Here is a 57,671-nt window from a genome sequence, read left to right as displayed (position 1 = left end):
CGTATTGACGTGCGTGGCTTGCTCAAGGTGGGACGCGACGTGGAAATTGATGTGGGTTGCGTCTTCGAGGGCGAAGTGGTGATTGCAGACAATGTGCGCATCGGGCCTTATTGCGTGATCCGTGATGCCAGCATTGGTGCTGGTACTACCTTGGCTGCATATACGCACATCGACGCTGCCAGCGTGGCCGAAGACTGCCGCATCGGGCCTTATGCACGGTTGCGTCCTGGAACGGTGTTGGCTGGTCATGCGCATATCGGCAATTTCGTCGAGCTCAAGAACGCACAGGTGGATACCGGCAGCAAGATCAACCATCTCAGCTATGTCGGCGATGCCACGGTAGGCAAAGAAGTGAATATCGGTGCAGGCACCATTACCTGCAATTATGATGGTGTAAACAAATCACGCACGGTGATTGAGGACCGCGCCTTTATCGGCTCGGACACTCAGCTTGTCGCCCCTGTGACGGTCAAGGCAGGCGCAACAATCGCAGCGGGTTCGACCATTACCCAGGATGCGCCTGCCGATAGGCTGACCATGTCGAGAGTCAGGCAATTCACCATAGAAAACTGGAAGCGCCCCGAGAAAGTGAAGAAATAGCATGTGTGGCATCGTAGGCGCAGTAGGCGCACGTAATATCGTACCAATCCTGATTGAAGGCCTGAGCCGTCTTGAATACCGTGGCTACGATTCGGCCGGGGTTGCCGTGTTGAGCAAGGGTGGCATCCGCCGCGTGCGCGCCGTGGGGCGAGTGGCAGAGATGCAGGGCAAGGCGCAGTCCGAAGGGCTGACCGGCGTGGTCGGTATCGGGCATACGCGTTGGGCGACGCATGGAGGAGTGACCGAATCCAATGCGCACCCGCATATTTCCCGCGGCGAAATTGCCGTGGTGCATAACGGCATCATCGAGAACCATGACGAACAACGCCAGCGCCTGCAGGGGTTGGGCTATGAATTCGAGTCACAAACCGATACCGAAGTCATCGCGCACCTGATCCATCATTACCTTGCACAAGGTCATGAATTGCTGGCTGCAGTAACGCATGCCGTACGCGAGCTTACCGGCGCGTTTGCGATCAGCGTGGTTTCCATTCACTATCCAGACCAGATGATTTGCGCGCGTCAGGGATGCCCGCTGTTGATCGGCCTGGGCGAGCGCGAGAACTTCATTGCGTCGGATGTCTCTGCCGTGCTATCCGTGACTCGCAACGTGATCTATCTCGAGGACGGCGATGTGGCTGAGATTACCAAGGACGGCATACAGATATTCGATGCGGCAGACCAAAGCGTCGAGCGTGTCGTGCATCGCAGCGACCTCTCGCTTGCCTCTCTGGAATTGGGTCCTTATTCCCATTTCATGCAAAAGGAAATCTATGAGCAGCCACGTGCGTTGACCGACACGCTGGAAGCGATCATTGATGACAATGCATTCACCTCAGCCTTGTTTGGCGCAGATGCGGAAACGGTATTCAGCGAAGTGGATAGCGTCCTCATTCTTGCCGCTGGCACCAGTTATTACGCTGGTCTTACGGCCAAATACTGGCTGGAAAGCATTGCGCAGTTGCCGACCTCGGTGGAGATTGCCAGCGAATATCGCTACCGCAAATCCGTCCCCAATCCTAGGCAGTTGATCGTCACCATTTCGCAATCAGGCGAAACCCTGGATACCATGGAGGCACTCAAGCATGCCAAGTCCCTGGGACAGCATTTGACCCTGGCCATCTGCAACGTGCAGGAAAGTGCCATTCCGCGTGCATCACGCCTGGTGCTATACACTCGTGCCGGCGCCGAAATCGGCGTGGCCTCCACCAAGGCATTTACCACCCAGTTGGTTGCCCTGTTCACCCTGGCGGCGACATTTGCCAAGCAGCGTGGTCTATTGAGTCCGGAACAGGAGCAGGCCTATATCGATGAATTGCGCCGTTTGCCGGGCAGTGTGCAATATGCGCTCAACCTGGAGCCGCAAATCCGCGAATGGGCCAAGGCCTTCAGCAACAAGTTCCATGCTTTGTTTCTTGGGCGCGGCATGCACTACCCGATTGCCCTTGAAGGCGCGCTCAAGCTCAAGGAGATTTCCTACATCCACGCTGAGGCCTACCCTGCCGGTGAGCTCAAGCATGGCCCGCTCGCATTGGTGGATAAGAATATGCCTGTGGTGGTGATTGCGCCCAACGATGCTTTGCTGGAAAAAGTGAAATCCAACATGCAGGAGGTCAGTGCGCGTGGCGGCGAGCTATTTGTCTTTGCTGATGCTGACAGCAATTTCACTGCCAGTGAAGGTGTGCATGTGATCCGTACGCCGCGTCACGTAGGCGTACTCTCCCCAATTTTGCATACAATACCTGTACAGCTGCTGGCTTATCACGCAGCGCTGTTGAAAGGTACGGATGTGGATAAACCTCGTAACTTGGCGAAATCCGTGACGGTAGAGTAATGATCCAATCTTTGTTCAAGTGCAAATAGGAGAGTAATAAAGATTCATACTGAGTATTAAGGTACCATACTAAAATGGCAGCAATCACATCGGTACGCTGTCATTTCTAAATCAAAAATGCCCCAAACCAATTTAGAGCTTAAAAGTTGAGACAACATTTTGTGTCTTGATTGACCTGTTTTATCTAATGACTAACATTAACTTGGTCTAGAAAAAGTATGCTTGGGTAAAGCAGAAGCATTATCTATTTTATCGGACAAGCCTCTTAACAGTGTGAGTACACTATTTGAAATCGCTAAACATTGATCGTATCAATAAAGCCCGTCAGTCGAGAAACCAGTTAGTAGCATAAATCACTAGAAGCGCTAGAAGAACTAGAAGAACTGGGAGGGCTAGCATCATTGCCAACTTTTTCATGAAGCTTGGTTTATCAAATACCACGCCTTCTGCTTCCCTCACCCTCCTCTCTTCATCAAAATGCCATTTAATAGCAAAATAGGCTCCAATACCTAATACAATAAGCTTAAAAGCTCCAGCAAAGTATGGAAACAAGTTAGCCCAACTGCCGTTCATTATCTATCTCCATCAAATTCAATATCGATTTTGCGGCAGCATAATCAAAGGTTCATGTTTAGTGCGCACCCAAAGTCAGGCGTTCTAGCTAGCGCAATTCTACTGCTCGCGCTAGCTGTCCACAACTCTCTTTGCAATACCTGTAGTTATGGTGGTTTGCTAATAAATTAGCAAAAGCACTGGCACATTTATGTCCAAAACTGAGTTACAACCAGTATGCTACTTTAATACTCAGTTGTAGCTCGATTCAAACTTGGTAGTAGCAATTAGTATGAATCTTTATTTCTGATCGTGTTTAATTTAAAACGGTGCGAACGGGGTTACTTGCTTGTTTGGTATGAAACTTTATTCCTCTCCTACATGCAGAGACATAACATGAGTGATCAAAATCACATCCTGGTGGTGGATGACGACCACGAAATCCGTGAGCTTCTAACTGATTATCTGCGTGATGCAGGTTTTGAGTATTTGAGGCGAGTAATGGTCGCGAAATGTGGCGGGTGGTGAACAAAGAGCAGGTAGACCTCATCGTGCTGGTTTGATGTTGCCGGAAGAATTGTCTGCCGGGCTTTAGGCCCAGGCCTGAATGCCATGGGTGGTCAACAGACCGGCGCATTCGAAATCAATGAATCATGGGTGTCGGATGCAAGAAGGCTGGCAAATTGCTCCGCGCAGACTGGCCGGCTAAATATATACCCTTGCCCTTCTTCACAATTTTTATTCCGCAGGAAGGCCAGTTGCTCTTCTTCCTCGATCCCTTCAGCGATGACTTTCAATTTGAGGCTGTTACCCATTGCGATCACGGCACTGACAATAATTCCCTCATGTTCATGATCCTTGATCTCTTTTACGAAACTTTGATCAATTTTGAGGACATCAATCGGAAATTGGGTCAGGTAACTCAAGCTTGAATAGCCAGTACCAAAGTCATCCACTGCGAGCTGCACACCCATATCTTTTATTACCTTAAGAATATCGTTGCTTGCCGCTGCGTCGCGCATCAGCACGGTTTCAGTAATTTCAAGCTGCAAGCATTTAGGATCCAGGCCTGTTTCGGCAAGAATATTGCGTACGCTTTCAACAAAATCCCTATGCCGGAACTCTACCGCCGAGATATTCACTGCTACCGACCCTGGATGCAGATCTGCCGCTTGCCACTTTTTGAGTTGCCGGCAGGCTTCATGCAGAATCCAGCGTCCTATCGGCACAATCAAGCCGCTATCCTCAGCGATGTTGATAAACCGGTCCGGCATTAATAGGCCCCGCTCCGGATGCATCCAGCGAATCAAGGCCTCAGAACCGGTAATCTTGCCATTCTTGAGATTGACCTTGGGCTGGTAATGGACGAGGAACTCCTCAAGTTCCAGCGCTTGCCGTAGACTTGCATTGATCACCTGCCGCTCAACGGCACGCACGTTCATTTCATTTTTGAAAAATTGATAGTTGTTACGGCCTTTTTCCTTGGCGTGATACATGGCAGTATCGGCGTTTCTGATCAGGCTATCCGCATCTATCCCATCTTCTGGGTAAACACTGATCCCTATGCTGGTCGTCACATATAACTGCTGTTTCGCCACGATATGGGGTGCCGAGATGGCTTGCAGTATCTTGTCGGATGTCAATGCAAGATCGCTCGCATGGTTATCGTACATCACTAAAATGACGAATTCGTCACCTCCCTGTCTGCTTACCGTATCCGAATTCCGTACACAGCTGCAAAGGGAGTGAGCTATGGATTTAAGCAATTGATCACCTGCCTCGTGACCGAGAGAGTCATTGATATGCTTGAAATTGTCGAGATCCAGGAACAGCACGCCGAGATGCTTGCGATGGCGTTTTACATAGGCTATTGCCTGGCTGATCCGGTCATTCAGCAGCAATCTGTTGGGCAGGTTGGTCAGGAAATCGTGTTGGGCCAAATGCTCCATTTTCTTGGCAATCAGGTGTTCAGCCGTTGTATCGTGAAAAACGATCACAGCCCCTTTTATTTTTCCCTTTGAGTCATGGATGGGGGCGGCCGAGTCTTCAATCTCGACTTCTCCCCCATCACGCTGGATCAGAATGGTGCCTGGTGTGAGTATGGTAGGTGTGTCGAACTTGAGGACATGAATAACGGGGTTAGGTTTTTCATGGCGCGTGGCGCCATCCACAAGCTGCATGATTTCAGTAATGGCATGGCCCTGAGCATCTGTTCTTGGCCATCCCGTCAGCCGCTCTGCCGCTATATTCAGGTAGTCGACATTTCCTGCCATGTCCGTACCAATCACGGCGTCACTGATGGAATTAAGCGTGATTTCAGCGCGTGCCTTTTCAAAAAAGGCGGCTTCTTCTACGGCCTTGCGCTGGATGATATTGCGTAGCAATTGAGGGACAAAATAGTTGCCAAAAAAACCTTTGGCAAGATAACTTTGCGCGCCATGCTGCACGGCTTCAGCCGCTAGAGCTTCATCATCTGAAGCGCATAAAACAATGATCGGTGTTTGCGGCGCAAGCTCAAATAGCTTGTCAAAAGTCTCTATGCCATCGCTATCAGGCAAATGCATATCCACCAGGATCGCATCGACGCCATGGCTTTGGATATCACTGACAGCTTGCGAGAGGGAGCCCACACATTTAAAGATGAATGCATCATCTTCGGCCTTGCCGAGTGCATGCTTGAGTACGGTGACGTCTTCCTGGCAAGCAGAAATGATGAGAACACGATTATTCATGTAGATTATCGTGTTCTCAATTGATATTAATGCCTAATACGCCATTCAATCTTTACTTGAGGCGTATATCATTTTTGACGGATTTGACGCCGCCTATGGTTTTGACTACTTCCACTGCTTTATTCGCACTCTCTTTTGAACTTACAAAGCCGCTTAACTGCACTACGCCTTTGAAGGTTTCTACGTTGATTTCAGCAGACTTCAAAGTTGGCTCGTTAAAAATGGCCGCTTTCGCTTTTGTCGTGATGACAGAATCATCGATATAACCGCCAGTGCCTTCCTTTTTAGCGGTGGCAGCACAGCCTGCAAGAGTGAGTACTACCGCGGCGATCAAAACCAGATAAAGGCTATTAAGTTTTTTCATGTTGACATGCTCCAGTTAGGTTCAATATTGACTATAAAGGTTGCCAAACAAGGTTTAGCTTGATCCCACTAGCCATCAGTGCTGTCAGCCTACAGCTAGGCAAGATAAATCTCTGTTCGATAACACACTTAGGTGACTATTAATTGATCTGCTTTCTGGAGAAGAAAAAAAAGTGGCCTCAAGAGAGGAAGGAAAGGAAGACGTCAGGCATGTTGGGGGAAACCCCCTTAGTCAGTCTTTTTAAAAACGCTGCACACCAAAACCGACATGGGTGACTGCCGACACCAACTGCTCTGCTGAAGTCTGGTGTTCATCATACTGAACCGTGGCTTGGGCTTCCTCCAACAGTACTTCGACATCGTTGACGCCGCTAACTGCTTGCAAGGCCCCCTTTACGGTATTGGCACAGGCACCGCAAGTCATGCCGCTGATATGGAAATGCGTGGTTTGCATGATGGCTCCTTTGCTGAAATTGCAATCAAACAGCGACAGCTTGCAGGCAAGTGTCCAGGCACTGTTGGCAAGCCTGGGCAGACTGCTGACAGTGATTAGGCTGATGACCTGCGCATTCTTCACCGCAGGCACGGCAGATTTCCACACAGTCCTCTATCACCAAGTCGGAGAATTCGCTGCCCCGTTGTACAAAACCCACTGCCAGGCGGCAGAACTCTGCACAATCAATATTCAATTTGATACAGCGCTGCATGTGCAGAGGAGAGCCTTCGCTTCTGCAAGCAGCGGCACAGTGCTCACAGGCTGCAATACAGGCTTTCAATGCTTCTATGCAAGGCTGGTAGTCATTCTGCATCGGTTTGTCCTTTAGAAGACTGTGGCGAACGCATATTGTGGGTCCGGAACTGTCTTCGCCTTATACAAGGACGTCCTATGTGCTTGTCAGAATAGCTTAATGGCAAGTTCTTCATGGCAACGTGGATTTCAAGCTGAAGGCTATAGAATAGCGGCATATCGCCAAGTTCACTTAAGGGCAGGTTTGCTCGTTCATGAAATTGCAGCCGTACCGACTAAGCTAATATGATTAAGAGCCGATACTTGGAGTGCTTTATAATGCCTGTGCCTTCATTCATTTAATAACTATATGAATAATCAAGATCATATCCTCGTCGTTGATGATGATCACGAAATCCGCGAATTGCTGACGGATTATCTGCGCGATTCCGGTTTCACTGTTTCTGAAGCAGCCAATGGGCGCGAAATGTGGCGTCTGGTCAATAAAGAACAGATAAACCTCATCGTGCTGGATTTGATGCTGCCGGAAGAGGATGGCCTGAGCCTCTGTCGGGAGCTACGGGCACAACAGAACGATACGCCGGTGATCATGTTGACTGCCAAGGGTACCCTGATAGACCGTATTGTGGGCTTGGAAGTAGGAGCGGATGATTATCTGCCCAAGCCTTTTGATCCGCGTGAACTACTGGCCAGAATCAAGGTGATCCTGCGCCGCACGCGCTCCATTACCGAGAAAACTGCCGTTGATGAATATGCCTATATCAGCTTTGAAGGCTGGCGGTTGGATACGCATGCGCGGCAGATGTTTTCGCCTGATGGTGTGATTGTTTCACTCGGCAGTTCGGATTACATGGTGTTGCGGGTTTTGCTTGAACATCCAAACCGTCCCTTGAGCCGGGAGTTCTTGATTGAGCATGTCTATGGCAAGGACAGCCATGCCATTGATCGTTCGATTGATGTGTGTATTAGCCGCCTGCGACATCACCTGGAAGTGGATTCACGCAATCCTGCCATTATTCGCACCGTGCGCAATGCGGGTTATATGCTGGCCAGCCGGGTCACCCACGAAAAATGAAATGGAAGTGGCTATGGCCGGCTTCACTGTTTGGCCGCCTGGTGATTGTGTTGGTAGCAGGCACGATGACAGCGCAGGTGCTGACAGGCTTTGTCTGGTATGACATGAATTATGGCAAGGCCCTGGAGATTCCCACGCGGGTTTTGGCGGCCAAGCTTTCCGACAGCATCAGCCTGATAGAAATCAGCAAGGTCGATGATGAGCATTTGCTGATCAACAAGCTCAGCAACTCGATGTATCGCTTGTCCCCGGTGAATGCGCCGCCACGGTTAAAGACCCTCAACACCCGTGATCGCGCTGTGGAGCTTTTGTTCAAGCATGTGTTTGAGCAGGAGTTTGGCCGGCTGCTGCCGATACGCATGGCCGACATCGAGCTGCATGATGAGCATGGCCGGGAGGCTGGCTGGCTGGATCTGTTCGAATCGCATTATCCTTCTGCGCATTTCATCCTGTATGTGCAGCTTGACAGCGGGCAATGGCTCAAGCTGGATGCCCATGAAGGCCAGGCCGGGATGAGCATGGCGCCGATCATGGACCTGTTCGATTACCTGTTCCGCATCTACTTTATCCGTATCATTGTGATTATCGGCATTGCCCTGTTTGCCGTGCGGCAGATCATGCGGCCGCTCAACCAGCTGGCGATTGCCGCGGAGCGGCTGGGCCGCAATATTTACAGCCCTCCCGTGGATGTGGATGGCCCGACCGAAGTCCGGCGTTCTGCCAAAGCCTTCAATCTGATGCAGCAACGCCTGATTGATACGGTGACAGAAAAAACCCGTTTTCTTGCTGCGATTTCACATGACCTGCGCTCTCCCATCACGCGGCTGCGCTTGCGTACGGAGCAGATAGACAAACCCGCATTGCGCGACAAGTTCCGCCGTGACCTGGAGGATATGGAAACCCTGATTTCTTCCACAGTGGATTTCATGCGCGGTGTGGAAGTGCATGAGAACCGCCATCCGATCAACATCAATGCCATGCTGCAGAGTTTGCAGGTGGATGCGCAGGAAACCGGCGCAGAGGTTTCCCTCTATGGCACAGCAGCGCCGATTGATGGCTACGCCATCAGCTTGAAACGTTGCCTGCAGAACCTGTTGGAAAACGCGATCCGCTACGGAAAATCTGCGCACATCGAGGTGATGGATAGCCCAAGCCGGTTGCGTATTGCCATACGCGACCATGGCCCTGGAATTCCTGAAAATTTGCTCAAACAAGTGTTCGAGCCGTTTTATCGTGTGGAAAGTTCGCGCAATGCCGCTACAGGCGGCTCTGGCCTGGGGCTGAGCATTGCCAAAACTATTGTTGAAGCGCATGATGGACAAATTCATCTGCGCAATTTGGCTGCTGGCGGCCTTGAAGTGCTGATCGATTTGCCAAGGCGGCTGCCTGAACCCGCTGCCGAATAAAAAATATGCGGAGTTGGGTTCGTGATGATCCCTATCTCGTTTAACCCGTTGAGATTAATAGTACATAGTTTTCGGTGAAAAGAATGAGCAGTGCAAATATCTCTGGCCAGGGTTTGAACGATACCATGCAGCTCGATATATTGAGCTTTGCTATCAATCGGATCCAGGAGGCTATCTTCATCTGCGATGCCGAGGCCAGGATATGCCTGGTTAACCTGGCGGGCTGTGAGCAGCTGGGTTATAGCGAAGCCGAGTTGCTGCAAATGTCGGCTAATGAGATTCTATCCGGGCTGGATGTGGTCAATTGGCAGGCATATTGGCAAACGTTGCAACAACAGCAAGCCATTACCCGGGAAACCCAACTGCGTACCAAAGCGGGTGCCATCGTTCCGGTGGAAATCCGCGCCAATTATTTTCTGGAAGCAGGTAAGCAAGCCTATTGCGTACTGGTGGCGCGGAACATTACATCACGCCTGAACATGCTGGAGAAACTGCGGGAGCAGGAGTTGCAATATCGCCAGGTGGTGATGAATTCACCGGATATTTTCATTCGCTACGATCATGATTGCCGCCGCATTTTTCTCAGTGATGGCTATGAAAGTGTGTTTGGTATTCCTGTAGAGAAAGCCTTTGGCAGAAGGCCCACGGAAATCTGGGGCACACCTGCGATGCAACCGGAACAATATGAGGCACGGCTGCGTGAGGTGATGACTTCGGGCGTGGCCCAGGAAATTGAACTGGACTGGATGGACGGCAATCAATACGTCTGCCAATTCCTGCATGCGGTCCCGGAGCGTAATGTGAAGGGCAAGATTACCGGTGTTCTGATCATTGCACGTGATATTTCCCACATTCGCCGCGTCGAGCGCGAATTGAGGAAGCGGGAGCAATACCAAAGTGCGCTGATTGAGAATTTTCCTTTTGTTGTCTGGATCAAGGATCTCAACAGCAAGTTGCTAGCTGCCAATAGTGCCTATGCACGGTTTGCCAAAGTGGCATCGCAAGCAGAGCTTGAGGGAAAGACGGATTTTGACTTGTTTCCGTACGCACATGCAAAGGCCTATGTCGATGGCGACAAGCGCGTATTGGAAAGTGGCCTGCCTTTTTCCTCCATAGAACCTTTTGAAGCCTTGGATGGTGGGCGCGGCTGGATGGAAGCTTACAAATCCCCCATGGTGCTGGATGGAAAGCTGGTCGGCACGGTGGGATTTTTCCGCGATATTACTGCCATCAAGCAAAACGAGGAAAAGCTGATCCAGCGCGAGCGCGAGCTACAGTCCCTTATTGATAACACCCCGGATACCATCATCCGCTACGACCTCAATGCACGCAGGCTGTATATCAATACGCCCAGGCTGAAGCGTGTCGGGATTGCAGCGGATAAGCTCATTGGCAGTACACCCACCGAATATCCTGGTGGAGATGCCTATGTTAAGTACGAGGAAAAGATCAAGGGCGTCATCAAGAGTGCTACGCCGGATTTTCTCGAACTGCATGGCAAGGGCGAGGATGACAGTACCTGGTTTATCCATGTGCGGATCGTGCCGGAGTTTGGTGATAATGGTGCAGTCGTTGGCGTGCTTGCGGTTGAGCGTGATATCACAGAATTGATGGAGTATCGCGAGCGTATTCATTACCTTGCCTATTACGATGCGCTGACTGGCTTGCCCAACCGCACACTGTTTGCCGATCGTGTCAACCAGGTGTTGGCGGATGCAAGCTGGCATGAGCAGCGCTTTGGTCTCATGATGTTGGATCTTGACCGTTTCAAGGAGGTCAATGACAGTCTGGGACACCAGGCTGGCGATGACTTGCTGGTGGCAGTCGCTCAGCGGCTTAATGCCTCGGTACGCAGCTATGACACCATTGCCCGCCTGAGCGGGGATGAGTTCGCCATTCTATTGCCGGATCTGCGCAATCCGGATGACCTGGCGACCATCGCCAGAAAAATCAATGATGAAATTGCCAAGCCGTTCCAGATACAGAACAAGGAACTGTTCATCTCCACCAGTATCGGTATCGCGATTTATCCGAATGATGGCGACGACAGGGCCACGCTATTCAAGAGCGCTGATGTGGCGATGTACCATGCCAAGAGCTATGGCCGCAACAATTACCAGTTTTATTCCCAGGAGCTGGGCTCCAAGGCATCGGAATACATCATGCTGGGCGCTTCCATCCGGCAGGCGCTCAAGAATTCGGAATTCGAGTTGTGCTATCAACCCCAGATTGATCTCATGAGTGGCCGGATCGTAGGGGCTGAAGCCCTGTTGCGCTGGCGTAACCCGCAACTGGGAGTGGTGATGCCGGACCGCTTCATCAAGGTGGCGGAAGAAAGTGGCCTGATCGTCGAAATTGGCGAATGGGTATTGCGCGAGGCATGCAATGCCGTGGTTTGCCTGAATCATGACCGTTCACCTGAGCTCTCGCTCAGCATGGCGGTCAATCTTTCGTCCCGGCAGTTCCTCTATAACGACTTGCTGACTTCCGTGAAAGAAATCCTGGCCGAAACCGGTTGCAAGCCGGAATGGCTGAAGCTGGAAATCACGGAAAGCCTGTTGCTGGAAGATAGCCAGGAAATCATCACAACGCTGAGCATGTTCAAGGAAATGGGCATTACCATTTCCATTGATGATTTCTGTACCGGCTACTCTGCCATGAGCTATCTTGGCCAGTTCCCGATCAGCCAGGTCAAGATAGACCGTTCCTTTGTACGTGACATTGCAGCCAAGCAGGACAAGCTGGAGCTGATTACCGCCATTATCCGCATTGCACATGCCCTGCGCCTGGAACTCGTGGCCGAGGGCGTGGAAAGCAAGCAGCAGGCCAATCTGCTAAAGATACAAGGCTGTACGATTGCCCAAGGTTATTTTTTCGGCAAACCGATGCGCTTGCGGCATCTGAAGCTGATCATTGCTGACGGCGAAGACCTGATGCAATAAACGTTAGAGCCTGTTCCCGCTATAGATTTTGCAGTTATACAGCACTACCTATATAATGAGATTTATTCTCATTTATTGTGGATTCTGCGAAAGCATCCCCTCCTATCTTGAGTACCTTCAAGACCTTATATACCAATCACCATAGCTGGCTTAATAACTGGTTGCGCAAAAAAATGGGCAACCAGTTCGATGCAGCAGATCTGACGCAAGATACCTTCATGCGCGTTTTGCTGAGCGAGGGTGCCGGCAACCTTCACGAGCCCCGTGCCTTTCTCACTACGGTTGCGACCGGCCTGCTCTCCAATTTCTACCGCCGCAAGAGGCTTGAGCAAGCGTATCTTGAGGCCTTGCTTCATCTACCGGTGCACGAAGTGCCCTCACCGGAAACAAAAGCCATCATGTTGGAAACCTTGGTCGAAATTGACGGTCTTCTTGATGGCTTGCCGCACAAGGTGCGCAAGGCATTCCTGCTTTCCCAGTTGGATGGGATGAGCCAGGCCGAAATTGCCAGTGAGCTGGAGGTATCAGTATCGACGGTCAAGCGCTACATTGTGCGAGCAGTGCAGCAATGTTGTTTTGGAGGAGCGGAATAAATGGGGGCCAAGTCGGAGAAAGCCATTTCTCCTAAAGTTAGCCGTGCTGCGGCTGAATGGCTGGTGGAGTTGCAATCCGGCCAAGTTAACGCGGATGTGCATGAGCGGTGGCAAGCCTGGCGCGCCGCGCATCCTGATCATGAGCGGGCATGGCAGCATATCGAGATGCTGGGCGAAAAGCTCGGGGGCTTATCCTCTTCGCTCGCGCATGCAACGCTGGCGCCGCGAGGCTCGCTCAAGCGCCGGCGCGCTATCAAGACCCTGGCGATGCTGCTGTTTGCCGGAGGCAGCGCCTGGGCGGTGCAGGACAAGGCGCCTTGGTGGCAGCTCAGTGCCGATTACAGCACTGGCGTGGGTGAACAGCGCCGTGTTGTGCTTGAGGACGGGACCACGGTAGAGCTCAATTCCTCCAGTGCCATCAATGTGGCGTATACCTCACAGCAACGCATTGTCATGCTGCTGCGTGGCGAGATCCATGTCACGACAGCGCATGAGTCTTCACAATCTCGCCCATTCCTAGTGGCGAGCGACCAAGGTAGCATGCTGGCCTTGGGCACCGAATTTGCCGTGCGTCAACTGGCGAATGATAAAGATGGGCCGATCAAGATCGGCGTTTGGCAAGGCGCAGTAGAAGTCTCGCCTAGCGAAATGGCGGCACGTGTGCGCTTGCAGGCAGGAGAGCAGCTATCTTTTACCAAGCACATGATGACGCCGGTGGAGCCTGTCAGCCGGCATGACACCGCTTGGCTGCAACGCATGCTGGTGGCAGACGAAATGCCGCTGGGTGAGTTTCTGGCCGAACTTGCCCGTTATCGCAAAGGCAGCCTGGGATGTGATGACAGCATCAAGCACCTAAAGGTCAGCGGTACCTATCCCTTAGACGATACCGATAAAGTGATTGATATGCTGCAACAGGGCTTGCAGCTGGAAGTCCGCATGCTGACGCGCTATTGGGTGCGCCTGATGCCTGCATCCACATAATTGCCTGACCATACGCTGAGCTGTTTTTGATTTTGGCGTGGCATGGGAAATAGGGGGACCTATTTTCAACCGCTACACTAAGGGAAAAATCAATGCAGTATCAGCAGCCAATACAACAGCGACCGCACTTAAGATTGACGCGGCTTGCCGTTGCCCATGCCTTTTCTACACTTTTGATCATCAGTGCGCCAGTGCTGGCAACCAGCACAGCAATGGCAGAAGTGGTTACCAGGCAATACCAGATTCCTGCCGGCTCACTCAAAGATGCGCTTGCCCAGTTTGGGCGCGAGGCCCAGGTCATGTTGTCCTATAACAGCGAGCTTGTTAGCGGATTGCAGAGTCGCGGGCTTAATAGCAATGTTTCTGTTCATGATGGGTTGGAACTATTGCTACTTGGTACTGACCTCGAAGCTGTAAAACAGGAAAACGGCGGTTATCTGCTACGCAAGGCAACTAGACCCGCGGCAGGAAGCGCCGCGTCCACGCTGGAAGAAGTACGCGTGAGCGCAAGCAAAGACCCCACCACGGAAAACACAGGTTCTTATACCACTAGCTCTACAGGTGCTTCTGCTAAATTACCCATGTCCTTGCGTCACACGCCGCAATCCGTCAGTGTGATCACGCGCCAACGCATGGAAGACCAGAACCTGACCCAATTACAGGAAGTGCTGGAGCAGACGGTGGGGATCAGTGTCGTACAGAGCGGTTATGTCGGTGCGAACTGGAATACATTCCAATCGCGCGGGTTCAATATCAACAATTACCTGGTCGATGGTTTGCCGCTGGGTAGTGGTTTCCAGCAGATGACGAATGACATGGCCTTCTACGACAGGGTAGAGGTTTTGCGTGGTTCCTCGGGATTGATGGTCGGTATCGGGGCGCCGGGTGGCAGCATCAACTATATCCGCAAAAAACCGACCAGGGAATTCCAGGCGTCCGTTACCGGACAATTTGGCTCATGGGACAATTATCGAGGCATGGTCGATATCTCCACGCCGCTCAATGTGGATGGCAGCGTGCGTGGCCGCATTGTGGCAGTCAAGCAGGATAGCGGCTCGCATCTGGACCGCTACGGCCTTGAGCGTGACATGCTTTACGGTATTCTCGAAGCAGACGTGACGCCTTCGACCCTGTTTACTGCCGGTCTGGAATACCAGAATCACGAAACACATGATTCTCCCGAGGCTGGCTTGCCGTTGTTCTATAGTGACGGTAGCCATACCAACTGGAAGCGTTCCAAAAATCCGGGTGCACGCTGGGCTTCCAGCGAGAATGAAAAGCTTGCTTTCTTTACTTCGCTGGAACATTTCTTTGACAACGATTGGCGAGCCAAGGTGCAGTTCAACCATATTCGTCACAGTTATGACAGCGTGATTGGTTCTGGCGGTTCGGGCAGCCTGGACAAGGAGACCGGTAATGGCGTGACATTGTGGGGCGGTCGTTGGAAGGCTGATCCAATAAAGCAGAATGCCCTGGATGTTTATGCCACTGGGCCGTTTACCCTGGGCGGACGTCAGCACGAGCTGGTGTTTGGCCTGAACTATTCCCATACCGAGCAAGACAATGACCCGTCGTATTCGCTTTGGCATTATATTTCGGTGCCGAATTATGGCAATTGGGATGGTAATGTGACACAGCCCGACATGTCGCCAATCGGGCGGTATTCTGAACGTGCACGTCAGTTTGGTGGTTATCTGACAGCACGTTTCCGGCCGACAGATCAATTGTCGATCCTAGCTGGTGCCAGAGTCATCCATTGGCACCATGCGACTGAGAACCGATCTGAAACCGGGGTGCTCACACCTTATATTGCAACAACCTATGACCTGACCGATACGGCTTCACTGTATGCGAGCTATACCAAGATTTTCAATCCGCAAAGCCGATTGGATCGCAATGGCCGCTATCTCGACCCCGAAGAAGGCAACAGCTATGAGGCGGGGGTGAAGCATGCCTTTTATGGTGACCGCCTCAATACCAGCTTGGCTGTATTCCGGGTCGAGCAGGATAATCTCGCAGTGCAGGACGGCGGCTTCCTGGCCCCGAACGGAGGAGTGGCCTATCGTGCCGAGCAAGGCACAGTCAGCAAGGGCTTCGAAGCTGAGGCCAGCGGTGAGTTGGCTCCTGGCTGGCAAGTCAGCGGCGGCTATACCTTCCGTATTTCCCAGAATGCTGAAGACAACAAGGTGCAGACAGTCACGCCGCAAAACTTGTTCAAGCTGTTCACTACCTATACCTTGCCCGGCGCTTGGAACAAACTTACCGTCGGCGGAGGCGCAAACTGGCAGAGCCGCATCTATACCAATGATACCGGGCCAAATGATGAACGCTTCACTCAGGGCAGCTACGCCGTGGTTAACCTCATGGCGCGCTATCAGGTCGATGAGCGTTTCTCCGCAGCATTGAATGTGAATAACTTGTTCGACAAAGTGTATTACACCAATACAGCAGCAGGAATGGGCTTCTATGGCACGCCGCGTAATGCCATGTTGACGTTAAAGTATCAGTTCTAGTGACACAAAACAGGCGTAGCCTTATTTAAGCTGCTCCTGTTGTTCCATGCACATTATTGGTGCCGGGATTGATCATAGAGCAATCCCGGCACCCATCAGAAGAATCTCTCCAATATATTGTTTTGTCAGAAACTTCATATCCCATCTCGGGAATTTATCATTCAGTTTCATGTTCTATAGTCTTTACAGGAAAGTGATTGGGGCCAGGGCAAGGTAGTGCCTGTTTTCAATATTTTGTTCAGATATTGCCATAGCGCTCAGTCAAAAATGCACAAAAATTGTGCCTAAACAATGCGTACGCACATTATTGGTGCTTTGTATTGGTGCACATAAAGATTGAAGTGTGATCGAGGGTGGGGATTTTTGTTGGTAATCCCTTGTTTTTAAAATGGATAAGTCGAACAGAGTGTCCAAGGGAGCTAGCTGTTTGTGCTAGGTTATTTTGGCATAGTAATTGCTTATATTTAAGCCCGGCGAAAGTTGGGGTGCGTGCAGTGGCGATCAAGCACAACAATATACCATGCCCATATATTGGGTATAACCAAGGTCGCGTCAGATATCAATGAAATTGCTGGAGAAGTGATGAGCACAATCAACAGTCCGCAGAGCGAGAATACTTTTGGCTTGTATGACAGTTTCCTGGAAAAGGATAACTGTGGCGTCGGTTTTATTACCCGCAAGGATGGGGTGCAAACACACGATGTACTGGTCAAGGGGCATGAAGCTTTGTGTACGATTCCTCACCGTGGCGGCATGTCAGCCGAAGGTGTGGGTGACGGTGCCGGTGTTTCGATAGACCTTTCGCTGCCATTCTTCCGCAGGCTGACCGGCCAGGCGCTGGAGGCAGGCCGTTTTGGCGTTGGCAATTTCTTCCTGCCCAATGATGTTGCTGCTTATCCACGTGCAGAGGAGATAATTCGCACTGCCTTGACGGACAAGGGGTTTACCGTATTGCTGGTGCGTGATGTGCCGGTGGACAACAATGCCATCCGCCCTGCTGCCGTGCGTTACCAGTTGCCGATTCAGCAATGGGTATTTGCTGCGCCTGCCGAGATTGATGCCCAGGAGTTTGACCGCCGTATTTACCAGGCATTGCTTGTCATCGAAGAGCAGGCGTATACCAACGATGCCCTGAGCGGTCTTTATCCGTTGTCGATGTCGGCCCATACCCAGGTGCTCAAGGGCCGTCTCAATTCCAACGAGGTGATTCCATACTTCCATGACCTCATGGAAGAAGATCACGCCGTTCATACCATGTATTTCCATACGCGGTTCTCTACCAATACCGACCCGCATCCGAGCATGGCGCAGCCATTCCGCCTGATGGCGCACAATGGCGAACTGAACACAGACCGCAAGAACCGCATTGCAGAGGCCGCGTTGGCGCGCGCGCGCGATGGCAAGATTTTCCGCCCCAAGGGCCAGTCAGACAGTTCGCGCCTGGACCAGACTCTCAATAGCCGCCTGATGAATGACGGCCTGGACCTGGTGACTGCCGTAGTTTCCATGATGCCACCTGCCTGGGAGAACGACCCTACCCTGCCTGATAACGTCAAGGCAATGCTGGAGTATTTCTCTCTTTATGAAGAGAAGAACGATGGCCCGGCAGCCCTGATCTTCGGTAATGGCGCTGTTGTCGGCGCGCGCCTGGATCGTCTTGGCCTGCGTCCTTTGCGTAGCGTTGAAACTGAAGAATATCTCTGTGTCATGTCCGAAGCCGGACAGATCAATTTCCCGCCTGAGAGTGTATTGCGTCGCGGCCGTATCGAGGCAGGCGGCATGCTCTATTACGACCACGGTGAGCAGCGTTCCTACGGTACGCTGGAAACGCTGGAGCTGCTGGCTGCCAAGCGTGACTACCCTGCTTTGCTGACCGAGGCGCGCGCTACCCTTGCGCAACTTCCAGGCGTGCCAGCCGAGGCGAGCGGTTCACCACAGCGCTATCATGGCGACCTGGAACGCTATCAGCGCTTTGTGTCGTACTACTATAACCAGGAAAGCTTCAAGTTCATGATGGACCCAATGCTGGCAACCGGTGCGGAAAAGATTTCCGCCATGGGTTACGGCAATGCCATCAATGCGCTGACCGATCACGAGGGCGGCGTTGCGCACTACTTCTCGCAGCGTTTTGCCCAGGTGACCAACCCCCCGCTGGACTCCATCCGCGAAGCCGATGGCATGACCTTGCGCGTGGCGCTGGGCGCCAAGCCCAATATGAACAAGGGCAAAGGCAGGCAGATTGTCATTGACTCGCCTATCCTGACTCACCTTGATATGCTCAAGCTGCGTGAGCAGCAGGAAACGCCTTATCGCTGCTTCGAATCGCTGTATGCGCCTGTGATTGGCAATGCAGCAGCGAATGAGCAGGCACTGGAAAAGGCCATTGATACCCTGGCGAATGCCGTGGTGGATTATGCGCGTGAAGAAGGCGGGATTGCTGTAATTTCCGACCGTCATGTTTCCTCCAGCCTGGCTGCCATGCCGCTATTGCTGGTGGTATCTGCGATCAACCAGCGCCTGATTGATGAAGGCTTGCGTCTGGACATTTCCCTGATTGCCGAGAGCGGCCAGGTGGTTTCCTCCCATCATGTGGCGGCTGCCTTGGGCTTTGGCGCCTCCGCGGTTTACCCGCTGGGCGTGCAGCTGCGTGCGGAAGAGAAATACGGCGCGGATGCCGACAAGGCATTCAAGAAGTACGCCAAGGCAGCTGAAAAGTCGCTGATGAAGACTATGGGCAAGGTGGGTCTCTGTACCGTGGAAAGCTATATCGGCGGCGAATTCTTCGAGCCCAACTTCCTCAATACCAATGACCCGGTATTGCGCAAATACTTCCCCAACCTGAAAACGCCTGTTGGCGGCGCCGGTTTTGCGGCGATCGCAAAAATGGTGGTGGATTGGCACCAGGCCGCGCTCACCGTGACGGATGAAAACAGCGTGCCGCTGCTCGGCCTGTTCAAGGAGCGCTCCGATGGTGCGGGCCACTCCTATGGCACTATCGCCGTGCGTGGCTTCGTCGACATGACGGAAGAAAAGATACATTTCGACAAGCAGGGCAAACGTACAGAAGATGAGTTCCTGCGCCTGATGACCTTGTCACGCCTGGAAGACGCCTTCTCGCTCAAGAAGAACGAAGCATTCAGCAACGGCAGTTTCGACCGGCTGAGTGCGGAGGAAATTGACCAGTTTGGCGTGACTTCAAGCTATCGCAGCTTCTCGCACATGATGGCGGAAGAGCGTGCCAAGCGCCCTGCTGCGCTGCGTGACGTGCTCGAGTTCCCCGCGGATGTTACCGGCCTCAAGACCGCGGACGAGTTCCGTGCGGTGTTGGCCCGTTATGCGATTGTGGGTAACAACAGCATCGTTATCCGTGGCCTGGAAGCCGAGGAGCTGGGCAATGATCGTTTCCGCCTGCAACTGACAGGCACATTGGCCGGGGATATTACGCGCCTGTCTACCCTGGGTCAGGCTTTGGTTGCCCATTTTGGCAAGGCCATCAGCGGCCATTGGCTGGAAGGCAGCGCGCTGACGGTTGAAGCGACCGGCAGGGCGGCGGATTACTTCAGGTTGCTACGGGTGGCGCCAGCCAGCGTGCCTCTTGCAGAAGTGCAGGCTGCCAGCGAAATTACCCGCAGCTTCGCTTCCGGTGCGATGAGCCATGGCGCATTGGTGGCGCCTGCGCACGAAGCGGTAGCCCACGGCACCAACATGGTAGGTGGCATGTCGAATTCCGGCGAAGGCGGTGAGCACATCTCCCGCTATGGGACTATTCGTGCTTCGCGGATTAAACAGCTCGCATCAGGCCGTTTCGGCGTATGGGCAGCCTACCTTGCCGACCCCATGCTGGAAGAGCTGGAAATCAAGATTGGCCAGGGCGCCAAGCCGGGCGAAGGCGGACAGTTGCCTGCGCCCAAGGTAACAGTGGAAATCGCAGCAGCGCGTGGCGGCACGCCAGGCGTGGAACTGGTTTCCCCTCCTCCGCACCACGATACCTATTCGATTGAAGACCTGGCGCAGTTGATCCATGACTGCAAAGCCGCGCGCGTGCGTGTCATTGTCAAGCTGGTTTCTTCCGAAGGCATAGGCACGATTGCAGTTGGCGTTGCCAAGGCCGGGGCCGATGTCATCAACGTAGCCGGCAACACAGGTGGCACCGGTGCCGCCGCAGTGACCAGCTTGAAGTACACCGGACGTGCCGCGGAAATCGGCATTGCCGAGGTACACCAGGCGCTGAGCGCCAATGGCCTGCGCGACAAGGTGATCCTGCGTTGCTCCGGCGCGCACCAGACTGCTAGCGATGTCGTGAAGTCGGCCATGCTGGGTGGCGACAGTTTCGAGTTCGGTACCACCGCCCTTATGATGCTCAAGTGCGTGATGGCGAAGAACTGCAACGTTAAGTGTCCTGCCGGCCTGACCACAAATGCCGAAGTATTCGATGGCGATCCGCGCGCGTTGGCGCAATACCTGATCAATGTAGCGCATGAAACCCGCGAGATCCTCGCAGCGATTGGCTTGCGATCCCTGCGTGAGGCACGTGGCCGTTCCGATCTCCTGCAGTTGCTGGATCATCCAGCCAGCGTAGGCCAGCTTGACCTGCGTGCCATGTTGACCGTGGTGCCCGAAGTCAGGATAGAGAATCCGGTCTACATGGAAAAGGATTTTGAACTGGATGATGCGTTCATCGATGTGTTGCGCCAAGCGCTGGTCGAAGACAAGCAGCTTCAGGTCCAACTCGGCGAAGGCCGCATGCTGAACAACCGCAACAAGACTGTCGGCGGCCAGCTCGCGATTGATATCGAGCGCCTGCTCAACCATGAAATGACTGCTGCTGAGGCGTTGCGCCTGCCAGCCGCGGCGACGGACAAGCGTGGCCGCCGTTTCCTCAAACCTGAGAGCGTCAAAATCAGTACCAGCGGTTCTGCCGGCCAGTCCTATGGCGCCTTTTGCAACGATGGCATGATCATGTATCACAGCGGTACCTGCAACGATGGCGTGGGCAAGGGCCAGTGTGGCGGCACCATCATTGTGACTTCTCCAGGCGGCGGTTCCGGGCAGGCTGGCGGCAATGTGCTGGTGGGCAATTTTGCGCTCTTTGGCGCAACCGGTGGCCGCCTGTTTGTCGAAGGCCAGGCCGGTGATCGCTTTGCGGTGCGTAACTCCGGTACCACTGCCGTGGTGGAAGGTGTGGGCGATTTTGCCTGCGAATATATGACCAATGGCGCTGTGCTCAACCTGGGCGCATTCGGCAAGGGTTTCGGCAACGGCATGAGCGGTGGCTTTGCCTACCAGTATGACCCTTATGGCGAACTGGCAGGCAAGGTAGCCGCCGATTCGGTATTGCTCGGCAATATCACTGACAATAACGAGATGGCGCGGGTGCACAGCCAAGCCATCCAGCAACTGCTGCAATGGCATCTCGAGGCAACAGGTTCCAGCCGTGCTGCATGGCTGCTGGAAAACTGGGAAACCGAGCAACACAACTTTGTATTCGTGATGCCGCGCGCCCTGCTGCTCTACCAGGACAGCGAGGAAATCCTCAAGGCCAAGTCACGCAAGGATCTGCTGGAAGAGTTATCGACCGCGTTGGCGACCCACCAGGTGCGCAAGTTCAAGCTGGCTTACCGTGATGGCAAGCCGGTGTTGGGCGGCAGGGTTCCTGGCCAGGGCGAAGCAGACAGCGAGCAGATGTATGAATTGCTCAACAACTACACTGTGCTCAACATGGCGCAGCAAGTAGCGCTTGCCAAGGTGCCACTTGCCCAGGATGCAACAGACCCTGCCGTGCAAAAGGCCGTGCGTAACCTGCTGTTGACCGAGGACTTCCTGTTGATGCAGAAGTTGCAGCGCTATGCGCGTGAGGCGATAGAAGGTTACAGTGACCAGGAGCTTGCCGTGCTGATTGCGGACAAGCGCCTCAGGGATTACAAATCTGCATTGAGTCAGCGTAATATCCTCTCCATGGATAGTCCGGGCACTTATGGCTGGATTATTCACCAAAGCTTGAAGAACTACACCCAGCTTGGCGATTTGCCCAGCCTGGAGGCTTTGTTTGCCAAGGCTTCCATGCCGGAGCTTGTTGCTACGCTAAAATCCAATTAAGCCATATACTACAGCTTGACCCCATACCGTGCCTCCAGGCACGGTATGAATTGCTGACGACCAGATAATGAAGACTCCTTACATTCCCGACGACTCCCCATTCAATCAAGACCAGAAGGCCTGGCTTGCCGGTTTTATGGCAGGCCTGCAAACCCGTTTGCTCAATACTGCAGATGCCGGTAGCGGACGCGGTAAACCGCCGATTTATATTCTCTATGGTTCGCAGACCGGCAATGCCGAAGGTTTGGCCCACACTGCGGGCACCAGTGCCAAGCAGCATGGATTGGAACCGGTTGTAAAAGCGCTGGATGAAGTGGAGCTGGAAGAATTTAGCACCATGCGCCGCGTCATGATCATCACATCCACCTATGGTGAAGGCGAGATGCCTGACAATGCGCAATTGTTCTGGGAAGCGCTTGCCCCTGAAGGCATCGAACGCCTGGAAGAAATGAGCTTTGGCGTGCTGGCAATCGGCGATACCGGTTATGACGGTTTCTGTGAAGCAGGCAAGAACTTGGATACACGCCTTGAGCAACTGGGCGCCAAGCGCCTGCTTGCCCGGGTGGATTGCGATGTGGACTTTGAAGAACCGGCGAATACCTGGATAGAAGCGGCCCTGCCCTTGTTTGCAGAGGTTGAGGGCGGACCTGATGAGGTTGCGGCGGTACCTGTTGCAGAAACTGCGGCACCAGCGGCCTCCGCCTATAACCGCAAGAATCCTTACCCATCTGTGCTGGCGGTCAATCGTCGCCTTTCCGGCCCTGGTTCCGGCAAGGAAATCCGCCATTATGAATTCGACCTCGGTGACAGCGGCATCCATTACGAAGCCGGCGATGCGCTTAATGTGGTGCCGGAAAACAATCCCGAGCTGGTCGGCCTGATTATCGAGCGCCTGGGTGCCAAGGCAGACACAGCGGTTGCCAAGCATGACAAGCCACTGGTGGAGTTGCTGACCCGTGGCTTAGAGATTTCCATGCCGTCGCGTGAACTGATTGCCGCGGTTGAGCAGCGTGCCGGTAATGATGACCTGAGCCGCGTTGTGCAAAGCGGTGACAAGGCAGCCCTGGAAAACTGGCTGTGGGGCAAGGATACGCTGGACCTTCTGCAACTTAATCCTAATCTGAATCTCAGCGTGGACGAGTTTGTCGGCCTGCTGAAGCCATTGCAGCACCGTGCCTACTCGATTTCTTCCAGCTCGCTGGCAAACCCCAGTCGCATCCACCTGACCGTAGCCAGTGTGCGTTATACCTCAGGCGGCAGGCAGCGTGGCGGTGTCTGTTCCACTTACCTGGCTGATCACGTCAAGGAAGGCGAGCAGGCGGGTATTTTTGTTACCACCAATAAAGCTTTCCGTGTCCCGGCCGACAAGAATGCGCCGGTCATCATGGTCGGCCCAGGCACTGGCATCGCCCCGTTCCGCGCTTTCCTGCAAGAGCGTCGTGAATCGGGCGCAGGTGGCCGCAACTGGCTGTTCTTTGGCGACCAGAAGCGTGCCAGCGATTTCATCTACGAAGATGAGCTGACTGCCATGATGAAGGATGGTGTGCTGAACCGGCTCGACCTTGCCTTCTCGCGTGACCAGGCTGAGAAGATTTATGTGCAGACGCGCATGCAGGAGAACGGCAAGGAGCTATATGCCTGGTTGCAGGACGGTGGGTATTTCTACGTCTGTGGAGATGCCAGCCGCATGGCCAAGGATGTGGACCAGGCGCTGCATGATGTGGTGGCCGAACATGGCGGCCTGGATGCAGAAGCAGCTACAGCCTATGTCAACCAGCTCAAACGCGAAAAGCGTTACCTGCGCGACGTGTATTAAGCGATAGATATTCTGCATGCATGAAATGGGGCTTCAAGCCCCATTTTTTTATGGCTTTGCAATATGCAGCATCTGCTATTTTTGTGAAATTTTCTGTGCAGGGGTGTCCTTTTTTCATTCTCACGTGTCATTACTAGTAAGAACGTCAAATTCTCTTACAAAAAATAAGGAGTGACACAAATGAGAAGCAAGGGATTCAAGTTCTGTATCCACATCATGGTTGCAGCATTCATGCTGGGCAACATCATGGTCGCGCAGGCTGATTATCTGTGGTTGGAACCTGCACAGGATGGTGTACGTGCTTATCTTGGGCTGCATGAGTCCGGCGGAAAGTCTGATCCGGCTAGCCTCAGCGCAAAGCGCGCCTTCCTTGCCGATGGCAAGGACCTTGAACTCCAGGTTGCAAAAGACGCTCTCCAGGTGGCGACCGAGGCAGACGGTGATTTGAGGCTCACTGCCCAGGCGGTCGGTCAGGATTCTGTATTGCATTTCTACCAGGCAAAACTGGGGCGCAGCGAGGTCAAGGCAGTGAACGATCTGGAGCTGGTGCCAACCGAACCCAATGGCAATACCTTCAGACTGGTATGGAAAGGCAGTCCCGTTGCGGCTTCCCAGGTGAACGTCAGCACGGGAGAGGGCTGGATACGCACACTCAAACCTGCTGAGGATGGCAGCGTCAGCCTGAAAACACCGTTTCCTGGCTTGTATATCCTGGAAGTGACTGCACGCGTTAACGGCAGCATGACCTATCAGGGCAAGAAATATGAGGATGTGCGCCACACTGCCACCCTGAGCTTCGAGGTTCAGCCCTAGATGAAATTACGCAATATTGTGCTGTTAGTCATCGTGCTGGTCATCCTTGGTGTGGGTTGGCTGGCGCGCGACCGCGATCCTGCCGATGCTTTCGTGCTTGAACAGGCCAGGCGCGGAGATATTGAACACAATGTGACTGCCATTGGCACCTTGCAACCACGCAGCTATGTTGATGTGGGGGCGCAGGTTTCCGGCCAGATACTGAGCCTGCATGTAGAGCCCGGCGATACGGTACAGAAAGGCCAGCTGCTGGCCGAGATAGACCCGCGCGTGCCACAGGCGACAGTGGATGCGGGGCGTGCCGCGCTGGCGGGGTTGAGGGCGCAGCTTGAAGAGCAGGAAGCGCAGTATGAGTTTGCCAGCCAGCAGCATGAGCGGCAGCAACGCATGCAGCAGGAAGGTTCCACCCGTACCGAAGAGGTGCAGCAAGCGGCGGCGGCCCTGAAAACCGCGGAGGCACGCATCAAGAGCCTGAAGGCGCAAATCGATCAGACCCAGTCGACCCTGCAGGGGAATGAAACCCTGCTTGGCTTTACCAATATCTATGCGCCTATGTCTGGCACCGTGATCTCGATCGAGGCCAAAGTCGGCCAGACCCTTAACGCTACCTATCAGATCCCGACCCTGCTGCGGATTGCCGATCTTTCCACGATGACGGTGTGGACCGATGTATCAGAGGCCGATGTGCGCGATGTGAAGCCGGATATGGAGGTCTATTTCAAGACGTTGGGCGGTGATGCGCGGCGTTGGAATGGGACTGTGCGGCAGGTATTGCCTGCCCCGCGCCAAGCTGAAGGCACAAGCGCGGCGGCTACGCAAACGCCGAGCAGCAACAAGGTCGTGCTGTATACCGTGCTGTTCGATGTGGACAATGCCGACGGTGCATTGATGCCGCAAATGACCGCGCAGGTGTCTTTCGTGGTGGAGGCAGCAAGGCAAGTGGTCACTGTGCCGATCAGCGCGCTTTCTGAAATTGATGCCCCGGCAGGACGATACAAGGTGCGTGTATTGACCGGGGATGGCAAGGTGGCATGGCGCGAGGTCGCCACAGGCGTGCGTACGCGCTTGCGGGCTGAAGTTCTCTCCGGACTGGCGGAAGGCGAGCAATTGATCACGGCCGATAGAACACCCAAGCCCAGCCCCTGGAGATTCCAGTTTTGAGTGAATCCTGGCCATTGATCTCCCTGCGCGATATTCGCAAGCATTACGGCGGGGGCGATAAGCCGCGGGTGGAAATCCTGCATGGCATTTCACTGGATATCCATGCTGGGGAATTCGTGGCGATCATGGGTGCTTCCGGTTCCGGCAAATCTACGCTCATGAATATCCTGGGCTGCCTGGATAAGCCCAGCGCCGGCAGCTACCGTTTTGCCGGCCGGAACGTGGCGGACATGGATGCGGATGAACTGGCCTGGTTGCGCCGGGAGGCATTTGGTTTTGTTTTCCAGGGCTATCACCTGATTGCAACCGAGACTGCGCAGGAGAATGTGGAAATCCCGGCACTTTATGCCGGTATGTCAGAGCATGAGCGTGCTGAGCGCGCTAGTGCATTGCTTACCCGCCTGGGGTTGGGGGAGCGCCTGCATTATCGTCCCAAGCAATTGTCGGGCGGCCAGCAGCAGCGCGTGTCAATTGCACGTGCGCTCATGAATGGCGGGCGTATCATCCTTGCCGACGAACCGACCGGAGCGCTGGATTCTCGCAGTGGCGAGGAAGTCATGCGGTTGCTCAACGAACTGGCGGATGCAGGGCATACCATTATCCTGATTACCCATGACCGGGATGTGGCGGCAAATGCACGGCGCGTGATCGAAATCAGGGATGGCAATGTCATCAGCGATACCGGCCCCGTGCAGCGTGAGGCAGGCAGTGAGACAGCGGAACTCAGGCTTGATCATCAGCCCGGCCAATCCCAATGGCGCGGAGATGTGCTTGAAGCATGCCGTGCCGCCTGGCGCGTGATGTGGGTCAACCGCTTCCGTACTGTGCTGACCCTGCTGGGCATCATTATCGGTGTGGCCTCGGTGATCGTAATGCTGGCGGTGGGCATGGGAACCAAGGAGCGTGTGGTGGCAGAGCTGGGAGCTTTCGGCACCAATCACATTTATGTGAGCCCCAAGCGTGAAAGTTCGCGTGTGCCGGGGCGTGGTATCAGCATGTCGGATCTGGAGGCATTGGAAGATTTGCCGCAGATCACTTATGTGCTGCCCAATTTCTCTGGTAGCAAGGTCGTGCGTTACGGCAACGAAGATGTGCAGACCCGTATCAAGGGTTCCCGCGCAGCGATGTCACGCATGCTCTCATGGCCAGTGGTCACCGGCTCTTTCTTCACCGAAGAAGATGACCGGAACATGGCGACAGTAGCCGTGCTGGGATCAAGGCTGGCGAGCAACCTGATGCCGGACGTGGAGAACCCCGTGGGTGAAACTATCCTGGTCGGCAATGTGCCGTTCCAGGTAATTGGGGTACTGGGGTCCAAGGGAACCGTCACCGGCGATGAAGGGGTGGATGACCTGGTTGTGATTCCCTATTCCACCGCAAGCCTGCGGGTGTTTGGCGAGCGCGATCCTTCCTATGTCACCCTCGAGGTTGGTGATATGAAGCAGATCGACGCAGCAGCGAAAGCGGTGGATGATTTGCTGTTTTCACGGCACCAGATCCGCGATTTCAATCTGGAGAATGCGGCTGCCTGGATTGCGGCTCAAGCCAAGACGCAGGACAGCATGGGGGTGATGCTCGCCCTCATCGCCGTGATTTCATTAGGGGTGGGCGGAATAGGCGTGATGAACGTGATGCTGATGACGGTGCGTGAGCGCACGCGCGAAATTGGCATTCGCATGGCAACCGGCGCACGCCAGCGGGACATCCTGCAGCAATTCCTGACGGAAGCCGTCCTGGTAACGACGGTAGGCGGTGTCACCGGCGTGATACTTGGGTTATCTATCGGGGTGGCACTGGTATTGCTCGGCATGCCGGTCATTTTTTCACTGAGCGCAATTATTAGCGCTTTCTTCTGTTCCGTCATCACCGGCCTGGTGTTCGGCTTCATGCCTGCGCGCCAGGCAGCCAAGCTGGACCCAGTAGTGGCGCTTGCCAATGAGTAATATGAAACCTGTTTTTTTCCTTTGTGTGATGTTGCTGTTGAATGCCTGCAGCAGCCTGAAACCATTGCAGCTCAACCCTGATGATGGTTTGGACAGGCTGCCGGAACAGTGGAGGCATCAAGCTGATACGTCAGATGACATATTGGAGCGGGAGTGGTGGCAGGGCTTCGGGAGCAGCGAGCTGGATGCCCTGGTGCAGCGTGCACAAGCCGTCAATTACGACCTGGCCGCGGCAGTTGCCCGCGTTGAACAGGCGCAGAAGCTGGCCGTTGTCGCCGGTGCTCCCCTGCTGCCGGAGGTGTCAGCGCTGGTCAACGCAGGCCGGCAACGCAGGCTGGGAGCGAGCAGTGACGCGCAAGCCCTGAGCACGTATTCAGCCGGATTGGCCGCGAGCTATGAAATCGATTTCTGGGGCAAGAACCGCTCGGCCTACCAGGGTGCGCTGGCCAGGATCCAGGCGAGCGAGTTTGATCGCGACAGCCTGCGCCTCACGATCAGCGCCAGTGTTGCCAACACATGGATGGAGGTGACAGGTTTACGCGCGCGCGCGGAGATTGCGCGCCGCAACCTTGAAAATGCCGAAAAAGTGCTGGCGCTGGTCGAGTCGCGCTACCGCTCGGGTGCCGCCAATCCAATAGAGCTGGCGCAGCAGCAGGGACTGGTAGCAACCCAGCGCCGGATCCTGGCGCTGCTGCAACAACAACAGGGCAATGCCGAGGCCATCCTGGCTACCCTGCTCTCCCAGCCCTTGGCTGACTTGCAGCTTGGCAACAATGTGCTGGTGGATGTGCAAGTGCCGGAAACCAGTGCAGGCTTGCCTGCTGCATTATTGACACGCAGGCCTGATATCGCACGTGCCGAGGCTACATTGCTGGCTTTCCAAGCGGATATCCAAGTGGCACGTGCCGTCATGCTGCCCAGCATCACATTGAATGGTGGCATTTACAGCAATAGTGAGCACTTGCGTAGTTTTCTCGATAACCCGCTTTACAGCTTGGCTGCCGGACTGGCTGCGCCGATTTTCAATGCGGGCAGGCTGGCGGCCCAGCGCGATTATGCCATTGCCCGCAGGCAGGAATTGCTGGCCAACTATCGCCAGGCCATTGTCGCGGCTTTTGGCGATGTGGAGGCTGCACTCAACCGGATTGCCGGGCTGGAGCAACAGGCTGCTGCGCAAACGGTTGCACAGGAAAATGCCGAGCGGGCATTTGCTTTTGCGCAATCGCGTTATCAAGCGGGTGCCGAAACCCTGCTTACCCTGCTGGATACCCAGCGCACCCTGTTTGCAGCGCAGGATTTGAGCCTGCAAGTGCGTCAGCAACGCTTGCAGGCTTCTGTTGACCTGTACCGCGCCCTGGGCGGAGGCTGGCAGCGTATCCCATGAAAAGAGGCTGAGAAGGGTCTGAACAGTTCGGTGGCAGACGGGATTTGGTGTATAGTCACCACCTGATTAATTCCTGTTCTCAATCAGCATGTCTGCCAGCAGTGCCTTATCCATCACACCTGAACAACTGAGAAATATCAGCGAAGCAGAGTTGAAGCGCCGCCTCGCGGGTGATCCGCAGGAGGCTGTGCAATGGATACGTGCGCTTGCTGAACAGGATACCCCAGATGCTCAGGTACTGCTCGGCCAGGCCTATCTCGATGGCTACGGCTTGGCGCCAGACCCCAGGCAGGCAAGAATCTGGTTCCGCAAGGCGGCAGAAGCCGGCGACCTCATGGGCATGAACATGCTGGGCCGTGCTTATGACCAAGGCTGGGGCGGCCCGGTGGACCATGCCTGTGCGGCATACTGGTTCCGCATGGCGGCGAATCAAGGGCTGGACTGGGGCATGTACAACTACGGCAACCTGTTGCTGCATGGCCTGGGCGTGGAAAAGGACGAGATACAGGCATTTGACTGGTACAACAGGGCGGCCGAATTAGGGCACGCCAAGTCGTTGGGCGTGGTCGGCAGGTTCTTCGAGGACGGCTGGCTAGGCGAGCAGGACCAGGGAAAAGCCTTTGACTATTACCGCCGTTCAGCCGAAGCGGGCGATTTCCGCGGACAATACAATTATGCTCTCATGCTGCTTGAACGTAACGATGCACGCAATGCGGAAATCTGGATGCGCGAAGCGCTGAATAATGCGCACCTGGCGTTCTCACGCACTATGGCAACCAATCTGCTGCAACATCCTTATGCAGGGCTGCGCCAGATTGGCATTGAAGCGCTCGCCAAGTGTGCTCAACAAGGCAATGCCGACGATGCCTATGCTTACGCCAGCGCCCTGCTCAACCAGGCTGATATTGCCAGCCGTGCGCTAGGCCGCTGGTGGTTGCGCCAGGCGGCAACTCAAGGGCATGCACAAGCGCAGCAAGAGCTTAAGCGGCAAATATACCTTAGCTGATTCTTGCGGTTTTCAACTTCAGGTTGAAGTGGCGTCTTGCCTGGTGGCTTGTCTTGGCGGCAAGATGCAGAATAAAATGAGAATTGTTTTTAATAGAGCTGCATCCCATTTCCCATGTCTTCTCCCCCGCCTTCGATGGCACAGCGCCTGAGCGTTCTATACAGTGACCATCATGGCTGGCTGTTTGCCTGGCTGTGCAAGAAGCTGGGTTGCCAGCATATTGCGGCCGACCTGACACAAGACACCTTTGTCCGCCTGATGGTGGCCGGCAAGACTCCCTTGCCAGATCAATCGCGCGCCTATCTCACCCAGATCGCCAAGGGCCTGGTGGTCGACCTCTACCGCCGCCGGCGCCTGGAGCTGGCTTACCATGAATGGCTGCTGCAATTGCCGCAGGCGGACGCCCCTTCGCCGGAAGACCAGGCGATCGTCCTGCAAAGCCTCATCCATCTGGACCAGGTGCTGGACCAATTGCCAAGCAAGGTCCGACAAGCGTTCCTGCTGTCGCGTTTTGACGGCCTCACCTATAGCGAAATCGCCGTCCAGCTCGGGATATCGGTTGCAGCCGTGCGCAAGTATATGCTCAAGGCCGCACAAGCCTGCATGGGGTTGTGATGGAGCACGGGATGGCCGCTGCGCCAGCGACTGAACAATATGTGCGCCTGCGACAACAAGCGCTGGAATGGCAGGTCGCCTTATGGTCAGGAGAAGTCACAGCCGACCAGCGGTCCGATTTTGACGAGTGGTTGGCGGCCAGCGACTTGCATCGGCAAGCCTGGAGCGAAATAACGGCCATAGAGCAAAAACTGCGATTGATCCCTACCCACGCAGCCGGATTGCTGAAAGACAAACCCGATGCGGAGAAGCGCCGCCGGTTATTGCAGCTGCTGGGCCTGGCGGCAGTGACAGGCGGTACGGTGCCCATCGTGCGTAACAGCGATGCGTGGCAGACCTGGGCTGCAGACCATCACACGCACACTGGTGAGCAGCAGCTGCTTGCCCTCTCGGACGGTAGTCAGGTGATCCTCAATACCTCGACAGCGGTCGATATCGAATTCAATTCCCGCGAGCGACGGCTGGTACTGCACCATGGCGAGATGTACATCAGGACTGCGGCAGACGCCGGGCAGCCGGTGCGCCCTTTTCTTGTACAAACGCGTCATGGCGTGGCCCAGGCGCTTGGCACCAGATTCAACGTGCGCCTGAAGCAGGAAGAAACGCGGGTATCGGTGCACGATGGCGCTGTGCAAATTCAGCCGCGTCTAGGGGCAGGCCATAGGCTGGAAAGCGGTTTGCAGGCTGGATTTTCCACCCATAGGTTCACAGCAGCCACGCCAAATGGCAATGAAATTGCCTGGCTCGAGGGCAAGTTGGTGGCGGAACGTATGCGGCTGGGGGATTTCCTGGATGAATTGGGGCGTTATCGCCGGGGCACGATCCATTATGATGCCAAGGCGGCCGACATGGTGGTTTCCGGTGTTTTTCCCTTGCCGGATACAGACAGGATACTGGAGTCGCTATTGCAGGCATTGCCTCTGCGCGTCAGTTATTTCTCGCGTTATTGGGTATCGGTACATGGTTTGTGATTGGCAGGAATGCGAGCTGAGGTAAAAAATCTAAGGCAAGCGTAGCACTTTTGTTTTTTCGTTCGGAATAGTAGTGAACACTTCTATTTCTGAACGAAGGAATTATCAATATGCTGAAGCACGCCAATCTATCGGGCCAGGAACAAGTCGCTTATGTTTTTCGTATGAGCAGGCTTGCCGGCCTGTTATTGCTCTCCGGCTTGGCCAGTATGGCCTTGATGCCAGGCGCTTACGCCGAAACCGCACAAGCGGGCCATGTCGCCAGGTCATTCGACATACCTGCAGGACCCTTGGACCAAGTGCTCAATGCCTATGCCAGGGAAATCGGGATATTGCTGGTGATCGACAGCAAGCTGACAGAGGGCAAGCAAAGCCGCGGCCTGAGCGGCGCATACGATTTACTGCAAGGCCTGGATACGATTCTGACCGGCAGCGGGTTGCAGGCGGTGGTGCAGGATAATGGCAGCTACAAGCTGCAGAAGGCGCTGCAAGCCTCCCGGGAAGCTGGCGATGCAACGGCGACGCTGCCCGAGGTCGCCGTATCGGCCAGCGCCGAGAAAGCAGGCGAGTTGAGCGAGGAATATCCCGGCCTTCAGGTGGCCCGTGGCGGACGTGCGGGCTTGCTGGGGCAACGCGACTTCATGGATTTGCCATTCAACGCAACCAGTTATACGTCGGATGTGATTGCGAACCAGCAGGCGCGCAGCATCGGCGACCTGCTGCAGAACGACCCCTCGGTCAGACAGGCCAGCGCGCGTACTAACCTGAACGAGGATTTCTCCATCCGCGGTTTTACTGTTTCCAGCCAGGATCTTGCTTTCAATGGCATGTATGGATTGATGCCTTTCTACCGGGTGCCGGTAGAAATGGCGGAGCGGGTCGAGGTATTGAAAGGCCCCAGCGCCCTGCTCAACGGCATGCCGCCGAGCGGTAACGTGGGCGGCAGTATCAATGTGGTGCCCAAGCGCGCGGCAGACCAGCCCCTCACGAGGTTCACCGCGAGTTATATGTCGGATTCCGTCTATGGAGGCCATGCCGATCTCGGACGCCGTTTCGGCGAGAACAACGAGTTCGGCGTCCGCCTCAATGGCGCATATCGCAAGGGCGATATGCGCATAGACCGCCAGGATGTCGAAGAGACTGTAGGCAGCCTGGCGCTGGATTATCGCGGCGAACGGTTGCGTTTATCTGCTGATGTGATGTACCAGCAGGAAGATCTGGGAGTAGTGGTCCGGCAATTCACGGTAGGTACCGGCCTGACCAGGATGCCGAGTGCGCCTGATAACAAGCTGAATTATCCCGGTTATGGATATTCCAAGATGAAGGACAGCACCGTGGTATTGCGCAGCGAGTACGACATCAATGACCAGGCTACTGTGTATGCGGGATTTGGCTATCGCAAGAGCCGTATGGATGCATTGGCAGGAAATCCCACGTTGGATAATGCGGATGGCACTTTCAGTTCTGCCGCTGCTTTACAACTTTATGATGTGAGCTCAAGGTCGGCAGAGATCGGCGGCAGGTTCCAGTTCTCTACGGGTGTGATCAATCATCAGGTAAGCGCAGGCGTGACCCGCGTAACGCAAAATGCCGACATACATTTTGTTGGTGTGGGACTATCGGAAACCAATAACATCTATTCCCCCGTGTATGGTGATACGCCGAGTACTAGCGGCTTCCGTGGCAAGACGCTGAAATATACCACCATGGAACTGACCAGCTACGCCCTGGCCGATACCTTGTCCTTCATGGATGATCGTTTGCAGCTGACTGTGGGCGCGCGGCACCAGAATGTGGAGCAGCAGAATTATGCGATAGGCACAGGCCAGAAATCCGGTGCCGGGTACGATAAAAATGCCGTGACTCCTGTGGCAGGCATCGTGTTCAAGCCTGTGGATCATGTCGCCTTGTATGCCAACTACATTGAAGGCCTGAGCCAGGGTCAAGTAGCGCAGCCGCCGGCAAGCAATGCCGGACAGATGTTTTCCCCTTACAAAACCAAGCAGAAGGAAGCTGGTGTGAAGGTGGATTGGGGCAGGATCGCCACTACACTCAGTCTGTTTGAGATCGAGCGTCCCAGCGCGATTACCACGGATAATGTATTTCGCGTGAGTGGCGAACAGCGTAATCGGGGACTCGAGCTTAATGTTTTTGGGGAAGTTGCTTCCGGCGTACGGCTGTTGGGCGGTGGCGCCTATAGCCAGGGCAAGCTGGTCAAGACGGAAGGCGATGCATTCAATGGCAATACCGCGATCGGGGTGCCGGACTGGCAGGTGAGCCTGGGCAGCGAGTGGGATCCCGCATTCGTCCAGGGGCTGACATTGACGGCCCGGATCATTCATACCAGCAAGCAATATGTGAACGAGGCGAATACTTTATCGATCCCCAGCGCGACCCGTTTCGATATCGGTGCGCGATACAAGGCCATCCTCAACGATACGCCGGTGACATTGCGGGCGAATATTGAAAACCTGTTCGACCGGGATTTCTGGAACACCTCCAACGAGGGTTACATTTACCTTGGCACGCCCCGCACGGTTCTGCTGTCTGCTACCGTCGATTTCTAGCAGGATAATCTGCGCAAAAGGAACAGGATGAGCATCAGAAAGTGGTATCTCGTACATAAATGGACCAGCCTGGTATGCACTGCATTTTTGTTAATGCTGTGCATTACCGGCCTGCCATTGATATTCCATGAGGAGATTGAACATCTTTCCGGCGTGGTGGAGGCTCCGCTCATGCCTGAGGATACGCCCTACGTCAGCCTGGACAAGGTGGCAGAAGCCGCTAACCAGCAGCGCCCAGGAGATGTCATTCGTTTCATGTTCTGGGAGCAGGACGAGCATCCTCATGTCACGTTGGTTTCCATGGCCGAGTCTATGGATGCTCCCCCTGATGATGGCAAGATAGTATTGATCGACAGCCGTACCGCCAAGGTGCTGGACGAGCCGCCGCCTGACCGTGGATTCATGTATGTGATGTTCAAGCTGCATGTGGATATGTTTGCCGGCTTGCCCGGCATGCTGTTTCTGGGCTTCATGGGGCTGCTATTTGCCGTGGCGATTGTTTCCGGCATTGTGTTGTACCACCCATTCATGCGGCGGCTGGATTTCGGCACTATCAGGCGCGAAAAGCAGTCGCGCCTGAAATGGCTGGACATCCATAACCTGCTGGGCGTTGCCACCCTGGTTTGGGCGCTGGTGGTCGGGTTGACCGGGACGATCAATACCCTGAGCCAGATCGTGATTTTTGTTTGGCAAAGCGACCAGATGGCGGAAATGACTGCGCCTTACAAAGACTTGCCGGCCCCTACGGCATTCGGTTCCTTGCAGGCGTCGATTGATACCGCCAAACAGGCGATTCCTGACATGCATGTGAGCTTTGTCGCCTTTCCGGGCAGCATGTTCTCCAGCCCGCACCATTACACGGTATTCATGAAGGGTAATACGCCCGTGACCTCTCGCCTGCTCAAGCCAGCGTTGGTGGATGCCCAAACAACAAGGTTAACCGATGCACGCGAGATGCCCTGGTATGTGAAAACGCTGTTGCTCTCCCAGCCCCTGCACTTTGGTGATTATGGTGGTTTACCGCTGAAAATCATCTGGACCTTGCTTGACCTGATCACCATCGTAGTGCTGGGCAGCGGCTTGTATCTCTGGATCAAGCGCCGTCAGCAGGCCGACAAGCGTATCAGTGAGCTGGAGCAAAAGCATGCAGCAATAGCGGGAGGCAGCGCATGAGCAAGCGTTTCATGGAAATCTGGGGTTGGCCTATAGCACTGGCACTGCTGACGATCTTTGGCTTGTTCTCTGCCCTGCTCGGCTTTGGAATTTGGTACTGGTTGTCATGGATGGCTTTATCGGTACCAATTGTGATGATCTGGCATTATTGGTTACGCCCTCGGAAAAAATAACGTTTGCCGGCATTGCTGGTGTAAACAGCATGGTACAGAATAAAATGAGAATGGTTTTTATTAGTTGGATCTTATTTTATTCTGCCCTGCCATGCCGCCCTCCCAGCCAACCACCACGCAGCGCCTGAGCGCGCTTTATAGTGACCATCATGGCTGGCTGTTTGCCTGGCTGCGCAAGAAAATCGGTTGCCCGCACGATGCGGCAGACCTGGTGCAGGATACTTTTACACGCATCATGTCTTCGCGAGATGCACTGCTCAACATGCAGGAGCCGCGCGCCTATCTCACGACGACAGCCAAGCGTCTGCTCATCAACCAGGCCCGGCGCCGGGCGATTGAAGAGGTTTACCTGGCAGGCTTGCTGGCATTGGGCGAAGACTATGCCCCTTCCGCCGAACAGGTGGCAGCTGCGGTGGAAGCCTTGGAACAGATCAGCCTGGTACTGGAAGGATTGGCACAAAAGCCCCGTGATGCCTTCCTGATGCGCTATCTCGACGGCATGACGCATGCAGAAATTGCCGATAGTCTGAAGGTGTCCACCAAGATGGTGCAGAAATACCTGGTGCAGGCGCTGGTGCATTGCCATGCCGCACTTGGTGTCCAGGTCGGTAGGCGGGCATGAGCGACAAGATTGCCGAGCAGGCAGCCGAATGGCTGGTGCGCCTGTCGGATGCTGCTGAAGCTGGCTTGCGGGAGCAGTTCCAGCAATGGCAGGCAGCGGACCCCCGCCATGCCGAGGCGGTACGGCAGATGCAGGGTTTGATTGCGCAACTGGAAGAGATGCAGCCACAGGCGGCAACAGCCCATGCTGCCATCAAGGCAGGTATACGCCGCGGCAAACGGCCAGACGCAGTCAAACGCAGTGCGGGTGCGTTATTGGCCGTGCTGGCCCTGGCTTTGCCGCTCTGGCTCATCTTGCAGCATTACCCGCCAGGTTATTTGCTGGCCGATCTGCGCACTGCCACTGCGGAATGGGAGACTAGCCATCTGCCTGACCAGAGCATGGTCACGCTGAATGGCAATACTGCCGTGAATATCGACTTCACCCACGACGCTCGCAATCTGAGCCTGATACAAGGTGAAATCCTCGTGGATGTGGCAAAGGACCCGGCACGGCCATTCATCGTCAAAACCGCGCATGGCAGTATTACTGCCCTGAGTACGCGTTTCGTCGTCAGTCATCAGTACCAGGCAACCCGGGTGTCCATGTTGGAATCCAGCGTGGCGGTAAGGGCCGGTCAGCAGCCTGGCAAACCAGCTATAGTCACTCAGGGCGAGACAGTCACAATGATCCGGGATGGTGTAGGCCCGGTACGGGGCATTGATGCAGATAGCATCAACGATGCCTGGAAACTGCATCAGCTGGTAGTGCAAGATCAATCGTTGTCAGAAGTGCTGACTGCCCTCTCCCGCCATCGTCGTGGATATTTGCGCTTTGATCCGCAACAGCTGGCGCAATACCAGGTGACCGCTGTCTTGCCGCTGGATGACACTGACCAGGCTCTGCACCTGCTTGGTGAAAGCTTCCCGCTGCGCATCCGCAGCTTTACACCATGGTTGGTGGTGGTGGATCCTGCGCCAGCGGCAGTGAGAGCCAGGTAAAAAATTCTCCCGTAATGGTTCCAGTTTTCAATTACTGCGTGTCTTGGTAATTGAAGCCATTAATTAGGGAACAATACACCATGAATCGTCATACAAAGACCAGTTTCAAACTGGCCCCCATGCTGCTTGCCGTGCAACTGGCATGGGCACCTGCCTTGACCAGCACAGTCGCTCACGCTGAAGCTGCTGCCACTACATCGCAATATGACATTCCAGCAGGCTCGCTTGCCTCAGCGCTCACCCGCTTTGCCCAGCAGTCGGGCGTTGCTATCTCGGTAGATGCCAATGAGATCAAGGGATTGAGCAGCCCTGGCCTCAAAGGGGCCTATAGCCTGGATGAAGGTTTTAACCACATCCTGGCTGGTACGGGCTATACCGCGCAAAAGACCACTTCAGGCTATGCGCTGCGCAAGATAAGCGCCGTACGTGAGGACGGCAGCCACAATGCATTGCCCGAGGTCAGCGTGACGGCTTCCATGGCGCGTGAATCCCGTGCGATTAGCGAAGGCACCCGCTCCTATGCTGCGCGTGCTGTCACGATTGGCAAGGGCGAGCAATCCCTGCGTGAAACTCCGCAATCCGTCACCGTGATGACACGCCAGCGCATGGATGACCAGAGCCTGACCTCACTGGATAGCGTACTCATGCAAACGACTGGCGTGACGCGTCAATTCCGTAATTTTGGACATTCGGTCTATTATTCCCGCGGTTTTGCAATTGGCAATTACATGGCCGATGGTGTTCCCATGGGGGATTACGGTGGTATCGGCACAGCGCCGGATACTGCTATCTTGGATCGCGTTGAGATTATGCGTGGCGCACCTGGCCTCTTGATCGGTAATGGCGATCCGGGTGGCACGGTCAATATGGTGCGTAAGCGCCCCTTGGCTGAGAAACAAATTCAGGTAATAGCGCGTGCGGGAAGTTGGGATTATTACCGGTTGGACGGCGATATCACTGGTTCGCTCAATGAAAGTGGCAGCTTGCGCGGGCGGTTGGTCGCTGGATATGAAGATCGCCATTATTTCTATGATGAGGCCCAGAGTAAGTTGCCTTTGCTCTACGGGATTATTGAAGCTGATCTCGGCGAAAATACTGTGGCAGCAGCGGGATTCCGTTATCAGCATTACAAACAGAATGGAGGGCGCTGGGTAGGTGGTCTTCCATTATCCAATGATGGGTCTGACCTGAAACTTTCTCGTTCTACATCGCTTGGTCCGGGCTGGACCAGCTATGAGAACGAAGTGAAAGAAATTTTCGGTGATGTAACGCACCATTTCAATGATGATTGGAAGCTTAAGGTAAGCACTGCACATCAGCGTTTTACCCGTACGGATGCTGCGATGCAAAGAACCTCTTACGTGGATTCGCAGACAGGAGCCATATCATTCACCCAGATGAATTTTGCTGAAAATAAATTTGAAAAGAATGTTGCGGATATTCAGTTGAATGGCAAATTCACCGTCTGGGGACAAGAGCACGAAATGTTTATTGGTGCCAACTGGCAGCAAGACAAGACACCTTCCATGAGAAGTTATATCCCACGCTATATCCCTAATGTGAGCGCTAATATCTATAACCTGGATTTGTCCAGCTTACCCAGGTTGTATCAGGGGGCATACGGTCCTGCCTCGAGCCAGGAATCCACGACGCAGGGCATTTATGGCAATGTCAGGTTGCAACTAGTGGATTCGTTGAAGCTGATTCTGGGAGGACGGGTCAGTTGGTATGAGTTTGAAAACTCCAGCAATACATCTTACAAGCAGACACGGGAAGTGACGCCATATGCTGCATTGATTTGGCGTATTAACGAAACTTGGTCTGCTTATGGCAGCTACACGGATATTTTCCTGCCACAAAGTTCTTCCTACACCGTGGCTGGCAACCCATTGGAGCCGGCGATAGGTTCCAACTATGAGGCGGGTATCAAAGGAGAGTTTTATGGTGGGAGGCTGAATACCTCATTGGCATTGTTCCGTATTGATCAGGACAATCGCGCCATGCCTGACCCCAGGTTTCCTACTAATTGCCCTGCATCTCCCGTGGGTGGAGGATGTTCAATTAATGGTGGCAAGGTTAGAAGCGAGGGTATTGAGGCTGAGATTAATGGGGAGGTTATACCTAATTTGCAACTCTCCGCAGGGTATACCTTCAACGCAGCCAAATATATCAAGGATAGAGGCAATACGGGCGAGGCAACTGCTAATGAAGGTAGCCGGTTGAGTAATGACCATAATCCTCGTCACCTGCTGCGAACATGGGCAACTTATAAGCTGCCTGGCGAATGGGACAGGTTCACTATAGGTGGCGGATTTACTTTGCAAAGTGAATTATCGTATATGGATCAATATGCGCCAGCTGGAGTAGTAGAGCGCCATCAGAATGCCTATTCGATCTGGAATGCTCATGCGAGCTACCGGATTGATGAGCATTGGACTGCCGCGTTGAACATCAACAATATTTTCGATAAGCGTTATTACACAGATGCCCTACGGAGCCAGTATGGCGAACCGCAAAGCATGATGCTGACTGTGCGTGGAAACTTTTAGACATTGCAAAGAAAAAGCCCTGACAAGTCAGGGCCGGTAGCCAGGAATGATCGCAATCTTCGGGGGGAATGGATGATATCGCCAAGCTACGTGCTTATCCTAGCTTGGCGATATGATGTTTCTGCTTTATATCAATGACAATTTGATGACGAATAGTTGAATCTGCGATAAATCCATATTACGAATGTTGTTGACAATGATTTCTATTTAACACAGGATAGCCACATACATTCTTGGCACTCTAACTTTCTCCGCCAATAATGTACTCTCAAAGGCTGGCAGCTTCTGCCGGCCTTCTTTTTATCATTCTGGGTCATGTGCTTCATGGGGAACAATACAGCATCGCGTCATTACTTGTTAGCCGAATGGTACCGCAACCATCACCGCTGGCTGGTGGGCTGGCTCAGGCGCAAGCTCGATGGTGCCGCCCATGCGGATGATCTGGCACAAGAAGCATTCATCCGTATTTTCAAGGCACCGCAACTCGAAGCAGTCCAAGAGCCGCGCGCTTTTCTCACTGTGGTTGCAAAACGGGAGCTTTACAATTTCTGGCGCCGCCGCGAGCTTGAAGAATCCTATCTCGAAGCGCTTGCGCAGATGCCGGAAAGCCTGGCCTTGTCGCAGGAGGAGTATGCCCTGTTGCGCGAAGCGGTCTTGTTGATCGACCGCCAGCTGGATGGCCTGCCTGCCAAGGTGAAGCAGGCATTTCTGCTTAACCGGCTCGAAGGGCTGGGTTACACCGCCATCAGCCAGGAAATGAATATTTCCGTCGCTACAGTGGAGCGCTACATGAAGCGGGCCATCATGCATTGCCACCTGGCACGCCTGGAGAATGAGCCATGAGCCAGCCATTAGGTACGATTCCGCCGTCGGCAACCGAGGCTGCGGTCGATTGGCTGGTGCGGCTGAGTTCAGGCGCGGCGGACGATAGCTTGCAGGTACAATTCCGGCACTGGCTGGAAGCCGACGCGGTTCACCAGGCTGCCTGGGCAGCATTGTCGCGCAGTATGGCCGGGTTCGACGAATTGCATCACCTTACCCATCAAAAGTCGGGGCAAACCAAGGCGGTTCACCAGGCGCTCTCAAGCAGCAAGATATCCATGCAACGCCGCAAATTCCTCGGCAAGGGTGTGGCGGTTGTCGTCATGGGCGTTGGCACAGGCTATCTTGCCAATCGCTTTACTCCTTTGGCTCATTTTACTGCGGACTACGTTACCGCTACCGGCGAACGCAGGAACATCACGCTGGCCGACGGCAGCCGCGTGCAGATCAATGCCCGCTCGGCATTGGATATACGCTACACGGATAAAGAACGCTTATTGCAGTTGCACGCAGGCGAATGCATGGTCGAAGTCGCATCCGATCCATTGCGGCCTTTGCTGTTGCAAACCCCGCATGGCGTTCTGGAAGCGAAGGGAGGCTGCCGTCTCCTGGCTGGCCTGGAGGGCGGGCGAAGCTTTGCCATGGTGCAACAAGGCGCGCTTAACCTCGTCTCCCGGCAGGGTAGCCAGGCTATCATGGAGGCGGGCGAAGCAGCCTGGTTCGACAAGCAGGCCATAGAGCGCAAGGCGGCCAATATCGCGGCAAGGGCCGCATGGATCCATGGCATGCTGGATGTGCGCGACCAAAGCCTGGCTGAGGTGGTGGAGAGCCTGCGGGTCTATCATCGCGGCTGGATAAGGGTCTCACCGCAGGCGGCCAGCCTGCGCGTGTTTGGCATGTTCCGCCTTGATGACATCGGGCAGGCGCTCTATTCGTTGCAGGCGGTGCTGCCCGTGAGTATCCGGCGTTATGGTAACTTGCTCACCATGATCGACCTCATCTGACCCACCACCTAAATTTTTAAGAAAATGTGAGGGGATTTCCCCGGGATGTTGGACAAGGTTATTGAAACCTCTAACAACACGATCAGGGAACAACTCCATGCCATCATCCGTTTTACGCCATTGCCTGCTGGTAATGGCGATCTCTGCTGCTTTCCCCGCTTCGGCGGCTACAGCGGAACCCGAAGCTGCCGTCATAGCCAGTGTCCAGCAATACAACATCACTGCTGCCGAGCTGGCCGACGTGCTGAGCCGGATTGCCGTTGCCAGTGGCCAGAACATTGTTGCCGAACCTAGGCTGGTGCAGGGCAAGCGCGGCCACGCCGTGCAAGGCAGCTACACTCCGCGTCAGGCCATCGAGCAGGCGCTGGTGGGCACTGGCCTGCAAGTATCAGTCCATGAGCGAGGCGGTTTCGTGATCCGCGTGGCGAGCCAGGTGGACGGCGCCGCTGCCGTAGGCAATGCTTTGCCCGAAGTGGCCGTCAAGGCCAGTTCATTGAATGATGCAGTGACGGAGGGCACAGGGTCTTACACCACGCGCAGCATGAGCTCGGCGACCAAGCTCGACCTTTCAGCCAGGGAAACCCCGCAATCGGTAAGTGTGATCACCCGCCAAAGGATAGAGGATCAGTCCATGTTTACCCTCGGCGATGCCCTGAATTACACCACCGGCCTCACCGTGACCAAATGGGGCGGCGAGCGCGAGCGCTTCAATTCACGTGGATTCCAGATCAGCAACCTGATGGTGGATGGCCTGGTGATTGGCTATGAGGAAGCCGCGCTATCGACTGGCCTGTTGTCCATGTATGACCGGGTGGAACTCGTCCGCGGCTCCAGCGGCTTGATGGAAGGGGCTGGCACGCCGGGCGGCACCATCAGCTTGCAACGCAAACGCCCTACCCGTGAATTCCAGGGCTCGGTGACGGCCAGCGCTGGCCGCTGGGACAACTACAGCACAGGACTTGATATCGCAGGCCCGCTGAACGAGGCTGGCAGCCTGCGCGGGCGGCTGGTGATGTCCTACCAGGACAAGAATTCCTTCATCCAGGATTACGAAAACAAGCGTAGCCTGCTTTACGGCATTCTGGAGGGCGACCTTGGCGAGAGGACGACATTGACGCTGGGCTTTTCCTGGAGCCAGGATAACAACCCCGGCGCCGACTGGAACGGCATAGGCACTTATCTTGACGGTAGCTTTGTGCCGATTTCCCGTTCTACACGAATGAGCCCGAGCTGGTCATACTGGGACAAGGAAAGCACGACTATTTTCACGGAGCTGGAGCATCGCTTCTCCGATACCTGGAAAGCCAAGCTGGCTGCTACGGCGATGCAAAGCAAGGCGGATATCCTGGGTACTTTCCTTGGCTTTGCCAATGACCATAATCCCTATTTCAACCTCAGTGGCGGAACGCAGGCATACCAGTATGATCACGAGCAATTCAGCATTGATGGCTCCTTGTCTGGGGCGTACCAGCTAGGAGGCAGGTCGCACGAGGTGGTGGTCGGCCTGAGTCATCGCCGGAGTGATGACGATGACCGCGGAGCCAACACCAACTACACCAGTGTCGATTTCGATCCGCTTAACTGGAATCCTGGTTCAGTACCCAAGCCCGCAATTATCTCGGACTGGCATGCCTATTCCCGTGACCAAAACGTCAAGCAGAGCGCAGTCTATGCCATGACCCGGCTTAACTTGCGGGATGACCTGAAGCTCATCCTGGGCGCGCGCATGAACTGGTACGAGTCAGAACTGAAGGCTGCCTGGGAAACCACGCCTTACAAGGATACCCGGGTCGTGACACCCTATGCAGGCTTGATATATGACCTCAATGCCAATCATTCCGTGTATGCCAGTTGGACGGAAATATTCAACCCGCAGAATTACCAGACTCCGGGCGGAAGTCTCCTGAAACCGCAGGAGGGTACCAATTACGAAGTGGGTATCAAGGGCGAATATTTTGATAAAAAGCTTAATGCCAGCCTGGCGATTTTCCAGCTCGACCTGGAAAACCTGCCAGCCGCATTGCCCGTTGCCGCCTGCCAGGTCAACCAGCCTAGTTGCTACGCGACATCAGGCAAGGTGAGAAGCCGCGGCGTGGATGTCGAGGTGCAAGGCAGCCTCACGCCGCGTTGGCAAGTCGGGCTGGGCTACACCTACAACCATGTAGAGGTGCTCAAGGAAACGGAATACTCCATGATCGAAACGCATGTGGTTGGCAGCCGCTGGGGCGCCAATTTGCCGTTGAACCTGTTCAAACTGTTCACCAGCTACCGTTTGCCGGGAGAGTTGGACAAATGGAAAGTGGGCGGCGGCATCCGTACGCAAAGCAGAATCTATACCCCTTACGGCGTTCAACAAGGGGGCTACAGCGTGGCCGACCTGTATGTAAGCTATGCCGTGGACAAGAATCTTGAGCTCAGCCTGAACGGCAACAATATTTTCGACAAGCGCTATTACTCATCGATCAGCTCTCCCTGGGGCGCGAACTTCTTCGGCGAACCGCGCAATATTATGGTGACCGCGCGCTACAAGTTCTAATTTTCCGCTACTCAAGGCAGGCTTATTGTTTTGGGCCTGCCCTTGCCTAATCTCGGGAGCGCGGCATAGAATGAGAACCATTCTTATTTTTGGCCCGCTCTCCTTTTTCCATGCCTCTGGCGAATTCTTCTTCCCAAACCGACCTTTTGCACGATCTTTACCAGGATCACCATGGCTGGTTGCGTTCATGGCTGCGCAGGCAATTGCATTGCAGCGAAAACGCCGCCGATCTCGCCCATGACACCTTTCTGCGCGTGATTGCCGCGCGTAATGCCAGCTGCATTCTGGAGCCGCGGGTTTACCTGGCGACGGTGGCGCGGCGGGTGATGGTGGATTATTTCCGGCGCAGCGCGCTCGAGCGGGCCTACATCGAGGCACTTGCCGCCCTGCCTGAACCTGTCCAGGTTTCCACCGAAGAACGGGCGATGGTGATCGAGACGCTGTGCGAGATCGATGCCATGCTGGATGCATTGGGGGAAAAGCCACGCCAGGCCTTCCTGCTTTCGCAGCTGGATGGCCTCACCTATAAGGAGATTGCCGAACGCATGGGCCTCTCCGTGAGTTCTATCAAGAAATACATGGCGCGCGCTATCGAGCATTGCCTGCTGTTTTCGCTCTGATGTCCCGTCTACCTTACCCCGATCCGCACACCGCGCGCCGAGTCATTCGCGAGGCTGCCTCATGGTATAGCCAGTTATGTTCCGGCCAGTCCACGCTTGAAGAGAAACAGGCGTGGCAATCCTGGCTGAGCCAGGGCTGGGAGCAACAATGGGCTTGGTCGCGCGTGGAGAACCTGCAGCGGCAGCTAGGGGTTGCCCCGGGAGATGTCACGCGCAATGTGCTGGAATCCAGCGCCGAGGAAATGCGCGCCCAGCGGCGTGCTTTATTGAAAGGTGCGGGAGCGGTCGCAATTGCTTGTCCCGTTGCCTGGTACGGTTGGCAGGCCAGGCCATGGCAGCCTTTGCTGGCGGATTACCGGACTGCCACTGGCGAGCGGCGTGAATGGTTGCTTGATGACGGTACACGGCTGGTCCTGAACACGGATAGCGCAGTGGATATCGTGTTCGATGCACATCAACGCCTGGTAAAGCTGATCAGGGGAGAAATTTTCATTGAAACCGGCCATGGCGATGCAGCGCAGGGCAAGTCATTTGTCGTGCAGACGGCACATGCCAGCCTTCGTGCCTTGGGTACGCAATTTGCGGTGCGGCTCCATGCGGATTCAACCTGGCTGGCGGTGATGCAACATGCAGTGGAAATCACATTGCCATCGTCCGCTTCGGCATCCTTGATATTGGCGGCAGGCCAGCAGGCGACAATAGATGATAACGGAGTGGACGGCACCCTCCTGCTGGCAGGCAACGAAGTGAGCTGGCTGCGCGGCATGCTGGTCGTGACCGATTGGCGCCTTGCCGATCTTGCCGCGGAACTTGGCCGCTACCGCCGCGGCAGCTTGCGCTGCGATAGCCGCCTGGCTGATCGGCGGATTTCAGGTGCTTTCCCGCTGGATGATACCGACATGGCGCTTCAGGCAATTCAGGCTGCCCTGCCAATGTTGCAGATCGATTACCTCACGCGCTATTGGGTGACATTGCGGCCAGCGAAAGACTAGTCCTCGTCTGTCCTGCCTTCCTTGTGCTATTGAATAACCATCGCTGCCGGTTAGCGCAAAAATACTGTATATCGTTTGTACCTTTTCTGTTCTTGTCCGACCTATCCCATGAAGCAATTCGATTGTGCAACAGGGAGACAAAATGAAAAGGCAACACCAGGCTGCCGGAAAGACAGCCTATCTGCAACATAAACTGCTGGGGGCCGTAATCGCAGCAGCTTTTTCCATGGTCATGCCGCCCTTGACCGGGGCCTTGTCCCAGTCAAGGGCGGCGGAGAGCGAGGCGCCCAGGGCGTATGACATACCGGCTGGTGCGCTGGACAGTGCATTGAGCCGCTTCGCAGGCGAGGCCGGGGTAGTGCTGTCGTTCGAGGCCGAGCAGGCCAGGCGTTTGGCCACCGATGGCTTGAAAGGACAATACACGGTCAAGCAGGGGTTTGATATCTTGCTGCAAGGCAGCGGACTGCAAGCGGTGGAAATCCGCCCAGGCCAATTTGTATTAAAGGCGATTGTCATCAGCGAGCTCGGCAAGCCATCTGCGGAAACATTGCCCGAAGTGAGCGTCAAGGCCAGCGCGGTGAAAGAGTCCATGACGGAGGGAACCGGCTCTTATACTACCCAGGTAATGAATAGTGCCACGCGTCTGCCATTATCTATCCGTGAAACCCCGCAATCCGTCACCGTGGTGACACGCCAGCGCATGGATGACCAAGGCATGCTGAATATCAACGACGTGGTCAAAAGCACGCCAGGGATTTTCCTGAGTAACGCCGATGGCCCGGGGCGTCCCAACTTTGAGGCACGAGGGTTCGGGATCAGCAATATCATGTACGACGGGGCACTGGCGCCATGGTCGTCCTATATTCCCAGTGCGCAGGCCAACCTGGCAATGTATGACCGGGTGGAAGTGGTGCGCGGCGCGACCGGCCTCATGCAAGGGGCTGGCAATCCCTCGGCTGCGATCAACCTGGTGCGTAAAAGGCCGACCAGCGAATTCAAAGGTTCGCTGACTGCGTATGCGGGTAGCTGGGACAGCTATGGCAGCATTCTGGATGTAGGCGGCGCCCTGAATGAAGCGGCCTCATTGCGCGGACGAGTGGTGGCCTCTGTGCAGGAGGCGGACAGTTTCCGTGACGGGCAGAGCTATGACAATCATCTGTTCTATGCAATCGGGGAAGCGGACCTGTCCGAGAAAACCACGCTGACTGTGGGCGCCTATACACAGAAAGACGGAACAAACGGGGCCTGGTGGGGCGGCCTGCCCATCAACCCGGATGGCAGCCACGTCAAACTCAAGCGTTCTGCTACCCTGACGAATAGCTGGGAATACCTGGACCAGGAAACCAAGAGCATTTTCGCCATTGTTGAGCATCACTTCAATGACGACTGGAAGCTGAAGTTCAACACCACGTATATGTGGAGCCATATCGACGGCCTTGGTACCTTCATGCGCAGCACGGCTACCGGCGCCAATATCAATCATGACCTCATGGCATGGCGTGGAGAACAGGAAAACAAGGCATCCAGTTATGACCTGGTCGTGAACGGCAATTATGAGTTGCTTGGACGGCAACATGAGCTGGTGTTCGGCGCCAATCGCAACCAGTTCGACTCCAGTCCGAGAAATTACGGAACGACGTATATCGGCAGCAATACGGATATCTACAACTGGAGCAGGAGCGTATTGCTCAAGCCTAACCTGCCCTACACCAGCACTGGCCATACGCGCACACGCCAGGATGGAGCCTATGTAACGACGCGCCTCAATCTGGCCGAACAGTGGAAATTGATACTGGGCGGCCGGCTGGATTGGTATGACTACGACAACTACCGCAATACCTCGGATTACAAGGTCGTGCGCAATGTCACGCGGTATGCGGGGCTGATATACGATATCAACGACCAGCATTCGCTGTATGCCAGTTTCACGGATATTTTCAGTCCGCAAAGCAGCATCGGACGGGACGGTAATGTGATCCGTCCGATTGATGGCGAGAATTATGAGCTGGGGCTCAAGGGCGAATACCTGGATGGCGCGTTGAATACCAGCATCGCTTTGTTCCAGGTGAGCCAGAAGAATCGTTCCCGTGCAGTCAGGGATGTCAGCGAGTGCCAAGTAGGTACAAATTGTGCAGAAGCATCGGGCGAGGTGCGCAGCCGGGGCGTAGATATGGAGTTGCAAGGCGCGTTGCGGCCCAATTGGCAAGTCGGGGCGGGCTATACCTATACCAACACCGAATACGTCAAGGACAACACCTATGACAAAGGGGACCGTTTCAATACGATGCTGCCTGAGCACATGTTCAAGCTGACGACCGTCTACCGTTTCCTAGGAGATTGGGAAAATTGGAGAGTGGGTGCCAACTTGTATCGCCAAAGCCGGATGTATGCGATAGCTGAAGAGGCTGGCACTACCAATGATGTCGAGCAGAAAGCCTATACGCTAGTGGATGTGATCATAGGCTACAAAGCCAGCAAGAACCTCGATTTCCAGATCAATATCAACAACCTGCTGGATAAGTCCTATTACCGCGGCATTTCCAACAGTGCCAACTGGGCCTGGGAAAGCTATGGCGAGCCTAGGAGCGCCAGGGTGACTGCCAGATATACCTTTTAACCGCCCTTAATCGTACTGCCGCCTTCCGGGTTTCAACCTGGGAGGCGTTTTTCTATTGCTTAATCCGAGCATAAAATAATAAAATGAGAACCATTTCCATTTATTGACTGTGGTCCCGCTGCCATGTCTTCGGCAAACACCCCTTCCCACACCGAGATTCTGCGTGCCTTGTACCTTGACCATCAAGGCTGGCTGCAGAACTGGTTGCGGCATAAGCTGGGCTGCCATCACCAGGCGGCCGACCTGGCGCAGGAGACATTCTGCCGGTTGCTGTCGGTGTCGCGCATGGACCTTGCCGCACTGAAGACGCCGCGCGCCTACCTGACGACGACAGCTACGCGGCTGATCATAGACCAGGCGCGGCGCCACAAGGTTGAGCAGGCATATATGGAAGCCCTGGCGCTTTCCCAGGACGGCATTTATGCCATCTCGCCCGAACAGCACCTGGCCACCGTGGAAACCCTGACGCTGATTGCCGGCCTGCTGGAAGGAATGACGGAAAGGCCGCGTCAGGCGTTCATGCTGAGCCGGCTGGAAAACCTGACCTACCCTGAAATCGGTGCGGTGCTGGGCGTTTCCAGCAGCATGGTCAAGCAGTACATTGCCTCGGCTATGGTGCATTGCCATGACATTGCCTATGGCGACGGCATGTAAGCCTGATGCAAGACGCTTCTTCAAACCCTTCGCGCAGCATCATTGAGCAGGCCGCCAGGTGGCATGCGCATATTCAATCCGGCGAAGCAAGCGCGGCGGAGCAGTCCGAGTTTGAACAATGGCGCCAGGCGGATGCAAGGCATGCCGAAGCGTATGCCCGCATGCAGAAGCTCTGGTCGCGGTTCGAGGGCGCGCAACAAGCTCCTGCCCGCGCCGCGCTCGATGCGGCGCTCAAGCCGGTCGCACGCAAACGCGGCAGGCCTGCCGCCAAGCTTGCCTTGCTGCTGACAATCCTCGCTGCTGGCGGGCTGGTATCGCAAACGCCCCCAGGGCGGTTCATGATGGCGGATTACAGCACGTCGATCGGCGAGCAGCGTATCATCGAGCTCGCGGATAACAGCCGGGTCACGCTCGATAGCCATAGTGCCGTTGATATCGACTTCAGCACCGGGCAGCGCCACCTGCGGTTGCTGCAAGGCAAAATCCTGGTCGAGGTTGCCAAGGACAAGAACAGGCCGTTCATCGTCGAAACCGGAGAAGGCACCGCGCGGGCCTTGGGCACGCAATACCTGGTCCGGCGCCAGAAGAAAGCCACCCAGGTGACCGTGATCGAATCAAGCGTGGAAGCCTGCGCCGCCAATGCATCAAAGCCTTGCGTGACGATGCAGCCCGGGGATTCCGTATTGCTGCAAAACCAGATGGTCGGGCCGATAGAAACAGTGGACATAGAGGCTGTCACGGCATGGACCAGGTTCCGGCTGGTGGCGGACGACATGCCGCTTGCCGATGTGCTGCGCGATGTGCAGCGCTACCATCGCGGTCATCTGCATTTTAACGACCAGGCGATTGAAAGCGTCCGCGTTTCGGGTGTGTTCGCGCTGGATGATACGGCGCACACCCTCAAGGTGCTTGCCGATACCACGCCGGTCAGGATCACGCAGTACACGCCCTGGCTGACGGTCATCAAGCCCCTCAAATAAAAATATTTCGCATTCGCTGTCCTTCCCTGCTTTTGGTGCGTCATCGTTGATGAAGACAATACAACAGGGAGTACCAGCTTAAATGCAACACGTTAACTCTAGGAAAAAGCCATTGGCTACCGCCATGCGGCTGGCGCTGGCTTTTTCATCTATTTCCTTGCTTGCTTATGCAGCATCCAGCCAGGCTGAACCTGCTATGCAGGCTGAAAGTGTAAAGTCCTATGATATTGCCGCCGGTTCCCTTACCGGCGTGCTCAATAGCTACGCGCAAGCGGCAGGCGTGGTGTTGTCGTTTGATCCTGCCCTCACTTCAGGGAAAACCAGTACCGGGCTTAAAGGCAGTTACACCGTCAAGCAAGGCTTTGACGTGTTGCTGCGGGATTCCGGGCTGCAGGTGACACCGGCGGCGGACGGCGGCTACACGTTGAAGAAAGTGCCGTTAGGCAGTATTTCATCAAATCCGGATGTATTGCCGGAAATATCCGTCAAGGCCGTGGCGGAAACCACGGCTGTGACGGAAGGTACCGGCTCATACACGACCAGTAGCATGAGCACGGCAACCAGGATGGCGCTTTCGCCGCGCGAAACGCCGCAGTCGGTCAGCGTGCTCACGCGTCAGCAGATCGAGGACCAGGGGCTGGTCACACTCGATGATGCGGTTCAGAACATCACTGGCCTGACCATGCAGAAGGGTTATTACACTGGTGATTCCGGCAGTTTCAGCTCGCGTGGCTTCCAGATATCCAATATCTTGCTCGATGGTTTACCTACCAGTACCGGTGCCAATGGCACATTCAATGCTGACAATGACTCCCTGGACATCTATGACCGGGTGGAAGTCGTACGCGGTGCCACGGGCCTGACCACCGGAGCCGGTACGCCCTCGGCAGCGATTAATCTGGTACGCAAGCGGCCGACGGCGGAAACACGAGTCAATGTGACGCTGAGCGCGGGAAGCTGGGACAATTATCGCGCGGTACTGGATGCTGGCGGGCCGCTCAACGCCGCCGGTACGCTACGCGGCCGTACCGTGATCACGGCGCAGGATACGGATTACTTCTATGACGCTGCCCATGGCCGCAACCACCAGTTCTACGGTATTCTTGAAGCGGACTTGGGACCTGTCACAACGGCTACACTGGGGATTCATTACCGCAGGGTGGATAACGACGGCTTGATTCCGGGCATACCCACCAACACGGACGGCAGTTTTATCTCCGGCCTGAAGCGTTCCACGAATCTTTCCAATGATTTTGACTACTGGAAACAGACTGACGTCACGGTATTTGCCGACTTGACCCACAAGTTTGACAATGACTGGCAGGTCAAGGCCGCGGCCGTCTGGAAACGGCCGGAACAGGATATGTTGTTTTCCGGGTTGAGCCGCAATAGCGGGGTCCTCTACCAGAACAGCCAGCGCTACCGGCTTGATAACAAACAAGACAGTTACGATGTGTCGCTTAATGGCCCGTTTTCGCTGCTTGGCCGTTCACATGAGCTGATGTTCGGAGCCAGCTACCGCCAATATGACAACAGGAACTGGGGCGGCTGGGCTGCTTATAGCTGGTCGACTGCCGGGCCGGTCGTCAATCCCTACAACTGGGATTCCTCTAGTGTCACCGAGCCAGCCATCGACATGTCGCGATGGAATATCGATACCACGACCAGCCAGAAAGGCGTCTATGCCGCTACGCGCTTGAATATCACGGATACTTTGAAAATTATTCTGGGAGCACGGTCGAACTGGTTCGAGAACGAAAACCATCTTACTCGTCGTGACTATAAAGTCACCCGGGAAATCACACCCTATGCTGGCGCCATCTACGACCTGGACGATAGTCACTCGGTCTATGCGAGCTGGACTGAAATTTTCGAGCCGCAGGGTAATATCGATAGAAACGGCAACCTGCTTGAACCCATTACCGGCACCAACTATGAGGCCGGCATCAAGGGCGAGTACTTTGGCGGCAGGCTGCATGCCAGTTTGGCGACCTTTATCGTTAGGCAACAGAACCGCGCCGTCAACGACCTGAGCGGCCCCAATCCCTGCCCTGGCAGCACTGGTGGCTACTGCCAGCGTGCCTCTGGCGAGATTGAGAGCAAAGGCGTGGAGTTGGAAGTCGGCGGCGGATTGACGCCGAACTGGCAGGTCATGACGGGCTATACCTACGTGGCGGCGAAATATACCAAGGATGATGATCCTGCCAACATTGGTCGCCTGTACAACAGCAATCTGCCGAGGCACCAGTTCAAGTTGACGACCAACTACCGGCTGCCGGGCGAATTCTCCCGCTGGCGCATTGGTGGAAGCCTTTACGCGCAAAACAGTGTTAAGGCCAATGATGATTCACGCATCGAGCAATCCGCTTATGCCATCCTCGGCCTGAATGCCGGTTACAATCTGAATGACCGGACGGAATTCAGATTGAACGTTAACAATTTGTTCGACAAGCGTTATTACCAGACACTGGGCTGGGACACAGGGGGTAACGTCTTTGGCACCCCACGCAGCGTACTACTGACGGCACGGTATAGGTTCTGACCTTAAAGCTTGACTAGCCAAACAGGCCATATGTAATGTGGCCTGTTTTCTTTTATAAAGCGACTGTTGATAGGAGTTTCAAAGAATTTTTCATTTTTAGGTGTCCTTTTTTCATTCTCAAGTGTCATTACTAGTAAGAGGGTAATATTTTGAATTTTGCGCATGGGTAAAAGTGCCAGTGCGCTTGATCATATTCATTTTTCAAGGCGGATAGCGGCCCTATCCGCCTTTTGATCGAATCAAACAAGGATTTGCCGTGAAGGAAGGTTTTCGCCAAAGCATGGCCTGGCTCCACACCTGGGTAGGCCTGTTGGTTGGCTGGGTGTTGTTTTTTGTATTCGTGACGGGTAGCGCCGGTTACATGAATTATGAAATCACGCGCTGGATGCAGCCTGAGCTGCCGCTACCAAAACAGCTAGTCGAAGTCGAGCCTGCGCAGGTGCTGGGATTCGCCTTCGACCGGCTGGAGCAGGTAGCTCCCAATGCCAGGATGTGGAGCGTGACGCTGCCGCACCGCGCGGTTGCGCAGCGCACGGACCGCGAGGCCGCAATTGCGTGGGAGGATATGCCGCGGCCGGGACAGGAGCGCGGGCGGCGCGGCAACGAGGGATTCGACCCTGTAACGGGCGCGCCGGACCAGCCTGTTGAGGCGCGTGCCACCGGCGCGGGCTGGGAACTGTATGAAATGCACTATGCGCTGCATTACATCAACTATGACGTGGCGTACCGCATTGTAGGCGTGTGCACCATGTTCATGCTGCTGGCGATCATCAGCGGCATCATTACCCACAAGAAGATTTTCAAGGATTTCTTTACCTTCCGCCCGGGCAAGGGCCAGCGCAGCTGGCTGGATGCGCACAATCTCGTCAGTGTGATGGCATTACCGTTCTTCCTCATGATTACCTACAGCGGCCTGGTGTTCTTCACGTTCCAGTATATGCCGACGGTGAAGGACGCCTTGTACGGTTCTTCGGAAAAACAGCTGCGGCAGTTGTATGACGAACTGTTCCAGCGCGACCCGGTGGACAAGGCATTCGAGCCCGTAACCCGGGCAAAGGCATCAGTGCCGCAAATGGTGGCCACTGCCCAGGCGGCTTGGGGAGATTTGCCGGTCGCGACGGTAATGCTGCGCCATCCCGCGGAAGAAGGCGCTTACGTGGAAATCATTGGTGATTCGTCGCGGCTGCTGAATCGCGGTTTCCCGCCCAAATTGAAATTCAATGCCGAGACCGGCGAACCTATGCCGGTCGAGGACAAGAACAACGCCTCGCTCCACACGCGCAACGTGCTGCTGGCATTGCATGAAGGCCATTTTGCCGGCTGGTGGCTGCGCTGGCTGTATTTCCTCTCAGGCGTGCTGGGTTGCGCGATGATAGGCACCGGTCTGGTGCTGTGGACGGTAAAGCGGCGCAATAACCATCTTGCCAAGCATGGCGGTAAGCCCGGCTTCGGCCACCGCCTGGTGGAGGTGCTCAACGTGGGAACGATAGTCGGCCTGCCGGTCGCAGTGGCGGCCTATTTCTGGGCCAACCGCCTGCTGCCCGTCGAAATGGCCGACCGCGCGGATTGGGAAATACATTGCCTGTTTGCAGTATGGGGCTGGATGTTCATCTACGCGGCTTTACGGCCGCTCAAGCGCGCATGGCTGGAAAGCCTGTACATCGCGGCTGCGGCCTTCGGCCTGATCCCGTTGCTGAATTTCTTGACCACGGACAAGCACCTCGGCGTGACCCTGCCTTATGGCGACTGGGTGCTCGCAGGCTTCGACCTGACCATGTGGGGCTTCGCCGCCGCCTTTGCCTATATGGCATATAAGCTCAAGCAGCGATGGTTGAAACAGGAGGCTGCGGCATGAGTTCAGTGACGCGTTACCGCCTGATGGTGGCTTCCCGGATATTGGCAGCCGTGGTGGCGGGTTACGCCCTCACTTCCTCGGCGTCGATATTGCTGGCCTTGCTGCTGCCAATCCCCAAGGCTGAGGCTGTGCTGGCTTCCACCATGCTGAGCTTTGCCGTTTATGCCGGGGTCGTCATCTGGGTATTCCAGGCACGCAGCGCTACCAGAGCCTGGGTAGGACTGCTGTTGCCATTGGCCGTGCTTTCACTGCTCTGCTGGCTGTTGATGCCGGGAGGCGCGGCATGAGCGCATACCACTTCGCGGTGCTGCTGTTGACCCTGGGCGGTTTTGCTGCGTTGGCGGTCAGCATGGAAAAGCACGGCAGGCAATTGACGGGCCGCGACCTGCCTGAAAAAAAGCGCAGGCTGGTTTACTGGCTGGGCTGGGTTTTGCTCGCGCTTGCCCTGGCGGTGGGAGTGGGCGGTTGGCATTGGAATATCGGCCCGGTGGTGCTGGTGGGCTGGCTGAGTGTAGCCGGGATGGCGTTGGCATTCACGATGCCATGGTGGCCTTTGCAACCCAAATTGGCTGCACGCAAGGAGAAACCGCTGCCGCAAGTGCCCGATTCTGTGCTGCCTTGGCCTGTGCGCAGCTTGCTGATCCTGGGCTTGGTCGCATTGCCGGCATGGTATGTTGGCAATGCCTGGAAAATGTCCGAGCACGCCGTGTTGCGCGATGATGCTGTGCATGGCCAGATCGGTCCCTGGAAGTTTGTCATTGTGGAAGAAGACCAGGGCCCGCCCGAGTTTGTCGCTGGCGGTACGCCGATCAAGGAATTCCACCTGCGCTTTTGCGAGGAATGCGACCGGGAAATCCGCGCCGCCTATCTCAAGATCCGCAAGCCGCGCTCGTTGCGCGCGGCAGGCCTGGCATTCAGCGGCACGCGCTGGACGCGCGAAGTGGCCATCTACATACCGCCTGCCGCCACGTTGGAAGACCAGATATGGCTGACGGTGGAAAGCAAGGCGGGAGAGGTATACCACCAGGCGTTCGATATTGAGCGCCTGTCACCCGCCTTGGCAAAATTCATCAAGGAAAGGAGGCAATAACATGAAGTTCCCAATTCAATGGATGCTCCGTGCTGCAACCATGATGGTTCTTCTTGCCAGCACCGCTGTAATGGCGCATGGCGTGCATATTCCGATTGGCAAATGCTGGACGGAAAGCAAGCATGTCATCTGCGAAGGCGGCGAATCGGACGGCCACCCCTTGCCGGACGCATTGGTCGAAGTCATCAGCTACGATGAAAAAACCTTGGTCTCAGGCAAACTCGACGAGAAATCCCGTATACGTTTTGCACGTCCGGATAGCGAATTCTATATCCTCATCGACGATGGCCCGGGACAAGTGATCGAGATCGACTGGAAGGATGTCAAGGGGATTTGATCATGCCCTCCGCTCACGCCTTTTGTTGAGCGGGCGTACGGACTACATCCAGCTTGGTGGTTGACCTTCTGTGCATCCGGGTTCTGATCGGATAAGTCAGCCATGATCCGTTTTTTCTTTCTCTAGAGCGGCACAGAACCTTGCTCGCGATGCCGTACTTTTTGTGCCGCTTTCAGTGTCGTTGCCGCTTAATTTTCCCATCTTCATGTCAGTAAAAACGGTTAAAATCGCTTATTAACCGTAAATTTCTCGATTTCTCCCCGAGACTATTCTTGCCGAGAAGAAAATTCGCTATTCCCAATTGCCCGTTTTAAACATGCCTGCTTATGTGAGGGCAAGCCGTGCATCCTTATGGGGTCAGACAGATTAAGAAAAAGACGGAAATTTACAAGTAAGCTCGACGGTTGTCCGATATCCGGACACATTATTGGCCCCGATCCATTGACCCTGTCGCATGGTTGTTTATCCTTCCTCAAAAAACAGTAACAGCAATTTACTGTCTTATGGAGATGGGGTATGCACGTAGACCAGTACGCACGATTGCTTGATATCAGGACCTTTGAATGCTGGTCCCAAGCGGTTTTCAGCCTGGCTGCCAATCACGGTTTCGAGCAATGCCTGTTTACTGCGTTGCCTAGCAAGCACGCCTCCATGGACAAGGCCTTTGTCGTTAGCAATTATGCGCATCAGTGGCGTGTCATCTATGACGAGCAGCGCTATTTCAATATCGATCCCGCCATCCATCATTGCTATTCCACCCATATCCCTCTGCTATGGGAACAAAGCCTGTATTCCAGCCCGAGGCAGCAAGCGATGTATCAGCAGGCCAGCAGTTACGGCTTGCGTACTGGCCTGATATTCCCAATTTACGGGGCCAATGGCGAGTTCGGCATGATGAACTTTGCTTCGGACCAGCTAGCGGACAAAGAGGCACGCGAAGAAATTGCAAACATCATTCCCATGCTCTCGGTATTCAAAGACTACGTGTTTGAATCTGCCAAATCCTTTTACCAGACCACGGGGAGCGGCACCAATGTCCCGCTTACTCCACGCGAGAAAGAAGTGATCAACTGGTGCGCCGCTGGCAAGACGTGCTGGGAAATCTCACGAATACTTAGCTGCTCAGAGTCAACCATCAACTTCCACCTTTCCAATGTTCGCCATAAGTTCGATGTAGGCAGCACCCAGCTAGCCGTCATCAAGGCTTTGCAACATGGGTTGATTCGCGTCTGAAAGTTGCTCGGCGTCGTCCAGAAACGCGGTCACCAGTTTGACCCAATAGCTCGCTCCCAAGGGGATGATGCCATCGTTGAAGTCATAGCGTGGATGATGCAGGCCATAGACATGATTCCCGGAGCGAGGCTTAGCCCCATTACCGATAAAGGCATAACATCCAGGTTTCTTTGCCAGCATG

Annotated in this window: 43 protein-coding genes (2 of these 43 only partly in view); 38 read left to right on the top strand and 5 right to left on the bottom strand. The window is 54.9% G+C overall.

The window, feature by feature from the left end; genetic code table 11:
• Window positions 1-600, top strand: the 3' portion of a protein-coding gene (glmU, locus tag LG198_RS09450) for a bifunctional UDP-N-acetylglucosamine diphosphorylase/glucosamine-1-phosphate N-acetyltransferase GlmU (RefSeq protein ID WP_268866825.1). It extends 780 nt beyond the left edge of the window; only the last 600 of its 1,380 coding nucleotides appear in the window; its start codon lies off the left edge, out of view; its stop codon occupies window positions 598-600.
• Window position 601: 1 nt separating this feature from the next.
• The gene (gene glmS / locus LG198_RS09445; RefSeq protein ID WP_230342923.1) at window positions 602-2,434 is read left to right on the top strand and encodes a glutamine--fructose-6-phosphate transaminase (isomerizing); all 1,833 of its coding nucleotides are present in this window, start codon (window positions 602-604) and stop codon (window positions 2,432-2,434) included.
• Between the two features lie 324 nt (window positions 2,435-2,758).
• On the opposite strand, the gene LG198_RS09440 is transcribed toward glmS, so the two are convergent.
• The gene (locus tag LG198_RS09440; protein ID WP_230342922.1) at window positions 2,759-3,007 is read right to left on the bottom strand and encodes a hypothetical protein; all 249 of its coding nucleotides are present in this window, start codon (window positions 3,005-3,007) and stop codon (window positions 2,759-2,761) included.
• A 375-nt stretch (window positions 3,008-3,382) separates the two neighbouring features.
• On the opposite strand from LG198_RS09440, the gene LG198_RS14335 reads away from it, so the two are divergent.
• Window positions 3,383-3,514 (top strand): hypothetical protein, encoded by a 132-nt coding sequence (locus tag LG198_RS14335; protein ID WP_268866824.1) that lies wholly within the window; start codon window positions 3,383-3,385, stop codon window positions 3,512-3,514.
• A gap of 92 nt (window positions 3,515-3,606) precedes the next feature.
• Here the strand turns inward: LG198_RS14335 and LG198_RS09435 are convergent, their stop codons facing one another.
• From LG198_RS09435 to LG198_RS14385, 3 genes are all read right to left on the bottom strand, one after another.
• Complete coding sequence (locus tag LG198_RS09435; protein WP_230342921.1) at window positions 3,607-5,718, bottom strand: putative bifunctional diguanylate cyclase/phosphodiesterase; 2,112 nt, start codon at window positions 5,716-5,718, stop codon at window positions 3,607-3,609.
• A gap of 52 nt (window positions 5,719-5,770) precedes the next feature.
• Window positions 5,771-6,082 carry a BON domain-containing protein gene (locus tag LG198_RS09430; RefSeq protein WP_230342920.1) on the bottom strand — a complete coding sequence of 104 codons (312 nt, stop codon included), beginning with the start codon at window positions 6,080-6,082 and terminating at the stop codon, window positions 5,771-5,773.
• A gap of 240 nt (window positions 6,083-6,322) precedes the next feature.
• On the bottom strand, window positions 6,323-6,682 hold the full coding sequence (locus tag LG198_RS14385; protein WP_230342919.1) for a heavy-metal-associated domain-containing protein: 360 nt from the start codon (window positions 6,680-6,682) through the stop codon (window positions 6,323-6,325).
• Between the two features lie 496 nt (window positions 6,683-7,178).
• Between LG198_RS14385 and LG198_RS09420 the strand changes: the two genes are divergently transcribed.
• The 35 genes from LG198_RS09420 to LG198_RS09250 all read left to right on the top strand — a co-directional run bounded on the left by LG198_RS09420 (window position 7,179) and on the right by LG198_RS09250 (window position 57,490).
• The gene (locus tag LG198_RS09420; RefSeq protein WP_230342918.1) at window positions 7,179-7,904 is read left to right on the top strand and encodes a response regulator; all 726 of its coding nucleotides are present in this window, start codon (window positions 7,179-7,181) and stop codon (window positions 7,902-7,904) included.
• Window positions 7,901-9,310: an ATP-binding protein gene (locus LG198_RS09415; protein ID WP_230342917.1), complete on the top strand. Its 1,410-nt coding sequence runs from the start codon at window positions 7,901-7,903 to the stop codon at window positions 9,308-9,310. Before LG198_RS09420 ends, LG198_RS09415 begins: the two co-directional genes overlap by 4 nt.
• 83 nt (window positions 9,311-9,393) lie before the next feature.
• Window positions 9,394-12,252 carry a bifunctional diguanylate cyclase/phosphodiesterase gene (locus LG198_RS09410; protein WP_230342916.1) on the top strand — a complete coding sequence of 953 codons (2,859 nt, stop codon included), beginning with the start codon at window positions 9,394-9,396 and terminating at the stop codon, window positions 12,250-12,252.
• A 107-nt stretch (window positions 12,253-12,359) separates the two neighbouring features.
• Entirely contained in the window at window positions 12,360-12,845 is a 486-nt protein-coding gene (locus tag LG198_RS09405) for a sigma-70 family RNA polymerase sigma factor (protein ID WP_230342915.1), read from the top strand.
• Window positions 12,846-13,826, top strand: a complete 981-nt coding sequence (locus tag LG198_RS09400; RefSeq protein ID WP_230342914.1) for a FecR domain-containing protein — start codon at window positions 12,846-12,848, stop codon at window positions 13,824-13,826.
• Between the two features lie 92 nt (window positions 13,827-13,918).
• The gene (locus LG198_RS09395; RefSeq protein ID WP_230342913.1) at window positions 13,919-16,339 is read left to right on the top strand and encodes a TonB-dependent siderophore receptor; all 2,421 of its coding nucleotides are present in this window, start codon (window positions 13,919-13,921) and stop codon (window positions 16,337-16,339) included.
• A gap of 582 nt (window positions 16,340-16,921) precedes the next feature.
• Complete coding sequence (locus LG198_RS09390) at window positions 16,922-22,435, top strand: glutamate synthase-related protein (protein WP_230342912.1); 5,514 nt, start codon at window positions 16,922-16,924, stop codon at window positions 22,433-22,435.
• Window positions 22,436-22,502: 67 nt separating this feature from the next.
• Entirely contained in the window at window positions 22,503-24,251 is a 1,749-nt protein-coding gene (locus LG198_RS09385; RefSeq protein WP_230342911.1) for a sulfite reductase subunit alpha, read from the top strand.
• 180 nt (window positions 24,252-24,431) lie between these two features.
• Window positions 24,432-25,064, top strand: coding sequence for a DUF4198 domain-containing protein (locus LG198_RS09380; RefSeq protein WP_230342910.1), 633 nt, complete (start codon window positions 24,432-24,434; stop codon window positions 25,062-25,064).
• Window positions 25,065-26,225, top strand: a complete 1,161-nt coding sequence (locus tag LG198_RS09375) for an efflux RND transporter periplasmic adaptor subunit (protein ID WP_230342909.1) — start codon at window positions 25,065-25,067, stop codon at window positions 26,223-26,225.
• Window positions 26,222-28,168 (top strand): MacB family efflux pump subunit, encoded by a 1,947-nt coding sequence (locus LG198_RS09370; protein ID WP_328485269.1) that lies wholly within the window; start codon window positions 26,222-26,224, stop codon window positions 28,166-28,168. Before LG198_RS09375 ends, LG198_RS09370 begins: the two co-directional genes overlap by 4 nt.
• Window position 28,169: 1 nt before the next feature.
• On the top strand, window positions 28,170-29,552 hold the full coding sequence (locus LG198_RS09365) for an efflux transporter outer membrane subunit (protein WP_230342908.1): 1,383 nt from the start codon (window positions 28,170-28,172) through the stop codon (window positions 29,550-29,552).
• Between the two features lie 88 nt (window positions 29,553-29,640).
• A complete protein-coding gene (locus tag LG198_RS09360; RefSeq protein ID WP_230342907.1) occupies window positions 29,641-30,558 on the top strand; it encodes a tetratricopeptide repeat protein in 918 nt (305 codons plus the stop codon).
• Window positions 30,559-30,672: 114 nt separating this feature from the next.
• Window positions 30,673-31,173: a sigma-70 family RNA polymerase sigma factor gene (locus LG198_RS09355; protein WP_230342906.1), complete on the top strand. Its 501-nt coding sequence runs from the start codon at window positions 30,673-30,675 to the stop codon at window positions 31,171-31,173.
• Between the two features lie 11 nt (window positions 31,174-31,184).
• A complete protein-coding gene (locus LG198_RS09350) occupies window positions 31,185-32,144 on the top strand; it encodes a FecR domain-containing protein (protein ID WP_230342905.1) in 960 nt (319 codons plus the stop codon).
• Window positions 32,145-32,254: 110 nt separating this feature from the next.
• The gene (locus tag LG198_RS09345; RefSeq protein ID WP_230342904.1) at window positions 32,255-34,711 is read left to right on the top strand and encodes a TonB-dependent receptor; all 2,457 of its coding nucleotides are present in this window, start codon (window positions 32,255-32,257) and stop codon (window positions 34,709-34,711) included.
• Between the two features lie 27 nt (window positions 34,712-34,738).
• Window positions 34,739-35,884 (top strand): PepSY-associated TM helix domain-containing protein, encoded by a 1,146-nt coding sequence (locus LG198_RS09340; RefSeq protein WP_230342903.1) that lies wholly within the window; start codon window positions 34,739-34,741, stop codon window positions 35,882-35,884.
• Window positions 35,881-36,057 carry a DUF4175 domain-containing protein gene (locus tag LG198_RS09335; RefSeq protein ID WP_230342902.1) on the top strand — a complete coding sequence of 59 codons (177 nt, stop codon included), beginning with the start codon at window positions 35,881-35,883 and terminating at the stop codon, window positions 36,055-36,057. Before LG198_RS09340 ends, LG198_RS09335 begins: the two co-directional genes overlap by 4 nt.
• Window positions 36,058-36,121: 64 nt before the next feature.
• Window positions 36,122-36,679, top strand: coding sequence for a sigma-70 family RNA polymerase sigma factor (locus LG198_RS09330; RefSeq protein WP_328485263.1), 558 nt, complete (start codon window positions 36,122-36,124; stop codon window positions 36,677-36,679).
• Complete coding sequence (locus LG198_RS09325; RefSeq protein ID WP_230342901.1) at window positions 36,676-37,659, top strand: FecR family protein; 984 nt, start codon at window positions 36,676-36,678, stop codon at window positions 37,657-37,659. The genes LG198_RS09330 and LG198_RS09325 overlap by 4 nt, the downstream gene beginning before the upstream one ends.
• An 80-nt stretch (window positions 37,660-37,739) precedes the next feature.
• Window positions 37,740-40,208, top strand: a complete 2,469-nt coding sequence (locus LG198_RS09320; protein WP_230342900.1) for a TonB-dependent siderophore receptor — start codon at window positions 37,740-37,742, stop codon at window positions 40,206-40,208.
• 324 nt (window positions 40,209-40,532) lie between these two features.
• On the top strand, window positions 40,533-41,051 hold the full coding sequence (locus LG198_RS09315) for a sigma-70 family RNA polymerase sigma factor (RefSeq protein ID WP_230342899.1): 519 nt from the start codon (window positions 40,533-40,535) through the stop codon (window positions 41,049-41,051).
• A complete protein-coding gene (locus LG198_RS09310; RefSeq protein WP_230342898.1) occupies window positions 41,048-42,034 on the top strand; it encodes a FecR family protein in 987 nt (328 codons plus the stop codon). Before LG198_RS09315 ends, LG198_RS09310 begins: the two co-directional genes overlap by 4 nt.
• A 97-nt stretch (window positions 42,035-42,131) precedes the next feature.
• Window positions 42,132-44,570, top strand: a complete 2,439-nt coding sequence (locus LG198_RS09305) for a TonB-dependent siderophore receptor (protein ID WP_230342897.1) — start codon at window positions 42,132-42,134, stop codon at window positions 44,568-44,570.
• Between the two features lie 110 nt (window positions 44,571-44,680).
• Window positions 44,681-45,190, top strand: a complete 510-nt coding sequence (locus tag LG198_RS09300) for a sigma-70 family RNA polymerase sigma factor (RefSeq protein WP_230342896.1) — start codon at window positions 44,681-44,683, stop codon at window positions 45,188-45,190.
• Window positions 45,190-46,182 (top strand): FecR domain-containing protein, encoded by a 993-nt coding sequence (locus tag LG198_RS09295; protein ID WP_230342895.1) that lies wholly within the window; start codon window positions 45,190-45,192, stop codon window positions 46,180-46,182. Before LG198_RS09300 ends, LG198_RS09295 begins: the two co-directional genes overlap by 1 nt.
• 142 nt (window positions 46,183-46,324) lie before the next feature.
• A complete protein-coding gene (locus tag LG198_RS09290; RefSeq protein ID WP_230342894.1) occupies window positions 46,325-48,799 on the top strand; it encodes a TonB-dependent siderophore receptor in 2,475 nt (824 codons plus the stop codon).
• Window positions 48,800-48,922: 123 nt separating this feature from the next.
• Window positions 48,923-49,453: a sigma-70 family RNA polymerase sigma factor gene (locus LG198_RS09285; RefSeq protein ID WP_230342893.1), complete on the top strand. Its 531-nt coding sequence runs from the start codon at window positions 48,923-48,925 to the stop codon at window positions 49,451-49,453.
• 5 nt (window positions 49,454-49,458) lie between these two features.
• Complete coding sequence (locus LG198_RS09280) at window positions 49,459-50,433, top strand: FecR family protein (RefSeq protein WP_230342892.1); 975 nt, start codon at window positions 49,459-49,461, stop codon at window positions 50,431-50,433.
• An 82-nt stretch (window positions 50,434-50,515) separates the two neighbouring features.
• A complete protein-coding gene (locus LG198_RS09275) occupies window positions 50,516-52,975 on the top strand; it encodes a TonB-dependent siderophore receptor (RefSeq protein WP_230342891.1) in 2,460 nt (819 codons plus the stop codon).
• Window positions 52,976-53,255: 280 nt separating this feature from the next.
• Window positions 53,256-54,830, top strand: a complete 1,575-nt coding sequence (locus LG198_RS09270) for a PepSY-associated TM helix domain-containing protein (RefSeq protein WP_230342890.1) — start codon at window positions 53,256-53,258, stop codon at window positions 54,828-54,830.
• Window positions 54,827-55,117 carry a DUF3649 domain-containing protein gene (locus tag LG198_RS09265; RefSeq protein ID WP_230342889.1) on the top strand — a complete coding sequence of 97 codons (291 nt, stop codon included), beginning with the start codon at window positions 54,827-54,829 and terminating at the stop codon, window positions 55,115-55,117. The genes LG198_RS09270 and LG198_RS09265 overlap by 4 nt, the downstream gene beginning before the upstream one ends.
• On the top strand, window positions 55,114-55,920 hold the full coding sequence (locus LG198_RS09260) for a DUF3325 domain-containing protein (RefSeq protein WP_230342888.1): 807 nt from the start codon (window positions 55,114-55,116) through the stop codon (window positions 55,918-55,920). The genes LG198_RS09265 and LG198_RS09260 overlap by 4 nt, the downstream gene beginning before the upstream one ends.
• A gap of 1 nt (window position 55,921) precedes the next feature.
• The gene (locus LG198_RS09255; protein WP_230342887.1) at window positions 55,922-56,257 is read left to right on the top strand and encodes a hypothetical protein; all 336 of its coding nucleotides are present in this window, start codon (window positions 55,922-55,924) and stop codon (window positions 56,255-56,257) included.
• Between the two features lie 516 nt (window positions 56,258-56,773).
• Entirely contained in the window at window positions 56,774-57,490 is a 717-nt protein-coding gene (locus LG198_RS09250) for a helix-turn-helix transcriptional regulator (RefSeq protein WP_230342886.1), read from the top strand.
• Here LG198_RS09250 and LG198_RS09245 read toward each other — a convergent pair.
• Window positions 57,446-57,671 carry the final stretch of a M20 aminoacylase family protein gene (locus LG198_RS09245; RefSeq protein ID WP_230342885.1) on the bottom strand. 1,007 nt of this gene lie beyond the right edge of the window, so 226 of the gene's 1,233 nt are visible here — the last part of the coding sequence; its start codon lies off the right edge, out of view; its stop codon occupies window positions 57,446-57,448. The genes LG198_RS09250 and LG198_RS09245 overlap by 45 nt on opposite strands.

The organism is Methylobacillus arboreus, from assembly GCF_020532725.1.
Classification (GTDB): domain Bacteria; phylum Pseudomonadota; class Gammaproteobacteria; order Burkholderiales; family Methylophilaceae; genus Methylobacillus; species Methylobacillus arboreus.
The sequence above is the reverse complement of the archived record's forward strand: the minus strand, read 5'-3'. Positions and strand labels throughout refer to the sequence as shown.

Bases quoted from the DNA above. Each gene is read 5' to 3' on its own strand.
- LG198_RS09390 (WP_230342912.1), top strand. From the start codon at position 16,922: ATGAGCACAATCAACAGTCCGCAGAGCGAGAATACTTTTGGCTTGTAT.
- LG198_RS14335 (WP_268866824.1), top strand. From the start codon at position 3,383: ATGAGTGATCAAAATCACATCCTGGTGGTGGATGACGACCACGAAATC.
- LG198_RS09325 (WP_230342901.1), top strand. From the start codon at position 36,676: ATGAGCGACAAGATTGCCGAGCAGGCAGCCGAATGGCTGGTGCGCCTG.
- LG198_RS09400 (WP_230342914.1), top strand. From the start codon at position 12,846: ATGGGGGCCAAGTCGGAGAAAGCCATTTCTCCTAAAGTTAGCCGTGCT.
- LG198_RS09290 (WP_230342894.1), top strand. From the start codon at position 46,325: ATGAAAAGGCAACACCAGGCTGCCGGAAAGACAGCCTATCTGCAACAT.
- LG198_RS09410 (WP_230342916.1), top strand. From the start codon at position 9,394: ATGAGCAGTGCAAATATCTCTGGCCAGGGTTTGAACGATACCATGCAG.
- LG198_RS09430 (WP_230342920.1), bottom strand. From the start codon at position 6,082: ATGAAAAAACTTAATAGCCTTTATCTGGTTTTGATCGCCGCGGTAGTA.
- LG198_RS09385 (WP_230342911.1), top strand. From the start codon at position 22,503: ATGAAGACTCCTTACATTCCCGACGACTCCCCATTCAATCAAGACCAG.
- LG198_RS09335 (WP_230342902.1), top strand. From the start codon at position 35,881: ATGAGCAAGCGTTTCATGGAAATCTGGGGTTGGCCTATAGCACTGGCA.
- LG198_RS09315 (WP_230342899.1), top strand. From the start codon at position 40,533: ATGGGGAACAATACAGCATCGCGTCATTACTTGTTAGCCGAATGGTAC.
- LG198_RS09350 (WP_230342905.1), top strand. From the start codon at position 31,185: ATGGCCGCTGCGCCAGCGACTGAACAATATGTGCGCCTGCGACAACAA.
- LG198_RS09310 (WP_230342898.1), top strand. From the start codon at position 41,048: ATGAGCCAGCCATTAGGTACGATTCCGCCGTCGGCAACCGAGGCTGCG.
- LG198_RS09285 (WP_230342893.1), top strand. From the start codon at position 48,923: ATGTCTTCGGCAAACACCCCTTCCCACACCGAGATTCTGCGTGCCTTG.
- LG198_RS09420 (WP_230342918.1), top strand. From the start codon at position 7,179: ATGAATAATCAAGATCATATCCTCGTCGTTGATGATGATCACGAAATC.
- LG198_RS09380 (WP_230342910.1), top strand. From the start codon at position 24,432: ATGAGAAGCAAGGGATTCAAGTTCTGTATCCACATCATGGTTGCAGCA.
- LG198_RS09300 (WP_230342896.1), top strand. From the start codon at position 44,681: ATGCCTCTGGCGAATTCTTCTTCCCAAACCGACCTTTTGCACGATCTT.
- LG198_RS09440 (WP_230342922.1), bottom strand. From the start codon at position 3,007: ATGAACGGCAGTTGGGCTAACTTGTTTCCATACTTTGCTGGAGCTTTT.
- LG198_RS09360 (WP_230342907.1), top strand. From the start codon at position 29,641: ATGTCTGCCAGCAGTGCCTTATCCATCACACCTGAACAACTGAGAAAT.
- LG198_RS09365 (WP_230342908.1), top strand. From the start codon at position 28,170: ATGAAACCTGTTTTTTTCCTTTGTGTGATGTTGCTGTTGAATGCCTGC.
- LG198_RS09260 (WP_230342888.1), top strand. From the start codon at position 55,114: ATGAGCGCATACCACTTCGCGGTGCTGCTGTTGACCCTGGGCGGTTTT.
- LG198_RS09295 (WP_230342895.1), top strand. From the start codon at position 45,190: ATGTCCCGTCTACCTTACCCCGATCCGCACACCGCGCGCCGAGTCATT.
- LG198_RS09270 (WP_230342890.1), top strand. From the start codon at position 53,256: ATGGCCTGGCTCCACACCTGGGTAGGCCTGTTGGTTGGCTGGGTGTTG.
- LG198_RS09375 (WP_230342909.1), top strand. From the start codon at position 25,065: ATGAAATTACGCAATATTGTGCTGTTAGTCATCGTGCTGGTCATCCTT.
- LG198_RS09305 (WP_230342897.1), top strand. From the start codon at position 42,132: ATGCCATCATCCGTTTTACGCCATTGCCTGCTGGTAATGGCGATCTCT.
- glmS (WP_230342923.1), top strand. From the start codon at position 602: ATGTGTGGCATCGTAGGCGCAGTAGGCGCACGTAATATCGTACCAATC.
- LG198_RS09250 (WP_230342886.1), top strand. From the start codon at position 56,774: ATGCACGTAGACCAGTACGCACGATTGCTTGATATCAGGACCTTTGAA.
- LG198_RS09280 (WP_230342892.1), top strand. From the start codon at position 49,459: ATGCAAGACGCTTCTTCAAACCCTTCGCGCAGCATCATTGAGCAGGCC.
- LG198_RS09320 (WP_230342900.1), top strand. From the start codon at position 37,740: ATGAATCGTCATACAAAGACCAGTTTCAAACTGGCCCCCATGCTGCTT.
- LG198_RS09340 (WP_230342903.1), top strand. From the start codon at position 34,739: ATGAGCATCAGAAAGTGGTATCTCGTACATAAATGGACCAGCCTGGTA.
- LG198_RS09355 (WP_230342906.1), top strand. From the start codon at position 30,673: ATGTCTTCTCCCCCGCCTTCGATGGCACAGCGCCTGAGCGTTCTATAC.
- LG198_RS09435 (WP_230342921.1), bottom strand. From the start codon at position 5,718: ATGAATAATCGTGTTCTCATCATTTCTGCTTGCCAGGAAGACGTCACC.
- LG198_RS09255 (WP_230342887.1), top strand. From the start codon at position 55,922: ATGAAGTTCCCAATTCAATGGATGCTCCGTGCTGCAACCATGATGGTT.
- LG198_RS09345 (WP_230342904.1), top strand. From the start codon at position 32,255: ATGCTGAAGCACGCCAATCTATCGGGCCAGGAACAAGTCGCTTATGTT.
- LG198_RS09395 (WP_230342913.1), top strand. From the start codon at position 13,919: ATGCAGTATCAGCAGCCAATACAACAGCGACCGCACTTAAGATTGACG.
- LG198_RS09265 (WP_230342889.1), top strand. From the start codon at position 54,827: ATGAGTTCAGTGACGCGTTACCGCCTGATGGTGGCTTCCCGGATATTG.
- LG198_RS09275 (WP_230342891.1), top strand. From the start codon at position 50,516: ATGCAACACGTTAACTCTAGGAAAAAGCCATTGGCTACCGCCATGCGG.
- LG198_RS09415 (WP_230342917.1), top strand. From the start codon at position 7,901: ATGAAATGGAAGTGGCTATGGCCGGCTTCACTGTTTGGCCGCCTGGTG.